Consider the following 44,328-nt stretch of genomic DNA (forward strand, 5'->3'; position numbering starts at 1 on the left):
TGGCGATGCACATTCTTGGTGCCACGATCCGTGGAGCCCAGTTGAAATACGGACGCGGTAGCGGCATCCCCTTCGCTGCGATTGTCACGCAGATGGACCGCATGGGGGTGGGGGCAATTCCCATCATCATTCTGATGTCGACGATTGTCGGTGCTATCATTGCCCAGCAGGGTGCGTTTCAGTTGCGATATTTCGGCGCTGAAATTTTTGTCGTCGATCTGGTCGGCATTCTGGTGTTGCGTGAGCTCGGCGTACTTCTGACGGCTATCATGATCGCGGGGCGCTCAGGAAGCGCCATTACTGCCGAGATCGGCTCCATGAAAATGCGTGAGGAGACCGACGCTCTTACGGTCATAGGTCTCAATCCGGTCGGCGTTCTGGTCTTTCCACGTCTTGTGGCGCTGGTCATAGTGCTGCCATTGCTCACCATCGTTTCCGATCTCGCTGCGCTGATTGGGGCGGGTGGTGTTGCCTGGTTCTATTCCAATATTTCGCCAGATGCTTTCATCAGTCGCCTGCATGACGCCGTGGCGCTGAATACTTATTTTGCAGGGCTTATCAAAGCCCCGTTCATGGCGATGATCATCGGAATTCTCGCTTCGGTAGAAGGTATGAAGGTTGGAGGGAGCGCGGAATCTCTGGGCCGCCGCGTGACTGCTTCCGTTGTGAAGGCAATCTTCGTGGTTATTGTCGTGGATGGTCTGTTCGCAATGTTCTATGCGGCTATCAATTTTTAAATGCAGCTTATGTTCTTTATTTTTAATGGGTTCTTTGAGACACAGTTGCACAGAAAATTGAACCCTCAATCCTGTTCACTGGTTCAGTCCGAAGCCAAGCTCAGCTAAAGAATGGTTATGGAGAACGGCATCGACCATCGGTCGCAACCGCAGGATGAAGACATTCGCCAGACGGCCGTGCCGATGATCTCGGTGCGCGACGTAACGGTTTCGTTCGGACGCCAGACGGTGCTCGATAAGTTGTCTCTCGAGATTTATCGGGGGGAGGTGCTCGGTTTTATCGGCCCTTCCGGTTCGGGCAAATCCGTCTTGATGCGAACCATTCTTGGTCTCAATAAAAAGCAGTCCGGGGAAATCGAGATTCTCGGCCGCAATATTGATCAGTTGAACGAGCTGGAAAAGATGTCCATCGATATGCGCATGGGCGTTCTGTTTCAGCATGGGGCGTTGTTTTCAGCATTGAACGTTCTTGAAAACATTCAGGTTCCGATGCGCGAGTATCTTGACCTGTCACCGAAACTGATGGACGAGCTGGCGCGGCTGAAAATCGATCTGGTCGGCTTGAAGCCGGACACAGCGGAAAAATTTCCATCCGAGCTCTCCGGCGGCATGATCAAGCGCGCTGCGCTGGCACGCGCGCTGGCCTTGGACCCGGATATCTTGTTTCTTGATGAGCCCACATCGGGACTGGACCCCATTGGCGCAGCCGAATTCGATGACCTGATCGCCAATCTGCGGGATACGATGGGGCTGACCGTTTATATGGTCACTCATGATCTTGATAGTCTTTTTGCAATCTGCGATCGGATTGCTGTGCTTGGGGGCAAGAAGGTGCTCGTCAGCGGCACTATTGAAGACATGCTGACGGTGGACGATCCGTGGGTTAAATCCTATTTTCGGGGCAAGCGTGCGCGTCAGATCGATCCGTCGGCGCCAACGAGACGGCGGCCCGGCAGCCGCTTGCAGACTGGATAAGATATGGAAACTAAAGCCAATTACGTACTGGTGGGTGTCTTTACGCTGATCGTCAGCCTATTGGCTTTCGCTTTCGTGTTCTGGATCGCCCGTTTTGGGGAAGCACGCGATTCTCTGGAACTCGACGTTCGTATTCCAGGTTCGGTCACAGGCCTTTCGGTCGGAAGTCAGGTTCTGTTCAACGGTATCAAGGTTGGCGACGTTCGAGGACTGCAGCTTGATCCCAGCAACCCGGAAATGGTGATCGTCAAGACCCGCGTCAACGCGACAACGCCCATCACCCGTTCGACTACGGCAACCCTTGGTTTTCAAGGGCTGACGGGGATTGCTTATATCGAACTGAAGGGCGGCCGCCTCGATGAACCCAATCTCCTGACAGAGGCCGAGAAAGACGCAACGGTTGCCCGCATTGATGCCGACCCATCCTCAATCAACAATCTTCTCGCAACCGCGCAGGATATCGCTGCCCGCGCAAATTCGGTGCTCGGTCAGTTGGAAGGCTTTGTGAAGGATGCGCGCGGCCCACTGACAGATACCATCAATAATACGAAGACGTTCACCGACGCTCTGGCGAAGAATGCCAACATTATCGAGGAACTTGGCGAGAATACCGGGAATATCAACCAGATCGTCACCGACGCCAAGGACATGATGGCACGTTTGAACGCCGCGTCTGTGCGCGTCGATGCCATCCTGGCCAAGACCGACAAGCTTTTGTCCAGCGATGACAAGGATGGTGTTGTTGCCCAAGCGAAGGCGACATTGGAGTCCATTCGGCAGACGTCAGACAATCTCGACAAGCGACTGGGACCTATCGCGGACAATCTGCAGCGTTTTTCCGGACAGGGACTGCGGGATGTCCAGTCCGTCGTGGTTGACAGCCGCCGTTCCATTCAGCGCATAGAACAAGCTATCACCGATCTTGAGCGCAATCCCCAGCGTCTTATCTTTGGCGGTCAGGGGAATGTACCTCGTTATGACGGGAGGACGCGTCATTGAATTTCAAAACCGGCTTTAATGATATGAAATCACGTCGCGTTGTTCTCCGCACAGCTTCGGTTCCTTTTATTTTTGGCCTGCTTCTTGCCGGCTGCGGGACGACAACACCGCTCGACACGTTCAATCTGTCTGCGCCTCAGCCTGGTGTGACTTCACCGAGCCGCAAGAATGTGCAGTTGCTGGTTCCGACGCCAACAGCTCTCAAGGCGCTTGATAGCGAGAATATAGTCGTCAGTTCCGCACCGGGTTCCATCGAATACCTGAAGGGCGCTCAATGGGGCGACAGGCTGACAAACATCGTGCAGTCTCGTCTGGTGCAAGCCTATGAGAATACCGGTGTATTTGGCGGGATTGGCCGCCCGGGAGACGGACTGGCGATCAACTATCAGATCCTGACTGATCTTCGAATGTTCAGTATTCAGGCTTATGCCTCGCCAAAGCTCGCAGTTGTCGAACTGGCCGTGAGGCTGATGAACGATAAGAACGGGGAGGTTCGTGCGACCCGTGTTTTCCGTACGGCCATTCCCGTCGGTGGCGCGACGAATGCAGCCTATGTGAAGGCGCTCGACGCCGCCTTTGAACGGACTGCCAGCGAAATCGTGAGCTGGACGGTAACGACGCTCTGAGCCCGCGAAAGTTGATTGATGAGGAGGGCCGGCGATTAGTTGCCGGCCCTTTTTCTTTGGATTGACGCAGCCTGTTGCTGGCCGATAGTCCAGCCAACAAAAAACGCGGCCCGAAGGCCGCGTTTTTCTTCATTTCTGTTTCTTAGCGGAGGCGACCGCTTGCGTGAGCAAGCATTGTGTAGACTTTGCCGGTATCTGAAGTGAGGTAAGTCCGCGTTACCATGTTATCACGGTCGTTGCGGGCGACATCCTCGAGAAGACGCTGGAAGTCATCCATGTAGCGGTCCACGGCGCGGCGGAATTCGCCATCCGTCTGATACTTGCGCTTGATATCGTCAAAGGTCTGCTGACCTTTCAGCGTATAGAGGCGACGGGTAAAGACGTTCCGCTCACCACGACGATAGCGGTCCCACAGTTCCACAGAAGCTTCATGGTCGATAGCGCGCGCAATATCCACCGATAGCGAGTTCAGCGATTCAACGACATGGCTTGGCGAGCGAGGCGTTGCTGTCGGCTGTGCCTTGGGCTGCGCGGCCTCTTCTTCCTCACGGGATGCGCGGGCAAGGAGATCAGATACCCAACCACGCGGCTTTTCCGGTTGCGCAGCTTCGGATGATGCAGGCTGTGCCTTCGGCGCTTCGTAGACGCGCTGACGGAGAGCGACATCTGCCTGCGCCACTGGCGCCTGAACGGGAGCCGGACGAGCTGCAGCCGGTGTAGGACGCGAGACCGGGCGATCTGCACGGCTTTCGCCGACATCTACCAGGCGACCGGACTTGTTGACGATTTCGGCCAGTTCCTTGAGCGCATTGATCTGCTCGCTCACGGCCTTGCGCATCGCCGTCGTTGTTTCCTTTGCCTCAGCAGGCATGTCGAGAACGCCGCGCTTCAGTTCACCACGGGTCGTGTTGAGCTCGTTGCGGATTTCGCTGGCCGTGCGACGGATGTCGTCGGTTGCCGCAGAGAACTTCTGTGCAGCCTGTTCGACGATTTCCGAAACGCTTTCGCGCATCTTTTCGGCAGAAGAGCGGGTCTGGCCTTCGGCGCGCTGGAATGCAGATGCCACCAGCTCTTCGAAGGATTGCATCAGCTTTTCGACGCCTTCCGACTTCTCGACCAGGCCGGATGCCAGCTTATCGAGCGCCTGATGGCGATCTTCAAGCGTGCTGACGAGACCGTTCTGAGCCGAATTGATCATTTCGGAAGCAGAGGAAAGAACCTTTCCATGCTCTTCGAAGCGGTCGGCGATGTCTGCAATCTGAGACAGCGTGCTGTCCGAGATCGCCCGCAAAGTACCGATATTGCCGTCGATCAGGCCTGTGGAGGCCTGGAACATCTGCGCAGCGCGGTTGGTGTTCTCGACAAAGCTCGATGTCGTGTCGACAAGACGACCATCAATGTCGGTAAGATTGCGCGTAGCTGCGTCGATCAGCTTGCCCAACTCGCCGTTCGATGCGGCGAGACGGTCGATCAGTTCGCTGACATTATCGGAAAGTCCGGTTTTGGCCTGCTGGACAGCAGCAATTGTTTCTGCAGTCCGGCTCGCGAGTGCATTGACTAATGCGGCATTTTCCGAACGGAGTCTGTCGGTTGCGGCGTGCGTTGCTTCTTCAAGCTGTTGTGCCAGCCCACGACCGCTATCAGCGAGCCGCTGCACGAGCGGCTCTGCCGTATCGTTGAGAATCTTGGTGATTTCCTGCGAACGGGCAGCAAGAACGGCGTTGAGTTCGCGGGTGCGTTCCTCCAGTGTAACTGCAGTCGTGTCGGTTACCTGTGCGATGCGTGCTTCGACGGAGCCGAGTTCCATCGTTATACGCGAACCGATGTCGCCCAGACGGGTAGCGATTGCATCGGCACGTTCTGCAAGACGGGTTTCGGTGCCAGCGAGATTGTCGGCAACGCTGGCCGAGAAGGATTCGCTGTGACCTGCGAGCGTCTCGCTCGTCTTGGACGCCGTATCTGCGATACGAGCTTCAATCGTACTGAGTTCGCTGGTGAGGCGGCTCTCGATTGCTTCAAGCCCGCTGGCGATGGCATTGGCGCGTTCGCTGAGACGGCTCTCTGTTCCAGCCAGATTGTCGGCGACGCTGGCCGCAAAGGCCTCGCTGTGACCGGCAAGCGTTTCACTGGTTCTGCTGGCCGTATTGGCGATGCGGGCTTCGATCGAGCCCAACTCGCCAGTGAGGCGGCTTTCGATCTCGCCCAGGCGACCGGCAATCGCATCGGCGCGGTCGCCGAGGCGGGCTTCCGTGCCAGACAGGTTATCGATCAGGCGTGCGCTGAATGCCTCACCGAAACCGTCCAGAGCTTCACCGGCCTTGGCTGCTTCAGTTGAAAGCGTGCTTGCTGCTTCGCCGATCTTTTCACGTAGCGTGCCTGCAACGATGCCGGCGCTTTGTTCCAGTGCCCGGCGGACATTGTCGACGCCGATGGTGAGCGCCTTTTCCATCGTCTGGGTGCGTTCTTCGATAATGCCGGTCTGGCCTTCGAAAGCGCGGCTGATAGCGGAGCTGCTGTCGGCAATTGCATTGTGCAGGTTGGCCGTGCGCTGTTCCAGAATGTCGCTGTGATCCTGAAGCGTCTGGCTCAGCGAGGCGGTGCTTTCGCTCAGCGTCGAACGGATTTCGGCGGCACGGGTTTCAATCGTGCGCTCGTGACCGTCAAGAATACCGGAAAGGGCATTGTTGTGGTCATTCAGAACCGTGTGCAGGCCGCTCGTCCGTTCTTCAACCTGACGGATATGTTCACCCAATGTCGCGACGAACGTGTCGCGGCTGGCGCCGATGGACGCGTTCATGCTGCTGGCGCGCTCATCGAGAATACGCGCGAGCGTATCCTGATTGTCGGCGATAAGTGCCTGAAGGGAATTTACGCGTTCGTCAAAGGTGCGGGCGAGAACTTCGCGATTTTCGTTGAAGTTATCCCGCATTGCGGCAGCGCGCTCATCCATCAATTGAGCAAGCATAGCCTGGTTGCCTGCAATGATGCCATGAAGAGTGGAGGCGCGTTCTTCGAGCGAACGGCTGTGATCTGCGAAGCTCGCATCGAGCAGAGCAGAGTGGCTTTCCATTGTCTGGCGCAGCGCATGGGTCCGCTCTTCCAGAATTGCCGCATGGTTGTCGGCAACAGAATTGAGCGCCGATGCACTCGCGTTAACGGCATTTTCGATGTCACTTGTGCGTGCCGCAAGCGTGTCGGCGTGTCCGCGGATAACCGCGGAAACCCGTTCGGTTTCGCCTTCCAGCGATGCAGCGAGAACATCGCGGCTTTCAGCAAGCTTGCCGGCAAAGGCATCCGCCTTTTCGCCGAGGATGTTGCCGACGCTTTCGCCGATAGACGTCAGATCTTCACCGATCTTGGTCTTGGTTTCATCGATCATCGTGCTGAGCGAAGCGCGACCGCTGGAGAAGGTCTCTGCGATTTCGCGGGTACGAGCGATGAGATTTTCATTAATCTGACGCGAACGGGTCTCGAGAGCCGCGTTGAGTTTTTCAGTGCTGCTGTCGAGTGCATGTGCGCGAGCTTCGAATTCGGACAGAAGCGACCGGCCGCGCTCGGAAAGCGTGCTTTCGAGGTTGGCGAGGCGAGTGTCGAATTCGCTGACCATGGACTGCGTTGCGCCGCCGAGCAGATTGGCAATACCGCTCGTACGTTCGTCCAAAGCCTCAGCCAGACGGCCCGATACAGTGCGGGATTGCTCATCAAGTGTCGCGATACGCGTGTCCAGCAGGTTGGCAAAGGCTTCACCGGAAGTCGTGATGCGCGAGCCTATGTCTCCGGTGCGGGTTTCGATGGCTTCGGCAATAGCGCCACCGCTTTCATTGATGCTGCCGATCAGTCGTTCGCCAGATTCGGTGAGCAGGGTGCTCAACTGTTGCGAGGCAGAAAGAACATTGTCGCGGATGATGTTGGAAGCGCTCGAAAGTTCTTCCTTGAGCTGTTCGTGCGCACCCGAGATCGACGAACGCACGCGCTCGGCATGGCTGACGACAGCTTCACGCTCGTTGCCGAGGTCGCTAACCAGCGAACGAATACGAACTTCATTATCGCTATAGGCGCGTTCCAACTGATTGACTTCGGACTGAACCAGCGTTTCCAGCTCGACGGCCCGCGCCAATGTGCGTTCAATGCCTTCGTTCATGGCGGCGACTTCGCGACGCACAGCCTGTCCGAGAGTAGAAACGCGATCACCGGAAACAGCTTCCGGCTGGAGCAGCCGCATGGCAGCTTCCGACATGCTGCGTGCAGCCAGATGCATTTCCTGCGCACGCTTTACAAGCTGCGCAAATCCCCAGAACATGGCGACGGGCAAGGCTACACCAGCCACGACGCCGAGACCGGCGGGCGAAGTGAAGAAGTCCTTGGTGGCCTGCATGCTCGAGAAGACATCAGGATTGATGGCCTTGCTCAGCGCAACACCGCCAGCAGCCCAAAGCACGCTGATTGCGGTCGTGGTCCAGAACAGCTTCGACGAGTTTTCGGTCACGCGGCGTGGAGCTGCGATTATTGTTTTTTCACTGCGGGAATCGTCGTTTGCTGGCGTGAAGGTAGAGGAAGCGACATTGGCAGTCGTCGCAACAGACGGAGCGGAAACAGGCTTGCTGACCGGCTCTGGCGTGGGTGCTGCTGACTTCGAGGTATTGGCCGGCTTGTGCTGCACATTGGCCACGGCTTGCGCCACGGGACCCGCAGCTTTCACGACCGGGGGAACCGGTGGCGCCGCAGGCGTCGCAATCACCGAGGCTGTGGTGATGGTAGCGGCTTTTGCAGCGGTTTCCACTGGAGAAACGGCAGCGGGCTCAGCCGTTTTGGTCTTCTGTTCGGCAACCAGTTCTTCAGCCGCGCGCGAAATCTGCTCTTCCAGATCATCGACCGAGAAGCCTTCATCGAACGCACTCAAGTCCATATCCATATCAAGATCGTCACCGAAATCGATATCGAGTGCCTGTTCCAGTGCCTTTTCAACCTCAAGGTCGAGCTTCTGTGCCTTGGATTTGGAAGCCATTGTTCGCCTACCTCGTACTCATTACTGCGACGGCCGGACCATGAAAGAGCCGTTACAAAACTTTCTCCGCCATTTTGCATCGTATCGGGTCGTGCCTGTTAAGGAAATAGGCGTCTTTTGCCGATACCTAAAACTTTAAATACAAGGTTAACGGAAACCGGCTCAATTCGTGAAAATTCGACATTTCCGGCCTTCTGGCATTTACCAGCAAGTTGTGGAAATTGATCTGGACCATTGGGACTGCCTGAAAGAGCACTGCAAAGTTATTAACAAAAATACTCTCTTTGCGTGCAAATCCTTTCGCGGTCCGCTCCATGATTGCATCGTGTCGGCTCGGGATTCTATCCGCTTTTTCTCACAACCTTTGCTTCTTATCATATGATGCACTTTTGGCTGACGGCAAGGAAGAGTTTTACGGTCGTGAACGCAACTGTCGGATTTGCCAGGCGAGGAAACCTTCAATCGACGCACGGCATATTGGCGCAGTTGCGGACAAGTGCGCGGTCAAGGTTGAAACTGTTTCCAGAACGCCGTATCTGCGATTTCGAGTTTATTTGCGTTTTCAAGCCGGGATGGTGCGAACGCTGAAGACAAAGATCGCGCGAAATTTGCGCGTTTCAAGGAAATAAAATGACGAAGATCGTATTCGTATCTGCTGACGGCGCTACCCGAACCGAGGTCGAAGCCGACAACGGTTCCAGCGTGATGGAAGCTGCCATTCGCAATGGCATTCCTGGCATCGATGCGGAATGTGGCGGCGCTTGCGCCTGTGCAACCTGCCATGTCTATGTTGACGAGGATTGGACGGACACTGTCGGTGGGCCGGACGCTATGGAAGAGGACATGCTGGATTTCGCTTATGAGGTCCGCCCGACCTCGCGCCTCTCATGTCAGATCCGGGTGTCGGACGATCTTGAGGGGCTGGTCGTACAGGTGCCAGAACGCCAGAACTAGGCTTTTAAAGAAGTAGGAATGCGATGGGTTATGAGCCGCAGAACGATATTGTCATTATCGGCTGCGGACCCGTCGCACTCTTTTCCGTCTTTCAGCTTGGGCTTTTTGGTTTCAAGTGCCATCTCATAGAAGCCTGTGATCGGCCCGGCGGTCAATGCACGGCACTCTATGCTGACAAGCCGATCTATGACGTACCCGGATTTCCCGAAATCATGGGCGAGGAACTCGTTGAACGGCTTCTCAGGCAGATCGAGCCGTATAATCCGGTTTTTCATTTCAAGAAGATTGCAGACAGCATCTCTGTCGATGAATACGGGGTGACCATCAGCACTTGCGATGGTGAAAAGTTCCACGCCCGCGCTGCGGTGATTGCCTCCGGTCTCGGCGCGTTTACCAGTAATGAGCAGGTTATCCGTCCTGACCCGCTTGCAAAGCTTTCGCTGTTGAAAACGGGTAACATGCTGGCTGTAAGTTCAGAGACCTTCAGAACTTCGAGTCCAAAGGTCTATGCCATCGGGGATGCCTGTCATTATCCGGGCAAACTGAAACTGATCCTGTCGGGGTTTCACGAAGCCGCTTTGATGACGCAGGCCGTACGACGGGAATTGGCCTAGCTTCGGTTCGCTATTTGGAAGCCTGCTGGGCGCGCTCCATGCGATAGGTCAGCAAGCGCGCGAAACGATCTTCGAAATTGATTGTCTCAACCCGGTCGAACCGCTGCTGCTCCTTGTCATGTGCTTCCATGAGGCGGGCTGTTACCTTGTCTATGTCCGCGCGCAGCACCACGCAATCCGGGCGGCTGCGCAGACCACGTATTTCCCGTTCCATCCGGCTCGCAAAGCTTCGGGCGATCACGATGTGGCTTTCTTCATGCCGACGAATATCCTGCACCAGCGTATCCCAGATCAACGCGAGTTCCGGCGTAGCCTTGCGACGCTGCTTCCAACGGGGCAGGGAGACCTTTGCGTGAACATTCACGTAAACATCCTGCACCTTGCAGTCTTTTCCGGGTGCACGACCATAGCGCACTTTCGCGTCGAAACGGATTTCAGCGGCACCGGGGTGATGCCGGCCTGTCTTCTTGAGGAAGGGGCCGCTGCGGGAAAGTGCCTTGTCGAGGTCCGCCGCCGTTTTACCGCTTACGGTGTAATAGCTGAATTCGCGAAAGATCGACGCGGCTTCGGCCTGGGGAGCTACCATGGCAAGAACTGCACCGAGGGCCAGAACCTTCTTTCTCAAATTCATGTCCTGGCACCTCTTTCTAAAACCAGCAGGAAATTCGCTTTTTGCTGCCACAAGCATGGCATGCAATCGTCAAGAGAACTATAACGCCCTTCAAAATGACTTCAGGCGAGGTTGGTTGCAACCTCGCCGCAATGAAAAGTGGCACGGAGAATGGCAGAGGAACATTTCGCTATGACGAAAGAATGGCACCTCGCGCATGGACGAAGCATCCATGTGGGGACCAAGGCCATTATAATGGGCATACTAAATGTCACGCCTGACTCTTTTTCCGATGGCGGCCAACATGAAGAGTTGGAAAAGGCCATTGAAGCGGCTGGCCAGATGCTCGCTGATGGAGCGACAATCATCGATGTGGGCGGGGAATCGACCCGTCCCGGAGCCGCCGCCGTCGATGCCGAAACTGAAATCGCACGCGTTGTTCCCGTCATCGAGGCATTGGCAAGGAGATATGATTGCATCATCTCCATCGATACTTACCGCGCTGCAACGGCGCAGGCCGCGGTCAATGCCGGAGCACATATCGTCAATGACGTCTGGGGGCTCCAGCGCGAACCGGAAATTGCTCATGTAGCTAGATACAGCGGCGCGGGACTGGTCATCATGCACACCAGCAGGGATCGCCCCGTTCTTGCCGATGTCATTGAAGATCAGTTCTCGTTCCTCAATGTCTCGCTGAATATAGCGAAAGACGCAGGTATTGAAGAATCCCGCATCGTGCTCGATCCCGGGTTCGGCTTCGGCAAGAACAAGAATGAAGACGTTGCGCTTTTGGGCAGGGCGGATGAATTGCAAAAACTCGGGTTTCCGTTACTGGTCGGTACATCGCGCAAACGTTTTATTGGCGGTATGACGGGAAGGGATAATCCACTTGACCGTGATATAGGAACTGCGGCAACGTCGGTCGCACTGCGTTTGGCAGGTGCCGACATCTTCCGTGTTCACAATGTCGCTTTTAATAGAGACGCACTTGCCGTTGCAGATGATATCCTGCAATCAAGACGCAGCGAAAACAGAAAGTGAAGCCGTGTATACGATCCGAATGATGAATTGCGCGTTCTTTGCGCACCACGGCGTTTTCGATGAAGAGCATAAGCTCGGCCAGCGTTTTTATGTCGATGCCATTCTCGATGTCGATCCGGGCAACGCGCTGGAAAACGACGATATTGACGGCACTGTGCATTACGGTATCGCATTCGCCGTAATTCAGGACATTATCACGGGGCGCCAGCGCTATCTGATCGAAACGCTGGCTCTCGACGTTGCAAAAGCGCTCGCCGCCCGGTTTCCGCAGGTAAAGCGCGCGGAAATCACCGTACGCAAGCCGAACGCGCCAGTACCGGGTGTCCTGGACCATGTTGAAGTGACCGTGGTCTACCCGCAGTGAACACGAGCAAATCTTACCGCGCCTGGCTGGGGCTCGGCGGAAATATCGACGATCCCGTCGCCTCGATGGGCAAGGCCTTGCGCATGCTGGACGCACGTGCCGACACGAATATCGTCGGCGTTTCGGCAGTTTATCGCACGCCGCCATGGGGAAAGACGGACCAGGCGTGGTTTCACAATGCCTGCGCCGAAGTCGAAACTTCGTTGCAGCCATTGGAGTTGATTGCGACCTGTCTCGATGTTGAACGCTCTTTAAAGCGTGTCAGGCTGGAGAGATGGGGACCGCGCATTATCGATATAGATATACTGGCGATGCAGGATGAAGCGGGCAGGGCTGTCATTATGACTGACGCCGCTCTGGTATTGCCGCATCCACGTATGCACGAGCGCGCTTTCGTGCTCGTGCCGCTGAACGATATCGCGCCTTCTCTCGAAATCGGAGGCAAGACGATTGCCGACTGGAATGCCGGGATCGAACAGTCTGGAATAGAAAAAGCCCGCACAGATGCGGGCTGGTGGCGGGAATAGGGTCGGCTCAGTTCTTGGCGATGCTGCCGACAGCGATATTATCGACGCGCTTCAAATTCATGCCGATGACCGGAACCAGCTCCTTGTCGACGCGAACGGAAACCGTCACGTTCATCGTGTTCGGATCAGAGATGCGCGCGAGCATCGCACCGTTGAGCTGCTTGCGGTTAAGGCCGAAGACGACCTTGTTGCCGCTGACCGAACCCGATGTAACGTCAAGCCCCTTGCCTTCGGCGCCGTCGTTGAACTTCCCGGAATAAGCCGAGCCAACGCGTGTAACGGTGGCCTTCATCGGCTGCGAGAAAACGCCGACGCGGCAAGTGCCATCCAGCGTCATTCCAACGCTTTCATCCGGCGTCGATCCAGCGAGATTACAAACGAACTTCGTGCCTTTGTATTTTCCGGCAACGATTTCGCCCGGGCCCGACCATTGGCCTTCGATCGTTTGAAAGAACTGTTTGTCCTTGTCGGCGGCCAGAACCGGCGCGGCAGAAAATGACACGGGCAGCAGCGTCAGGCAGGCGGCGATGCAATTCTTCATATTCAGCTCTGTCCCGGATTCACGACCTTGATTGGACGTCATTCCTAATCGTTGTTTTTCAGCATGTCACGACCAAAACTGGCCGCACCTCGCAAACCGTCGGATATTCCGAGGCTGCCAAAAGCCGATTGAAGGGGAAGGGCACGGATTGAAGGGGAGTGTGCCGATACACCGGATCGCTCGATTCTGGCGCAGATTTCTATCTGCCATAATCGGCGGGAATGGTTAATGCTTCGGAAATAAACTGCTATTTTCCAGAAGGCTTCTTATCGGTGCGTTCACCGCTGATCCTTGCAAGATCGCCAATAAAGTCGCCGATACCGGGCCGTTTTTCGGCATTGAACGGGAATGGACGCACCACATCCATAGCTGCAATTCCGATGCGTGCCGTCATCAGCCCGTTGACCACGCCTTCGCCCAGTTTGGCCGACAGGCGGGAGGCAAGACCATGGCCGACAAGCTGTTGGATCACACTGTCTCCCATGGCGAGCGTGCCCGTCACGGCCAGATGAGCGATGACCCGGCGGGCAAGTTTAAGGAAACCCAATGTCCCGGGCCGACCGCCGTAGAGTTGTGAAAGCCTGCGGATCAGCCGGGCGGATTCAAAAATTACATATCCGATATCGACCAGCGCCCGCGGGCTGATCGCAGTGACAATCGAAACGCGTTTGGATGCATTCAGAATGAGTGCGCGCGCTCTCGGTCGAGGGGGCGGAGAATTTCCGTTTCGGCAAGCTGGATCAGATTTCGCCCGTCAATGATATCGTCCGTGAGGCCGTCCAGAAGCTGTCGTCCGCGCGCAGTTTCAGGCAAGCCTGCCGCAATCGAGCGCAGCGCGTCCACGGCTTTTCTGGCCGCCGCCATATCGTCACGCTCAGCTGCATCTGCCGCGTCCTTGCGAAGATGCTGCACTGAAGCGAGGCGGCGGAGTGCTGCCAGTTCGCGAACGACGATGGCAATAAAGGCGGCAAGCGCAATTATAGCGACGCCCAAGGCGGTCCAGCCCAACCAGTCAGCGCGCGAAAACAGTGCTCGAATAAGGTCTTCAATCCAGATGCCGACGGCGAAGGAAACAAGTAAGCCGAGCGCGCCGAACAGTATTTTGCTGAGGGACCAGCCCTTGCGTTCGGGCGCTTCATAGGATGGGTCGAGGATCTCCAACTCGGCTGCCTCGTCGTCGCTCAAGGCGAAAACATCCGGTTGCGCGATAACCGCATCCAGGTCACGGACCGCGCGGGGACGGCGGGGCGCTTCATCCACCGTCTCGGGATGGATTGTGGGCTGATTTACCGTGAATGAAGCCGGTCTACGTGGTGTCTTCTCAGTCATGCGAGACGATCCCCAATCAGAAACTGCAAGGCGCGATCCAGCCTTATATGAGGCAGTGAAAGTGTCAGTCCTTCGGCGGTACGCTCAAGCCGCGGAGGGCGAAAACGGACGAAACGGATGGCCGGATCATCCTGCGCAAAAGACTTTTCAAAGATCGCATTGGGATTCTTCGGTAAGTCTCCGGGAAATATGGCTGTTTCGGTTTCACCATCGAACACTTCCCCGTCGATCTTCTCGCCCTTCAACGGGGTGCCCACGATGACCGGGAGAGTTTCCTTGCCCTGTGTCACGGTTGCCTCGCTGGTCGCGCGGACCGCAGCCATTGCGAGGACATCAATATCCGCGCCCGAAAAGTCAGCGCGTTCGATAGCTCGCTCGACCAGACGCCGCACGATGGCTTGCAGGCGGTCATGACTTTCATGGTGCAGATGATCGGCCTTCGTTGCCGCAACAAGGATACGCCCGATCCGGCGCTGGATCAGACCCGTCAGCAGATTGGCGCGCCCGGCCGGAAACACGACAAAATATCGGTGAGCGCGCGTTCCAGATCGGCGACGACGGCGCCGCCTGCGTTCATCGCCTGCATGGCATCGATAAGCACGATCTGCCGATCGAGCCGCGCAATATGCTCGCGGAAGAATGGCTTGATGACGTAGGTTTTATAGGCTTCGTAACGCCGTTCCATCATTGCGCCCAGCGAGCCGGCCCTCAGATCGTCCGGTTTCAGGTTTGGAAGTGGCGCGAATGTCAGCGCGGGCGAGCCCTCAAGGTCTCCCGGCATCAGGAACCGTCCCGGCGGCAGGGTGGATAATGCGCGTTCATCGGCTTTGCCAGCACGCAAATAAGCCGTGAAACTTCTGGCGAGGCGCTGTGCCGTCAGTTCGTCTGCTTTTTCAGTAGGGTCAACGAGAGCGGCTTCACTAATCCACTCCTGGGCCAGATCCTTGTGTGTTGGCTCGTGGGCCAGAGCAAAGGAGTCCGCACTGAATTCCGCATAAGATTTGCCAAGCAGAGGCAAATCGAGCAGCCATTCGCCCGGGTAATCGACAATATCAACCGACAGCTTGCCCGGTGACAGCCAACGTCCCCAGGCGGAAGCGGATTCATATTCGATCGTGAGGCGCAGTTGGGAGATGGCGCGGGTGGAGTCCGGCCAGATACGCTCATCGATCAATGCCGACAGATGTTCTTCATATTGAAAGCGGGGGACAGCATCGTCCGGTTGCGGTTCGAGCAGGGCTCGTGAAATGCGGCCTGATTTATAGGCTTCGAACATCGGAAGCCTGCCACCGTGCAGCATGTTGTGAACGAGAGCCGTGATGAAGACCGTCTTTCCGGCGCGCGACAGACCCGTCACGCCGAGCCGCAATGATGGAGACAAAATCCCGGTCGCACGATCTGCCAACGTATCCAGTGCGATCTTCGCTTCGTCGCCAATACTTGTCAGCTTAGCCAATTAATCCTCGCCCAATTCACTGATCTGTCAGCGGTATAGATAGGGTGGCCCCAGCGGCCTTGGCAAGGAATGCCGGTTGCTTCGGGGAAAATCTACTGGGGCAGTATGAAGCTTTCCAGATAACCGGCGCCACGCTCAAGATCGGTGAGGGAGGCGGGAAACGTGATATTGGCCAGTGCGGCAGTAGGAAAGCCAGCGCGCAGTTTCAGAAGGCTATCTTTGTTGCCATCGCTACACAAGGCGAGTGCCAGGTCTTCGATACTGGGGTTATGTCCTACAAGCATCAGCGTCGCCGCATCCCCAAGTGTGCGTATGGCTTCCATGTAGTCAGCCGCGCCACCGCTGTAGATCGTATCGTCTACGATTGTTTCGACCTCGATACCCAGACGTTCAACAATGCCGAACGCAGTTTCTCGGGTTCTGCACGAACCGGAAAGAACCACCCGATCGGGATAAAGCCCGGTTGACTTCATAGCCCTTGCGAGCCGGTCGAGTGCGGCTTTGCCTTCCTGATCAAGAGGGCGATCGAAGTCCTTCATTCCCGGTCTGGCCCACACGGCTTTCGCGTGTCTTAGAAGAAGCAAGCGACTCATCTGTAACGTTCCAAGCTGTGTTTCTCCTGCATTTTTCGCCATAATCCGAGAGCGAATGAACGCTCCGGTTGCCTATTCTCCCGATTTTTTGATGGCTGTCAGCATTATTTACAGGTGGCATTTGGCTAATTATTGAGCTTCATGAACTTCACCCGAGGGAGAGTGGTTTCGACTGAAAATATACCGATGTTTTCCGCAATTGATTGAAGTTATTCTGAAAGTGGCAAGAGCAAATTTTTGCGTTCAGCTCTATGTTGCATCATTTTTACGCATAATCATACAAAATTGATGCACTAAAAAGTAGTGAAGTACGCTTGTTTGATGTTGTGTCCTTGTTGCTATGGAACTATATAACCGCTCGCGTCTCCTAGATGTGGGGTAATTCAGAATGAGTGAATTGATTGACCTTGACTATAGGCCCACTGAAGACGAGCCGTTCATGAACGAGCGGCAGAAGTCTTATTTCCGTGCGAAACTGATCGCATGGAAGAATGATATTCTGCGTGAAGCGCGCGAAACGCTTGAGGCGCTGCAGCAGGAAAATGCCAACCATCCCGACCTGGCGGACAGGGCATCCTCCGAAACGGATCGGGCAATCGAGCTGCGAGCTCGCGACAGACAGCGCAAACTGATCTCAAAAATCGACGCGGCCCTGAGCCGCATTGATGAAGGAACATACGGTTTCTGCGAAGAGACGGGAGAGCCTATCAGCTTGAAGCGGCTTGATGCGCGTCCGATCGCTACGCTTTCAATCGAAGCACAGGAGCGTCATGAGCGTCGAGAAAAAGTCTATCGCGACGACTAACTGCGCCTTCCGGAACGTGTGAAACAGAGCGTCGACCTAATTCAATCTGATCGCAATATGCTCTAGGTCCGAGACGGTTTGAAAATTATAGGCTGCGGTTTCCGCAGCCTATTTTCTTTTATCGATATGACTTCGGCGGGAAATCAATCCCGGCGGATTCCATCCTTGGTCAATTCACCGAGGAGCTTTTCCATTTCGTCCTCGATATCGTCCTTTGTCTTGTCTTCGAGCCCATCGTCGGTTGCCGAAATATCAAGCGAACTCAGAAGCTCATTCTCGAAGAACTCGGTATCGAATGGGGCCGCTTCCTTGCTCTCCTCGCTGGTAGAGCTCTGCGAATTGATGTCTGCGGTGATGGCGTCCTGCAATGCATTGCCGAGGTCCGCCAGGTCATCACCGGGCGGTTCAGGTGAAACTGGCCCGGATACCGCCGGCTTTGACGCTGCAATCGGGATCTCAGGTTCGATGCGCTTCGGTTCGGAAGGCGTGGAGAATGCCGGCGCTGCCGTTGTGGATACCGTGGGACCCGTTACGTCGAGCGATGGAGATTTGTCCGCGACCGCTGTTTCACGCTCAGGAACGATACTGCCGAGATTTGCCGAGGCGACCGACGTAACGGCAGCAACGCCGGTAGCGGTGACACCACCTGAGGAGGTTGAACTCACCACTCCGCGCGAAACCTGGCTTAATGGATAGGCAGGGTGGGCGCGTGTTGACTGTGGCTGTGCCTGCGCGGGGCGGGGCGGCAATACTGTGCGCGGTTGTGGGGGATAATTCGGTGCGGGCCGTGGTTGTGGTCGAGCCTGCACCGGCTGAGCGGGTTTCGGTTCGACGGGCGATTGCGACGAGTGGGACGCCACAGCCGGAGCCTGGGGCGGAACACGAACCGGCGTAGCAGCCTGTGGGGCCGGTTCATCTCGTGCTGGCTCGGGTTTGCGGTAAGCCGGTGTTTCGATTGCGGAACTGATCTGGATCGCTTCGTCCTTCTCGTTCGCCGGAGGGGTCTGCAGCGACAGAGCAGGGGTCTTTTCATTGGTCAGCACTTCGTGCTGCTTGAAGCGTTCGATGTGCTCCGGTTCTATCCGAGAAGGCTGCACCCGCGCATGGGCCCGCGATTCCATGACGATATTCTGCTCCACCACAACGTCTGTGGGGCCGCCGATGAGCAACAGATGCTCCACATCGTCACGGCGAATAAGGACCAGCTTGCGCCTGCTGTCGACTGCCGCCGCATCCATCACGGAGAGCCGCGGTTGCCGCGTACGTCCGTTGGATACGTAAGTACCGCCGCTGAAACGGCGGATAATACTGAGAACAACGAAAATTCCGCAAAGAATGATCGCAAATATTAGGATGAAGCCGACAATATTAGCCGCGCTCTCTCCAACGATGCCGCTGAGCCATTCCTTCATGCGGATACCCTCTTATACAATAAACGAAAACCTACGATGAATGGAGACTGCGCTTCCCCCGACACTCCACATCATCGTGTTGTTCATACAGTAGATGAATTTCTAGGCCTTGGGAATGTTTCTTGGGAATGCGAGAAATATATGATCCCCAGGCAAAACAGTGCAAAAAAGTCCAATTTGCACCGTTTCAGTGCAGCAATGCTTGTACTGCTCGCCGAATAAAGCATTCTGCGAATCGGGTATACCCTGACATATCGGCTGCGCGGTCCCACGTGATAGCTGAACCGCGCGGAAAAGTGCATTCGAGAAAATCGGATATGCAGATGATTGAAATGACGTCTTGGCTGATCAAGAAGATGCACGGCACTTTGATGCCCGTTGATGTTCAGCCACGCAACATGAAAGGGCAGCTGGCTTGATGTCGCGACAGACGGACAATGCCTACCCGAAACCGCTCGTCATGCCCAAGCGCAATCGCAGTGGTGCCCTTCGCCTCCTGATCGTAGGCATATTGCTGACGGTTGCAGCCATCGCCTATTTTGTGTTTCGCGACCAGTTGGGAGATGGATTTGCCCTCGTTCTCATGGGCATTCTGTCAATGGTCGGCGTATTCTATCTTTTCGGCGCAGCGACAGGCCTCATTCAATTCAGCCAGAAGAACGGCGAGCAGGACCTCGCGCATTCCTTCATGGATTCGCAGCCGGAAGGGACAGTCATTTCTGACGCGCGCGGCCAGATCGTTTATGCCAACCAGGCTTATGCCATGATGACTGGCGTGGCGAATGCCGAAGGCGTCCGCTCCCTCGACAATGTGCTGACGGCGGAACCGGCTGCATCGGACGCAATTTACCGTCTGACGAATGCCGTGCGTGATGGCCTGTCGGCGCAGGAGGAAGTGCGTCTTTCGGGCGGTCTTTCCCGCGAGGGACGTGGTTCACTGGCACCGGTCTGGTATCGCATCAAGGCGCGTCCAATCGAGGCAGGGCAGGAATTCAAAAGTCCGCTCGTCGCGTGGCAGATTGCCGATATTTCCGACGAGCGTGCCGAGCAGGAGCGCTTCTTTCAGGAACTGCAGGAGGCGATCAATCATCTCGATCATGCGCCGGCTGGCTTCTTTTCGGCTGATCCTTCGGGCCGGATTATCTATCTCAATGCGACCCTCGCCGAATGGCTCGGCGTCGACCTGACCCAATTCACGCCGGGATCGTTGACGCTCAACGATATTGTGGCCGGCAGCGGAATGGCGCTCATCAAGGCAGTGAAGGCAGAGCCGGGCACAAGCCGCAATACCGTCATTGATCTGGATCTCATCAAGCGCAACGGGCAGAGCCTTGCCGTCCGGTTCTATCATCGTGTTCAGGCCGCGCGTGACGGAACGCGCGGCACGAGCCGCACCATTGTTCTTGATCGTGCGGAGGGCGAAGATTCGTCAATGGCGCTGCGCTCCGCCGAAGTGCGTTTCACGCGCTTCTTCAATTCGGCTCCGATGGCTATCGCTGCCGTTGATTCCGCCGGACATATATTGCGCACCAATGCGCGTTTCCTCGATATTTTCGCGCCTGTCGTTGATCGCGATGCGATTGACGGAAATGCGAAGCTCGAGATCGTCGTGCATGAGCGCGACCGCGAGACTTTCAACAGGGCGCTTACCGCTGCTTTTGCAGGACAGGCGAGCATTTCGCCCGTCGATACGGTGTTGCCGGGCAATGAAGAGCGGCATATCCGCTTCTACATGAGCCCCGTAACCGACCTGGGTGGCGAGCGCGCCGAAGAAGCTGCGATTATCTCTGCGGTTGAGACGACGGAGCAGAAGGCCCTCGAAAACCAGATGGCGCAGAGCCAGAAGATGCAGGCCGTTGGCCAGCTTGCAGGCGGCATCGCGCATGACTTCAATAATGTGCTTACTGCCATCATCATGTCGTCGGATTTGCTGCTGACCAATCACCGCGCATCCGATCCGTCTTTCCCAGACATCATGAACATCAAGCAGAACGCCAATCGGGCCGCCTCGCTTGTGCGCCAGTTGCTCGCATTCTCCCGCCGTCAGACGCTGCGTCCGGAAGTGCTCGACCTGACGGACGTTCTGGCGGACTTGCGCATGCTTCTGGCACGTCTGGTTGGCAAGGACATCGAGCTGAAAATCGATCATGGTCGCGATCTATGGTCGGTCAAGGCCGATCTCGGGCAGTTCGAACAGGTTGCGGTCAATCTGGCGGTGAATGCGCGCGATGCCATGCCGGAAGGCGGTGAAATTACGCTGCGCACCCGCAATGTGCCGATGCAGGAAGCCGCGAAGCTTCATTATCGCGATCTGCCGGAGGCGGATTATGTAGTCTTCGAAGTTGAAGACACAGGAACAGGCATACCCGCAGACGTGCTTGAAAAGATTTTTGAGCCGTTCTTTACCACGAAGGAAGTGGGCAAGGGCACCGGCCTTGGCTTGTCGATGGTCTATGGCATCATCAAGCAGACCGGTGGCTTCATCTATTGTGATTCCGAAGTCGGAAAAGGCACGACGTTCAAGATATTCCTGCCGCGTCACATTGAGGAAAAACGCGCAGATGACGCGCCTGTCGTCGTGAAGGAAAAGAAGGTGGAGAAAGCCACCGATCTTTCAGGTTCCGCGACGGTTCTTCTGGTGGAAGACGAGGATGCAGTCCGCATGGGCGGGGTGCGTGCACTCCAGTCGCGCGGCTACACGGTGCATGAAGCGGCGTCCGGCGTCGAAGCGCTTGAAGTGATGGAAGAGCTGGGCGGCGAGGTGGATATTGTCGTATCGGACGTGGTCATGCCCGAAATGGACGGCCCGACATTGCTGCGTGAACTGCGCAAGACGCATCCGGATATAAAGTTCATCTTTGTATCGGGTTACGCTGAGGACGCCTTTGCACGTAATCTTCCCGCGGACGCCAAGTTCGGATTCTTGCCAAAGCCGTTCTCGCTCAAGCAATTGGCAACGACAGTTAAGGAAATGCTGGAGAAGCAGGACTAATGCTTCGTTCGCTTTGAACATGAAGGGCAATATCGCCATTATCGGGGGCGGGCCATCGGGTTTGATGGCCGCCGAAAGACTATCCGCTCTGGGCCACCGGGTGACGGTTTACGAGCAGATGCCGACGGTTGGCCGCAAGTTTCTGCTTGCCGGAAAATCCGGCCTGAACATCACGCATTCAGAAGATTTTACAGCTTTCGCCAAACGGTTCGGCTCAAGCAGCGAGCTTTTCTTGCCAGCCTTGACGGCCTTTGGTCCCATCCAGTTGCGCAAGTGGGCCGATGAATTGGGGGCCGACACGTTCGTCGGCTCTTCTGGCCGTGTTTTTCCCAAAGCGATGAAGGCATCGCCGCTTTTACGCGCCTGGGTAAAACGTCTCGAAAATCAGGGCGTTCGTATTCTTACCCGGCATCGTTGGCTTGGTTTCGAGGGCAAGGGCCTGCGAATTGAAAAGCCGGATGGCGTTGAAGTCATCACATGCAACGCTGCGCTCTTTGCCTTTGGCGGCGGAAGCTGGCCGAAACTCGGTTCGAACGGGGCTTGGATCGACGAATTTCGACGCAAGGCAATCGACATGGCGCCGTTTCGCTCCGCCAATTGCGGTTTTGATGTCGTGTGGAGCGATTTCTTTGCCCAACGTTTCGCCGGTGAACCGGTAAAGTCTGTCACAGTCACGTCTGATGCAGGCACGACACAAGGCGAGTTCGTCATTACCCGGGGCGGTGTCGAGGGGAGCCTCATCTACGCGCATTCCGCAGCCCTGCGCGACAGCTTGGAGGAAAACGCGCAGACGTTCCTGACCCTCGATCTTGCGCCGGGACGAACTGTCGAGCGCTTGGAAAGCGATATTGCCCGGCAGGATGCAAAGCTGAGTTTTGGAAACCTGTTGCGCAAGGCAGCGGGGCTTACAGGCGTAAAAGCCGCGCTCGTGACCGAGTTTACGCGTGACAGAAGCCCGAAAGCGCTGGCCTCCACCATCAAGGCGCTCTCCATTCCGCTTATTCGTCCGCGCCCGCTTGAGGAAGCGATTTCGTCGGCTGGCGGCATTCGGTGGCATGAAATCGATGGGCACTACATGCTGCCGAAGCTTCCCGGCGTTTTCGTTGCCGGAGAAATGATCGATTGGGAGGCGCCCACTGGCGGTTATCTTCTGACTGCCTGTTTCGCGATGGGCCGTGCGGCGGCCGATGGAATCGACGCATGGATCAAGGCTGGCAACGCGCTTGACGCGAGATGACGCGAGACTGGCTTCTTCAAGTGGAAATCAGCATAGGCGGATATGCGATGTGCTCACTACAGGTTAAGCTGGTGGAGTTGGATTGAATGTTTGCCGTCTGAGGGGAAGGTACATTCGCATGAATACAGCTTCTGCCACCGCCGCACATCCGCTTCTGAGAGAAAGAGACGGGCACCATGCCCGGGTAACATTCGAGGAACTGTTCTTCGATCTGGTCTATGTTTTCGCGGTTACGCAACTCAGCCATGAGCTTTTGCACAATCTGACATTAACCGGCGTGGCGGAAACGCTTATCCTTGGTTCGCCGTGTGGCTCGGCTGGCAATATACGTGCTGGGTGACAAACTGGTTCAACCCGGAGACGCCGCAGATACGCAGCCTTCTGTTTTGTATCATGCTGCTCGGTCTGGTGATGGCTTCTTCTATCCCAGGCGCATTTGCAAAGAAAGGCTGGATATTCGCGCTGGCTTATGTGGCCATGCAGCTCGGCCGGACCGGCTATATCGTTTTTGTCCTTGGGCAGAAGCATCCGCTTGCCGCCAATTACCGGCGAATGCTCGGCTGGCTCACCATTGCAGCCGTCTTCTGGATCGCCGGTTGTTTTGTTGAACATGAAATCCGCATGGCTTTCTGGCTGATCGCCGTGCTTTGCGAATATCTATCGCCGATGTTCGGCTTTGCATTGCCGGGCCTCGGGCGTTCCCATACGAGGGACTGGACCATCGAGGGAGGGCATCTGGCGGAACGTTGCCAATTGTTCGTGATCGTCGCGCTTGGCGAAACACTGCTCGCTACCGGTGCATCGCTGTCCAATGCCGATGTCTGGAATGTCGCCTTGATATCCGCTGTGCTTGCAACCTTCGGCGGCACACTTGCGATGTGGTGGCTATATTTCGGAACTTCGAGCAAGGACGCGACAGAAACGATCACTCACTCCCCAGACTCAGGGCGGATTGGCGCATATTTCCATTATGTCCATGCAATACTGGTCGCCGGCATTATTGCGACGGCAGTGGGAAACGATCTGGTGATGGAACATCCACATGATCCGCTGAAAACTGCCTATGTTCTTATTCTTGTCGCTGGACCGGCAATCTATCTGATGGGCAGCGCGATCTACAAAAAAGTTGTCTATGGCCTGATCCCGGCGTCGCACATTTTTGGCGTGCTGGCCCTGCTGATAGCCATTCCCATAGGTTACGCGGCCAATCTCTTACAGATGGGAATCCTGACGACGGTAATCATGCTGGTCGTGAGTGTCTGGGAAGGGCTCAACAAGCGGCTGCGCGCCCCTGCAATGATGAGTTAACTGGACTTCCAGCTCGTCTGTCCAATCCCTATCTACGAAGTCAGACCCGTGTTTTGGAACTTGTAGCGCACCATGTCAGATATGCAGCCCGCCGATGAACCAGCAGCCGAAAATACTCATGTCAAAGTTGCCCGAAAGGTCGACATCGTAGTCATTGGCGCCGGGCAGGCAGGGCTTTCTTCAGCCTATCACCTGAACAGGCTCGGTCTTGCCGGAGAACGGCAATTCGTGGTTCTCGACAAGGCTCCAGGGGCGGGCGGGGCCTGGCAATTTCGATGGCCTTCGCTGACGCTCAAGACTGCAAACGCCATTCACGATCTGCCTGGCATGAAGTTTGAAGATATCGTCGAAACGGAGAATGGCGAAGTGCGCGCGTCGGTGGCCGTCCCGCAATATTATCGGGCTTATGAAGAAAAGTTCGATCTTCCCGTGCATCGTCCCGTAACCGTAAGAGTTGTCTGTGATCGTGGCGAGCGGATTCGGGTGGAGACCGATCAGGGCAATTACTCGGCTCGCGGGGTAATCAACGCGACCGGCACATGGGAGAGGCCCTATGTTCCGCCTTATCCGGGTGCGGAACTGTTCAGAGGCCAGCAGCTACACACTCATGATTATCAGACAGCGGGGGAGTTCAGAGGTAAACGTGTTCTGGTGGTCGGCGCTGGCATCTCGGCCGTGCAGCTTCTGGACGAAATATCGCGCGTGACGGAAACCGTATGGGTGACGCGGAAGGAGCCTGCATTCAGGGAAGGACCATTTACGCCTGAACTGGGGCGCGCTGCGGTGGCCCTGGTCGAGGAGCGTGTGCGCCGAGGCTTGCCGCCGGGATCGGTCGTTTCTGTGACCGGCTTGCCGCTGACTCCGGCCATTGAAGCAGCGCGGGCTCGCGGTGTGCTCAACCGGCTGCCAATGTTCAAGGAGATTACGGAAACCGGGGTTCGTTGGGACGACGGAAGTGAACAATCTTTCGACGTGATCTTGTGGTGCACCGGATTTCGCAGTTCGCTCGATCATCTTGCCCCGCTGCAGTTGCGCAACTCCGAAGGCGGCATTCTCATGACCGGGCGTCTGGCGACACAGGTGGCTGCCGATGCCCGCATTCATCTCGTTGGATACGGTCCGTCAGCTTCGACCATCGGTGCAAACAGGGCAGGTGGCGCGGCAGCGCGGGAGTTGGCAAGCCACCTTGGACTGATATGATCTGATGCAACCAATTTTGCGAGGGGCAGCATGCGGCGAATTCTGAAGTTTGCAGGGGGGCTTCTGCTTGCCACCCTGCTTGGAGCAATCGTGTGGCTGGCTGACAAACCGCCTGAACTTTTGCGTGTCGGCACGGGCTACGCCGCCAAGATCGTCTGTTCAAATGTCTTCATAGCAGGACGTGATGCTGCCAGTGTTCTTGCAGACGATGTTCAGGCACCGGGGAATCCGTTGCTCCGGTTTCTCAATGCATCCGTCGACAAGGATCGCGGCAGCGTAACAGTGCGCATTTTCGGCTTTTTCGCGCCAAGTACCGCAACCTACCGCCCGGCGCTTGGATGCGCGAATATCCACCAAAGTGATTTGCGGCTTGAATTACCGACGGGGCCGCAAGTGCCGGCAGAGCCCATCCAAATCGAGAGCGACCCGGCGATACAGGCCGTAATCGAAAACGATGCCCTGGCTGGCCCCGGCATGCGGGCGATTGCCGTTATCCGCGACGGCAAACTGATCGCGGAGAATTATGGTCCGGGCTTTAATGCTGATACGCCCTTGCTGGGATGGTCGATGACCAAATCCGTCATGGCAACGCTGATCGGCATGCGCATCGCAGAGGGACGCATGGCGACGGAACGTACGGACCTTTTGCCTGAATGGAAGAATGACGGCCGGTCGAAGATTTCCCTGGCAAACCTTTTGGCGATGAACAGCGGCCTGAGCTTCGATGAGGATTACGGCACCGTGGCGGATGTCACGCGTATGCTTTTTCTCGAACCGGACATGACCCGATTTGCCGCTTCGTTGCCGCTGGAGGAAGCACCCGGCACGAAGTTCAACTATTCCAGTGGAACGGCGAATATTCTATCAGAGCTGTTCATGGATAGTTTCAACAGCCGCGAAGAGGCGCTGGCCTATCCTCGACTTGCGCTTTTCGGCCCGCTTGGCATGCGCAGCACCATTCTGGAGGCTGACGCTTCGGGCGTCTTTGTCGGCTCCTCTTATATGTACGCGACGGCGCGCGAATGGGCACGTCTGGGTGCATTTCTCGCAGATGGCGGAAAGCTTTACGGAAGACCGGTACTGCCTGCGGACTATGTTTCGTTCATGCGCAAGCCCTCGCCGGAGTCGCAGGGGCGTTACGGTTCTGCGCAGGTCTGGCTTCAACTGGGCGGCGTGAAAGCAGGTGAAGACGGTATTCCCGAAGATGCTTTCTGGATGTCGGGACATGACGGGCAAAGTGTCATGGTCGTTCCGTCAATGCATCTTGCCGTGGTTCGCCTTGGCCTGACACCGTCCCGCACTGGCTATAACGTTCAATTGCTGAACGCCAAAATCATTGAGGCTCTCCGCAGGGAGCGTTGAACGTCAGTTTGCGAAAATCGTTGCCGCTCGGATTTTGGAAAGCGCTCAGGCCGAATTCTGGCAGTACCGCATAGAGGTGATCGAAAATGTCGGACTGGATCTGTTCGAATGATGCCCAGACCGTTGTGTTGGCGAAACAATAGATCTCCAGCGGCAAACCTTCGGGCGTAGGGTCCATCTGGCGCACCAGCAGCGTCATACCCTTGTGCACGCCGGGATGGTTGCGAAGATAATTTTCTACATAGGCCCGAAACGTGCCTATATTGGTGAACTGACGCCGGTTGACCGGATTGTTGGCGCGGTCGCCCAGCTTCTGGTTCCATTCGGCGATTTCCTTGGCTTTCTTAGGCAGATATTCCGCCAGCCAATCGACTGTGCCCAGTCTGGCGCGCTCTTCTTCCGATAGAAATCGAATGGTGTTCTGATCGATGTAAAGAGCACGCTTGATCCGCCGCCCACCAGATTCCTGCATGCCGCGATAGTTCTTCATCGGCTCCGTGATGAGCTTGCGGATGGGGATTGTGGTGATCGTCTTGTCGAAATTCTGCACCTTGACCGTATAGAGCGCGATCTCCGTGACATCGCCATTGGCGTCGAGGTTCTTCATCTCGATCCAGTCGCCGACACGCACCATGTTGGAGGAAGCGATCTGCATACTGGCGACGAGGGAAAGCAGCGTATCCTGAAAGACGAGGATCAGCACTGCCGCCATGGCACCGACACCGGAAAGCAGGATAACCGGCGATTTGTCCAGCAAGGTGGCAATGATGAGAACCGTCGCGATGATATAGACCGCCAGCTTGGCGACCTGGATATAGCCCTTCATAGGGCGGAATCTCGCCTCTGGACGACGGTGATAGAGCGTATCGACAAGCCCAAAGGCCGAATTAACTGCCAATGCCAGCGTCAGAATGATGAAGGCTATGGCCACATTCCGAATGACGGTGATCACGCCCTCAGGCAGACCCGGCACGGCCATGATCCCGGATGAAATAATCAAGGCAGGAACGATATTGGCAAGGCGGCTGATGACCCCGTGCCTCTTAAGCTCTTCGTCCTGTCCGAAAGATGTCTTCTCGACAATCCGATCGAGCAGCTTCAGCAAGATGGCCTTGATGAGAAAATTCGCGATGAATGCCGAAAGGAATAATCCGCCGAGCGCAGCAAGCGTCTCGGCCCAAGGATGAGCGAGCAAGAATTCCGACAATATTCTTTTCCGGGACCTGTTTTCGATACGGAGTTTTATTGTGCGTAGCGTGGTTGAGCGCTGAATTCAACCGTGGGGCGTGTTTTGCCTATGAAAACCCCGGCTGGGTCGCCGGGGTAATTTTCTGTTCCATTTTCCGTGACGGAATTTGCCAGCTCTACTGAGCGGGTGCCGGGGAGGCTGGCGCAGGCGCGGTCCCGCTTGCGGGAGTGTCAGTCGCTGGCGCGTTGGTCTCCGTTGCCGCAGATGGATCCGCGACACCATCAGCAAAGAATTTTGAACGGTCGAAGGCCGGTGCGTCATTCAGCTGCTGCTTGTTGGCCTTGATGACCAGCCACGTTTTTCCGTCACTGCGCGTAGCAAGCTGAAGTTGGTCAGGGCTGACCGCGACGTCCTTTTCACCAACACCGAGGAAACCGCCGACACCGATAATGGCCGCTTCGATCTGACCATCGGGGCTGGCGATCAGGTCATTCAGTTTGCCCACTGACTGTGCGTCAGGCGCATCGCTTTCATAAACGCTTCGCCCGATGAAGGACGAAACAAGCAACTGCCCTTCTTTCGGTTCCACAAAGCCGACCTTGCCCGCTTCGCCCGTTATGGGCTTGCCGAACATGTCCTTGGATGAAACCGGCATGTCTTGCGTGGTTGCGGGCGCTTCTGCCGGAGCAGGCGAGGGAGTTGCTGTTTGGGCGAAAGCCGATCCGCCGATCAGCAAAGCACAGGTCGTCGTCAGAAGTGTAGTTCTGAACATAACTATCTCCTTTATACGTTCCGGTTATTCAATCCAAACGCTGAAATTGCTCCTTCGTTCCAAAATTCATTGCAATCTGCCAAGAGTTACAGCTCTGCCTACGGCGGAATATCTATCCCCGCTACCATTCGACAAACAAAAGCCCGCGCGAGGCGGGCTTTCAGTATTACTGTTTTTACCGACGACCTTTAGCTGCAGCCGCTCGTTGCGCCGCAAGTGTCGCACTTCAGGCAGGTGCCGTTGCGAACCATGGTGAAGTTCTGGCACTCGGTGCAGCTGTCGCCCGTATAGCCCTGCATCATCGATTTGATGCGGCGATCAGCTTCCAGCTTCTTGGCGGCATTTGCGCTTTCCGCACGGGCCGAGGCAGCATCTGCGGCGGCCTTGTCAGAGAACAGCTCCGTTGCCGATGTGCTGTCCTGCTGTTGCGCCGGTGCAGGCTGTTCCTCGAATTCGCGTTTGAAAGCCGTTGCGCCATCCGTGACCAAGCCGATTGTTGCCGGGCGATTACCCGCCGGAGTGGTCGACTTCAAGGTGGTGACGTTGGAGGCCTGCGGCGCAGAACTCGTCGATCCCTTGGCTTCGTTGTTCGAATTCGTCACGAGCGTGGGCTTATATCCACGCGTCCAACCGGTGGAAACCAGATTGGTCTTGCCTTCCTTGATGCCTTTGCCCAACGCCGTATTGCCGAAATCGCTCGTATCGACATGGGCGAGGTCATTGCGACCGAGATAGGACACAGCCAGTTCACGGAAGACATAATCGATGATCGACGTCGCGGTCTTGATGGCATCGTTGCCGATAACCATGCCGGCTGGTTCGAATTTCGTGAAAGTGAAAGCCTCCACATATTCTTCAAGCGGCACGCCATACTGCAGGCCGAGGGAAACGGCGATGGCGAAGTTGTTCATCATTGCGCGGAAGGCGGCGCCTTCCTTGTGCATGTCGATGAAGATCTCGCCGAGACGTCCGTCGCCGAATTCGCCAGTGCGCAGATAGACCTTGTGTCCGCCGACGACTGCCTTCTGGGTATAACCCTGACGACGGTTCGGCAGCTTTTCGCGTTCGTGGACGATCTTCTCGACAACCTTCTCGACGATGCGTTCGGTAACCTGAACGGCACGAGCGGCTGCCGGTGCTTCAATCAATGCCTCGATTGCGTCGTCTTCATCCTCATCGTCCGCGATCAGCGAGGCGTTGAGCGGCTGGGAGAGCTTGGAGCCATCACGATAAAGCGCGTTGGCCTTGAGCGCCAGCTTCCATGAAAGCATGTATGCGTCTTTGCAGTCTTCGACGGTTGCATCGTTCGGCATATTGATCGTCTTGGAGATCGCGCCCGAAATGAACGGCTGCGCGGCAGCCATCATACGGATGTGGCTATCCACCGAGAGATAACGCTTGCCGATCTTGCCGCATGGATTGGCGCAATCGAACACGGCGTAGTGTTCTTCCTTCAGGAAGGGAGCGCCTTCGAGGGTCATCGCGCCGCAAACATGAATGTTGGCAGCTTCGATTTCCTTGCGGGTAAAGCCAAGCGCAGGCAGCATTTCGAACGAGAAATCATTGAGCTGCTCGTCCGTGAGCTTCAGCACATCCTTGCAGAAATCTTCGCCCAGCGTCCACTTGTTGAAAGCGAACTTGATGTCGAACGCACTCTTGAGAGCCGCATTCAGGGCTTCGATCTTCTCATCGGTGAAGCCCTTGGACTTCAGGGAAGAGGGATTGATGCCAGGCGCCTGATTGATGTTGCCGTGGCCGACAGCATAGGCTTCGATTTCGGCAATCTGGCTTTCCGAGTAGCCGAGCGTGCGGAGTGCTTCCGGCACGGCGCGGTTGATGATCTTGAAGTAGCCGCCACCGGCAAGCTTCTTGAACTTCACCAGAGCGAAGTCCGGTTCGATGCCGGTTGTGTCGCAATCCATGACGAGGCCGATTGTGCCGGTCGGCGCAATAACGGTTGCCTGTGCATTGCGATAGCCATGCTTTTCGCCCAGTTCCAGCGCCTTGTCCCAGGCCGCACGAGCATGGACGATCATATCCTGATCCGGGCAATCTTCGGCAATCAGCGCGACCGGGTTGACGGCGAGGCCTTCATAACCTTGGGTTTCACCATGTGCGGCGCGGCGATGGTTGCGAATGACGCGCAGCATGTGCTGTGCGTTCGGCTCGTAGCTCGGGAAGGTGCCCAGTTCCTTCGCCATTTCGGCGGAGGTCGCATAGGCCACGCCGGTCATGATCGCCGTCAGCGCACCGCAAATAGCGCGGCCTTCGTCGGAGTCATAAGGAATGCCGGAAGTCATCAGCAGGCCGCCAATATTGGCATAGCCGAGGCCGAGCGTGCGGTATTCATAGGAGAGGCGGGCGATTTCCTTGGACGGGAACTGCGCCATCATTACCGAGATTTCGAGAACGATGGTCCACAGGCGCGCCGTGTGCTCGTAAGCTGCAATGTCGAACGAACCGTCCTTGTTGCGATAGGTGAGCAAGTTGATCGACGCCAGATTGCAGGCCGTATCATCGAGGAACATATATTCCGAGCACGGATTGGAGGCGCGGATAGGACCAGCCGTCGGGCAGGTGTGCCAGTCGTTCATGGTCGTGTTGTAGTGCAGGCCCGGATCGGCGGACGCCCAGGCGGCGTAACCGATCTTTTCCCAAAGGTCGCGCGCCTTGAGCGTCTTCATGACGCGACCGTCGCGGCGTGCGGTGAGGTTCCAGTCACCGTCATTTTCGACAGCGCGCAGGAATTCGTCCTTCAGCGAGACGGAGTTGTTGGAGTTCTGGCCCGAAACGGTGAGGTAGGCTTCCGAATCCCAATCAGTATCGTAGGTCTTGAACTGAATGTCGGTGTAGCCCTGACGTGCGAACTGGATCACGCGCTTGACGTAGTTTTCCGGGACCTGGTTCTTCTTCGCGGCCCGGATTTCACGCTTCAGGGCAGGGTTCTTCGCCGGGTCGAAGCAATCGTCCCGAGTCGCTTCAGACCCGGCTTCGCAATTGACGCAAGCCTTCATGATGGCCGTCAGATGCTGCTTGACGATCTTGGAGCCGGTGACGAGCGAAGCAACCTTCTGCTCCTCCTTCACCTTCCAGTCGATATATTCCTCGATATCCGGGTGATCGATATCGACAACGACCATCTTGGCGGCACGGCGGGTCGTGCCGCCGGACTTGATGGCGCCCGCAGCGCGGTCGCCGATCTTCAGGAAGCTCATGAGGCCGGAGGACTTGCCGCCGCCAGAAAGCTTTTCACCTTCGCCGCGCAGATAAGAGAAGTTGGAACCGGTGCCCGAACCATATTTGAACAGGCGCGCCTCGCGGACCCAAAGGTCCATGATGCCGCCTTCATTGACCAGATCGTCGCCGACGGACTGGATGAAGCAGGCATGTGGCTGCGGATGTTCGTAGGCCGACTTGGACTTGGTCAGCTTGCCAGTCTGCCAGTCGACGTAAAAATGGCCCTGGCCGGGACCATCGATGCCATAGGCCCAGTGGAGGCCGGTGTTGAACCATTGCGGGCTGTTTGGCGCCACGCGCTGCGTTGCGAGCATATAGGCAAGCTCGTCCCGGAAGGCGAGGGCATCTTCTTCGGAGGCGAAATAGCCGCCTTTCCAGCCCCAGTAGGTCCAGGTGCCTGCGAGACGGTCGAAAACCTGGCAGGCATCCATCTCGGAGCCATAGCGTTCGTTTTCCGGCAGCTTGGCGAGTGCTTCCTCATCGGCGACCGAGCGCCAGAGCCATGAAGGGACGTCGTTTTCCTCAACCTTTTTCAGCTGTGCGGGGACGCCGGCCTTGCGAAAATACTTCTGGGCGAGAATGTCAGCGGCCACCTGGCTGAACTGCGCGGGCACATTGATGTTCTCGAGGCGGAATACGATGGACCCATCGGGATTCTTGATCTCGCTGGTCGCAGTCCGGAACGCGATGTCCGCATAGGCCGACTGATTCTCTTTCGTGAAACGGCGTTCGATCTTCATCTGTCCCATCCAAACGTTCTATATATAGTAGCTTTAGTGACGGTTTTCAGCCACGGCCTGTCTGTATCGCGTCTCTGTCAAAACAGCTCTTCTGCGGGGAGGAGCGTCTTGTTGGGGAGAAAGCTCCCGGAAATCCGCTTCCGCCTCTTTCAATCCCACGAAAAAAACGCCTCAGGGGAGCTTGATTGCAACCTTGCTAACGCTATTCGCGATTAAAAATCAGCAGAACGAAAAATACATTATCTTGTAAGGAGTGTGAGCGCAAATACTAAATCTAGTGTTAACGCTGTTTCTTTCCGACGCTGCATCTGCTTCTCCAAAGACCGGAATGCCCAGAATACGGGCGCAAGAAAGCACCGAGCGAAAAACACACTTCCAAAGCGCGACGCTCGTTCGATACTCAACTTGACCGAAAAAAGATCGACGGATTTACAACGCCCGACCACGCTACTTACGCAACGATAGTCTCATAAAAAACGACTCGGCTTCGAGCGTCAAGCAATGGTTTGCTGCAACGCTCCAGCATCTAGATATTGTGCGTAACCAGTTGGGGCAAATGTGGATAACGGGGAGAAGCGACAGTTTTAAGAAACAAGCCGGCTAGAGAACGAAGGGGCCTGGAACCTCGCCTTCTCGTGGCGCTTCCTGGAGCAATTTCGGTAGGATTTTCTATAGAAAGGGGAAATCCCGGCAAATAGGTCGCAAGCCGGGACAAATTGCGGTGGCGGGGCGGCTAGCTGCCTACTCGGCGGCCGCCGCTATTCCCGAATCACCAAACTGGTTCAGAATCTGCTTCAATTCACTTTCTTCGACACGACGTGCAGCTTCCTGCGGCGATACCCACTCGCTGATGCGTTGGTCCCGCTCAGGCCAGTCTTTTTCCTGACCTGTGAATTGCACGGCAAATACCGCAGCCACGAACTGGTTTATGCGCTCGGGCGGCAGGTCCGTCTTGCAGTAGCAAAAACTGCCAATCGGTATTGGAGAGACTTCGCCGCGAATGCCAGCTTCTTCATAGGCTTCGCGAAGAGCGGTTTCTGCAAGGGTACGACCCACTTGCGGCCAGCCCTTGGGAATGATCCATCGCCCTGTGCCGCGGCTCGTGATGACGAGAACCTTGAGTGCGCCCATGTCGCGACGATGCACAAGTGCTGCAACCTGCTGCAAACGACCCGAAGGCGTAAGAATACGCTTTTCGGTTGCAATAAGTTGTTTGGCTTGCGACTTCACCGCGAAAATCCCCTCTTTCTTTATAGCATGATCCGATTCGCCAAAATAACAACTGATTACTTAGACTGCGAACCTTCGAAAATGTTCCAAAAAATCTTTTAATTTAAAGGCATTACTGAAATTACGAGATGGGATAGCAGCTTAGGAAAGGCATTTCGCCCTTGGTCGGCGTTATTTCGGTGGGGTTTCTATAAAGTGCGATTGCGGCGGAAATATCACCGCAATCGCATTCGTTTATTTTCGTTTGGTAGCGTTATGACCCGGCAAAGCGGAAAGCCACCAGTTCCAGCAGAAGTGGAATCCCTATGGATTTAGGGCAAGTTCTCTCCGGATTTAGCCGCGCTTTCCGCCTGCAATCGGTTCCTGATAGGTGAAGCCCATATCCCACGGGAAGTAGATCCAGGTGTCCTGCGATACTTCCGTCACGAAGGTATCGATCAGCGGGCGGCCTTTCGGCTTGGCATAAACGGTTGCAAAATGGGCCTTCGGCATCATTTCGCGAACGATGGCGGCAGTCTTGCCCGTATCGGTCAGATCGTCGACGACGATGACGCCTTCACCGCCATTTTCAAGAAGCGTTTCGCTTACGCCCTTGAGAATCTGCATGTCTCCTTGCGATGTGTAGTCATGATAGGAGGCGATGCAGACGGTTTCGATGAGGCGAATGCCGAGTTCGCGGCAAACGATGGCCGCTGGAACCAGTCCGCCACGCGTAATGGCAACAATTGCGTGCCAATCGCGGTTCATGCCGGCGATCCGCCAGGCGAGGGCGCGGGCATCGCGGTGGAACTGGTCCCAGGAAACGGGAAAGGCTTTATCTGGCAAGGACATCGAAACGCTCCGTGGAACGATCCGGAGTTTGTTCTCCGGACCTTTTAAAACCAAAAATGCGCTGTGACGGTTGCCAAGCGCTGTAACTGTCAGGATCTGCGGCTTTTCCACCCGCGCCAATTTAGGCAGGCGGCGAGTAAGGAAAAGGCTCTCCACCCGGCACAGTCAGCGCCGGGTGATGCTGATAACCGCAAAAATGGCGTTCTTGCAAGCGTGTCGTGCGATCACATGGGGGCTGAACGACCAAACTGGTCCTCAGCCATGACTTTTAACGCGAGAAAAGTGTGAGGATTGGCAATTCGTTCAACATGGAGCGCGTCACGCCGCCAAAGACCAGTTCTCGCAACCTTGAATGACTATAGGCGCCCATCACGAGAAGATCGGAACGTTGCGCAATAATGTGCTCCCGCAAAGCATCCTGGGCGTAGCGTCCGTTAGAGGCGATTGCCGTCGGCGTTACTTCGATGCCGTGGCGCGAAATTGATTCTGCGATATCGTGACTTGCCAGCGCCTGATCCTCGCCTTCGATTTCCGGTGGATCAACCCAAACGATTTCCGTCCTGTCCGCATGTTTCATCAGGGGCAGGGCGTCGAAGGCAGCGCGGGCGGCTTCACGCTTGCCGTTGAAGGCGACGACAATACGATCCAGTGAAACCATAGGCAGCACCGGTGCATAGGGTACGAGCAGAACAGGGCAGCTTGAATTGAAAACGATGGTATCGGCGGTCTCGTCGTTGGTGGCCGGATCGTCCGGGTCCGGTTGTCCGGCGATCAGCAATTCCGCGCCAAGACAAGCCGTCAGCACACCGTCTGCGGCTGTGCCCGTTTCCGAGCGCGTGATGCGATACTCATAATTGGTGCCCTGACGGCGCATTTCCTCTTCAAAGACATGTTTCAATCTTTCGGAGAGTTCCTTGTGCTGCTTGTCATGCAGTTCGAACATTCCGGGATCGATGAAGCCGTTCGGGTCGGCATAGACGATGGGCGAAGGAGTGGCATACAGCCCGATGACATGAATATCGGGCAGCTTCTGCTTCAAAAGTCCAACGGCGGACAAAACCCGCTTCAACTCGGATTCACTGCGAGAATAGGCAACCACCGTCTTGTAGGACATGACAGAACTCCTTCCGGCTGTGTATCTATTTTAGCATATAATGCAACGAGTTGCGCAGGCAAAAGGTTGCAGGCGATCAAGCAGCGCCCATCTTTTCGAGTGAAGAGATCATTTTCTCGATTGCGTCGATCGCCGTATCAATTTTCACAGGATCGCTGCCCCGGACGACAAGTTCGGTGCTGAAGCGCCCGTTCTCGAATTTCGGGTAGGAACCGATGATCGTATCCGGGTTTTCTTTCTGGATTTCGGTCAGGGGCGCACCGATCACGCCTTCGCCAAAGGGACAGCGCACGGATTTCGACAGAAGCTTCCGTCCGGTCTTCAGCGTGGGCAGTACGTTGTCGAGCATCGCCTGAAACACGGAGGGTACGCCAGCCATCACATAGACATTGCCGATATGAAAGCCGGGAGCAGCTGAGATGGGATTCGCTATATGCTCCGAGCCTTGCGGCATGCGCGCCATGCGCTTGCGCGAGTCGGTAAATTCCAGCCCGCGCTTCGCGTAATTATCACCGAGCAGCCTCATGGCTTTCTCGTCATAGATGCAAGGTACGCCGAACGCCGTCGAAACAGCATCGGCAGTGATATCGTCATGGGTGGGACCTATCCCCCCTGACGTGAAGACGTAATCATAATGCGGTCGCAGCGCATTGAGAGCGTCTACGATGGCCGCTTCCTCGTCCGGAACAATCCGTACTTCCTTCAGATCGATGCCGGCCGCTGTGAGCACATCGGCAAGATGCCCGATATTCTTATCCTTGGTGCGGCCAGAGAGAAGCTCGTCGCCAATTGCCAGCATCGCGGCCCTGACGGCTTGCTGCGGATTGTTGGTCATATCCAGACTCCATTTTCTAGCGTCAGTTAAGCGCCAGCAGGACGAGGCTGCAACTGCTTTATTTCAGCATTTCATTCGTTTGGCTGCGGTTGCGCCTTTCCAAAGGAGGCCGCTCCCCTAATTGAAGCTTTCGAGGTCGGGGCCTCGCAAACCGGGATAGGGAGAGTCACATGGTTAAGGTGTTGGTGTTGTATTATTCGGCCTATGGTCATACCGAGAAAATGGCCAAGGCCGCTGTGGAAGGCGCGCGCGAAGGCGGCGCGGAGGTCACTCTCAAGCGGGTGCCTGAACTGGTTCCGCCCGATGTCGCAAAAGCCTCGCACTACAAGGTGGATCAGGATGCGCCGATTGCTACGCCGGCGGAACTTGTAGATTACGACGCCATCATCATCGCTACTGCTACCCGCTACGGCATGATGGCAGCCCAGATGAAAAACTTTCTCGACCAGACCGGCGGGCTTTGGGCAAAGGGCGCTCTCGTCAATAAGGTCGGCTCGGTGATGGTTTCCACAGCCACACAACATGGCGGTGCGGAACTCGCGCTGATTTCCACGCAATGGCAGATGCAGCATCACGGCATGATCATCGTCCCGCTTTCCTATGCCTATCAGGGCCAGATGGGTAACGATGTGGTGCGTGGCGGTGCGCCCTACGGAATGACGACGACCGCCGATGGCGACGGTTCGCGCCAGCCTTCGGAGCAGGAGCTGGAGGGAGCCCATTTTCAGGGCAAGCGCGTTGCGGAAATTACCGCCAGACTGCACGGCTAATCAGGTTTCAAGCATGGAGGAGCCGCAGACCTGATCTGCGGCTTTTCATGTTTTATGTTATGTATCTCAATTAGTGAATTGTATTTTATTGTCTTTTTCTATTGATGGAGTCTAACCGTCCGGTAAAGGTACCAGCGATGGATAACGACAACAGTGAGCAGAGGTGGTGCGGTCGGCGGGACTTGAACCCGCAAGTCTAAAAGACGACGGATTTTAAGTCCGTTGCGTATACCAATTTCGCCACGACCGCAGCAATTGCCATTGTCTATGTCATGATTTGTATCACGATTTCAAGCCACAAAGCCTGTTAACATCAACAGTTAGAGCTACCGAATATATGCCTGCTCCAGATCGCTGATTTGGCATCCGGCAAGGCTTCAACCTTGTCTGTGAGGTCAAAGCCATGTAGCGATGGGCAAAATTCCGTTGGAAATGCAGAAAGTCCAATAATGACCGCCTTCGTCAAATCCGTATCCGAGGCCGAAAAGGCAATGCGCGCGCTGTTTCCAGAAACGCCGTTGCAGCTTAACGATTACCTGTCGCGGAAATACGGTGCGGAGATTTGGCTCAAGCGTGAGGATCTGACGCCTGTCCGTTCCTACAAGATTCGTGGCGCCTTCAATTTCATTTCCAAGGCTGTCGAAACGACCGACAAGAATGTGGTGTTCGTATGCGCTTCCGCAGGCAATCACGCACAGGGCTTTGCATTTGTCTGCCGCCATTTTGGCCGCAAGGGCGTCGTGTTCATGCCGGTCACAACGCCGCAGCAGAAAATTGACAAGACCCGCGCTTTTGGCGGGGAATTCATCGAAATCAAGCTGGTAGGCGATATTTTCGACGTTTGCTATGCCGCGTCGCAGGAATTTGCAGCAAGCAACAAGGGCGTGATGGTGCCACCTTTCGACCATCCCGGCATTGTCGAAGGACAGGCCACGGTGGCGCTGGAGATCGAACGGCAATTGCCCGACGAAAAGAAGCCTGACTTTATCCTGTTGCCCGTGGGTGGCGGGGGACTGTCCGGCGGCGTTACGCAATATGTTTCGGATCGCGGCTGGAAGACGAGTTTCCGCTTTATCGAGCCACAGGGCGCGGCGAGCCTGAAAGGCAGCCTTGAGGCAGGCAAGCGCATCAAGCTTGCCCATGTCGACAATTTCGTCGATGGCGCGGCTGTTGCTGAGATCGGCAAGGAAAACTTCAAGCTTCTCAAAGGGTTTGATCCGAAAACTGTCATAACGGTTCCGGAAAACCGGCTTTGCGCGACCATCATCGAGATGCTCAATATCGAAGGTGTCGTCCTTGAACCGGCCGGCGCACTCGGCATCGATGCGCTCAAGGATTTCAAGAAGAGCGATCTCAAGGGCAAGCGGATCGTCATTGTCGTTTCGGGCGGTAATTTCGATTTTGAGCGCCTGCCGGATGTTCGCGAACGTGCTCTTCGATTTGAAGGTTTGAAGAAGTATTTCATTTTCCGTTTTCCGCAGAGGCCGGGCGCGCTTCGCTCGTTCCTTGATCTGCTGGGGCCCGAGGATGACATTGCCCGTTTCGAATATCTGAAGAAGTCGGCGCGCAATTTCGGTTCGGTCCTGATCGGCATCGAAACGAAGAATGCGTCTAACTTCAAGCTTCTGGAAAAGAAGTTCGCAGAGGCGGGCTGGGCTTATCAGGACATTACGGACAATCAGGTTCTTGCCGACTTCATCATCTGATTTTGGTGGTTTAAGCAAAATCGGTTGCTTTTCTGGCGAAAACACCCCATATGCCGGGGCAGGCGCATGGGCCGACGTGTTCGTCGGCTTTCCCGGCATTGGACTTGTTGCGTCTCGCCTCTGTCTTCCGGAATGGTCCGGAGGCGGGGAGACCCGAGAAATGTTCGGGCACGGCAGCGCAAGTCGCCAGGAGTTTAAAGTTCCGGCGTCCCGTCGTTATCATTGAACAGATAGAGTTCGGCAAGTTGCGCTTGACCGGCATTGGATGTGGACCATGACAGCATGGTGCCACTGAGAGAGATTGAATTGACAAAAGAAATTACGGGCGGCTTTGCCGCTCTTGGCGTTACCGGCATTTTGCTCAAGGGCGTTGAAGCCGCTGGTATGACCGAGCCAAAGCCGATCCAGTTGCAGGCGATCCCGCATCAGCTTGAAGGTCGCGATATTCTGGGCATTGCGCAGACGGGCTCCGGCAAGACCGCTGCTTTCAGCCTGCCTATCCTGCAGAAGATCATCGGGCTCGGCGACAAGCGCCGTCCCAAGACCGCACGTGCGCTGATCCTCGCGCCGACGCGTGAACTGGCCGTGCAGATCGAACAGACGATCCGCAATGTTTCCAAACATGCGCATATCTCGACCGCGCTTGTTCTTGGCGGCGTTTCCAAACTGTCGCAAATCAAGCGCATCGCGCCGGGCATCGACGTTCTGATCGCTACGCCGGGCCGTCTCACTGATCTGATGCGTGACGGTCTGGTAGACCTTTCGCAGACGCGTTGGCTTGTTCTCGACGAAGCGGACCGTATGCTCGATATGGGTTTCATCAACGATGTGAAGCGCATCGCGAAGGCGACCCATTCCGAACGCCAGACCGCGCTGTTTTCGGCGACCATGCCGAAGGAAATCGCATCGTTGGCGGGAAGCCTGCTGCGTGACCCGGTTCGCGTCGAAGTTGCTCCGCAGGGAACGACTGCTGCTGAAATCACGCAGGTCGTGCATCCTGTGCACACCAAGGAAAAGCGCCGTCTTCTTTCCGCACTGCTCGGTGACAAGGCCATGCGTTCGGTCATCGTCTTCACCCGTACCAAGCACGGTGCAGATGCAGTGGTGCGCCATCTGGAGCGGGATGGCTACGAAGTCGCTGCGATCCACGGCAACAAGTCGCAAAATGCGCGCCAGCGTGCGCTGAACGGATTCCGTGATGGATCGCTGCGAATTCTGATCGCAACCGACATTGCTGCACGCGGCATTGACGTTCCGGGTATCAGCCATGTCGTGAACTACGATCTGCCTGACGAGCCAGAAACCTATGTGCACCGCATTGGCCGTACTGGCCGCAATGGCGCCAGCGGCGCATCGATCACGCTCTACGATCCGGCGGCGGAGGAATCCAAGCTGCGAGCGGTCGAGCGCGTGACGCGCAGCAAGCTTCCGATCAAGGATGCCCCTGTGGAGCTTGCACCGGCTCCGGCACCCTGCGCGGCAACTCCCGGCGAACGCCCGCAGAAGACCCATCGCAAAGGCGGAACGCCACAGAAACCGCGCCGCGCAGCCCCGAAAGCTGGCGATCATCGCGGAGCCGCCCACGCAACGGCGGAAGCCGCTCCCAAAGCGAAGCGCCCGTTCCGCCGTAAGCGCCGCAATGCCAACGGCAATGGCGGCCAGCGCGCGGCATAATTCCGCTTCTCAAACATTTTTCCAAAAAGCCGCCCATTTCGGGCGGCTTTTCTATTTATGACCGGGAAGCGGGTTTCGCTTTGCGTAATGGCGGGGAAAAATATTCCCTGCTTGCTTGAAGGGCAGAGCTGTTCCTCATAGTTTCCTCTGCGAAACAGGAAGGACGGATGCCATGTTCCAATCGGTGCTCGACGCAATCGGCAATACGCCACTGATCCATTTGAAGAAGGCTTCCGAACTGACCGGCTGCGCAATTTACGGCAAGGCCGAGTTCCTCAATCCCGGTCAGTCGGTGAAGGACCGGGCAGCGCTCTATATTATTCGCGATGCGGAAAAGCGCGGGCTGTTGAAACCCGGCGGGGTTATTGTCGAAGGCACGGCTGGCAATACCGGCATTGGCCTCACGATGGTTGCAAAAGCGCTTGGCTATCGCACTGTCATCGTTATTCCCGAAACGCAGAGCCAGGAAAAGAAGGACGCCTTGCGCCTGCTTGGCGCCGAACTGATCGAAGTTCCAGCCGCGCCCTATCGCAATCCGAACAATTATGTGCGTCTCTCCGGACGCCTGGCCGAACAACTCGCCAGAAGCGAGCCGAATGGTGCTGTCTGGGCCAATCAGTTCGATAATCCAATCAACCGGCAAGCTCATGTCGAAACCACTGCACAGGAAATCTGGCGCGATACCAATGGCAGGGTCGATGGGTTTGTCGCGGCAGTCGGATCGGGCGGAACGCTTGTCGGTACGGCATTCGGTCTGAAGGACCACAATGCCGATATCAAGATCGCACTTGCCGATCCGTATGGAGCTGCACTTCATTCCTTTTACACGACAGGCGAGCTGAAAGCCGAAGGCGACTCGATTACCGAAGGCATCGGGCAGGGGCGTATCACCGCCAATCTCGAAGGCTTCACCCCCGATTTCTCCTATCGTCTTTCCGATGCGGAAGCGCTCGATATCGTATTCGATCTCGTGGAAAATGAGGGGCTTTGCCTCGGCGGTTCATCGGGCATCAATATTGCAGGCGCAATCCGGCTTGCAAAAGATCTCGGTCCGGGCCACACAATTGTGACGGTGCTTTGCGACTATGGTAATCGCTATCAGTCCAAGCTGTTCAATCCTGCTTTCCTGCGCGGCAAGAACCTGCCCGTACCGGGCTGGCTGGAGACGAAAACCGAGATAGACATACCGTTCGAGGGATAATCATGGCATACGAGACCGAAGCGCTTTTCCGCGAAGATTCCTATCTTTCAACGGCGGAGGGCACGGTGCTCGCCATTACCGAAACGGGCGGGATTATTCTCGACCAGACCAATTTTTACGCGACCTCCGGCGGTCAGCCGGGGGATATCGGCTTCTTCGAACGCGCTGACGGCTCTCGTATAGAGATCGCGGCGACCGTTACCGGTGAAAACAAGAACGAACTCATTCATGTGCCGGCAGAGGGGCAGGCTGCACCCGCAATCGGCGAAAAACTGGTGCTGCATGTAGACTGGCCCCGGCGCTACAAGCTGATGCGCATGCATACGGCCTGTCACCTGCTGTCTGTTGTCTGCCCTTTCCCGATTACCGGCGCCGCTGTCGGCGAGGACGAAAGCCGCGTTGATTTCGATCTTCCCGATCCGACTTACACCAAGGAATTCGTGACCGAAAAGCTCATGGAGCGGGTGAACGCCAACGATGCTGTCGCCATTCGCTGGATCAGCGATGAAGAGTTTCTTGCCAATCCGGATATAGTGAAGTCGAAGAATGTTCGCCCCCCGGTGGGGCTCGGTCGCATACGCCTCGTTCTTATTGGTGAAAACGGAGTGGTGGATTCGCAACCTTGCGGCGGCACACACGTTTCCGAGACGCAGGAAGTGGGTGAAATCCACATCGGCAAGATCGAAAAGAAGGGCAAGGAAAACCGCCGTTTCCGCATTCGTTTCGGCGCCTTGCCGGAATCCTGAGCCGTAGGGGAGTGATTGTCATGGCTGATAAAAGCGCTTTCGTCGTTTCGCGTGACTGGTTGAAAGAACGGCTCGGCAAGCCGGGCATCGCGATTGTCGATGCATCCTGGTATCTTCCGGCTGCTGGGCGCAATGGACAGGAAGAATACAACGCGGCGCATATTCCGGGCGCGGTTTTCTTCGATCAGGACAAGATCGCCGACAAGGCATCCGGTCTGCCGCACACTCTGCCATCGGCAGAGCTTTTTGCCCAGCATGTCGGCGCCATGGGGATTACAGCCGACGAGACAGTCGTTGTCTATGACGGGCCGGGCATGTTTTCCGCGCCCCGGGTCTGGTGGATGTTCCGTGTCATGGGCGTGAAGAATGTCTTTGTGCTCGATGGCGGCTTTGACGGCTGGAAAAAGGCCGGATATCCGGTTACCGGTGAAGCCACAAAGATTGCATCGACGCTTTTCACGCCATCCTTCAATAAGGACGCTTTGGTCGATTTCGCCGAAATGCGCGATATCGTGGACGAACGGCGTTCGCAGATCGCCGATGCACGTGCTGCCGGACGGTTCACAGGCCGCGATGCGGAACCGCGCGCCGGAATGCGATCCGGCCATATGCCCGGCGCACGCAACGTTCCCGTCGGGACTCTGTCCGAACACGGCGAACTGAAGGATCTGGACAGCCTGCGCAGGATTTTCGATGAGGCCGGGATCGATCTTTCCAGGCCGGTTGTTACAAGCTGTGGATCGGGCGTAACGGCTGCGGTCATCACGCTGGCCCTCACATCGCTCGGTCATACCGAAAACCGCCTTTACGATGGCTCCTGGAGTGAATGGGGCAGCAGGCAGGATACGCCTGTGGTGACTGGTGAAGCCGAGTAAGCATGTCGGAAAAGCTGGTTGCCCGCATCACCCATCTGGAAATGTCTGCCCGTCAGGCAGTCGCGGTGCCGGTACCTTCCGGTATCCGGCTGGCAATCATGCGTGCGGGCGACATGCCCGTCCATTATTACCGCTATCTCTATGAACGGGTGGGGCGCAAGCATCACTGGATGATGCGGCGCGTTCAGACGGACGCACAGGTTGCGGCTGCGATCCACGCCGACACCACCGAAATCCACGTTCTCTATGCGGAAGGATGTCCGGCGGGCTTTGTCGAATTGGACCTGTCGGCATTACCCGCCACCGCAGAAATCCTTTATTTCGGCCTCATTGATGATTTTCAGGGGCGGGGGCTGGGCAAGTTCTTTCTAAGCGAAGCTATTTCAGCGGCCTGGGCGCATGGACCGCAAAAGGTGACGATCCATACCAATACCCTCGACAGCCCGCGCGCATTGCAGCTTTACCAGAAAATGGGTTTCGTCCCGGTTGGTTGGTCCGAAGAGGTCATCGAACCTTGGGAGTAGGGGCTGGCGCTAGAGCGGTTGCTGATCTAACAGAATCGCCGGAACCGTTCTAACTATTTGTTTTATCGCATTATCCAACGCATCGAAGCGGATAAGAAATCAGTTCAGTGAACTGATTTCCCCGCGTAGACGTTTCACGCTTTTGCTGGAAATGCTCTAACCGCGTGCCACTTCCCGAACACTCGCGATGGAAACGA

Annotated in this window: 33 protein-coding genes, 1 tRNA gene and 3 pseudogenes (1 of these 37 running past the window's edge); 22 read left to right on the top strand and 15 right to left on the bottom strand. The window is 56.3% G+C overall.

The annotated features are described in order from the left end of the window. The 4 genes from ACS5UA_RS02960 to ACS5UA_RS02975 form a co-directional block, all read left to right on the top strand. Positions 1-737, top strand: the 3' portion of a protein-coding gene (locus ACS5UA_RS02960) for an ABC transporter permease (RefSeq protein WP_443101132.1). 439 nt of this gene lie to the left of the window's left edge; 737 of the gene's 1,176 nt are visible here — the last part of the coding sequence; the start codon falls outside the window, past its left edge; it ends in the stop codon at positions 735-737. A gap of 111 nt (positions 738-848) precedes the next feature. Then, on the top strand, positions 849-1,712 hold the full coding sequence (locus tag ACS5UA_RS02965; RefSeq protein WP_025089517.1) for an ABC transporter ATP-binding protein: 864 nt from the start codon (positions 849-851) through the stop codon (positions 1,710-1,712). A gap of 3 nt (positions 1,713-1,715) precedes the next feature. Then, entirely contained in the window at positions 1,716-2,711 is a 996-nt protein-coding gene (locus ACS5UA_RS02970) for an MlaD family protein (protein WP_021585174.1), read from the top strand. A gap of 23 nt (positions 2,712-2,734) precedes the next feature. Further along, entirely contained in the window at positions 2,735-3,337 is a 603-nt protein-coding gene (locus tag ACS5UA_RS02975) for an ABC-type transport auxiliary lipoprotein family protein (protein WP_443101133.1), read from the top strand. 142 nt (positions 3,338-3,479) lie between these two features. Here ACS5UA_RS02975 and ACS5UA_RS02980 read toward each other — a convergent pair whose 3' ends face one another. After that, complete coding sequence (locus ACS5UA_RS02980; RefSeq protein ID WP_021585172.1) at positions 3,480-8,342, bottom strand: apolipoprotein A-IV repeat region-like domain-containing protein; 4,863 nt, start codon at positions 8,340-8,342, stop codon at positions 3,480-3,482. Between the two features lie 630 nt (positions 8,343-8,972). On the opposite strand from ACS5UA_RS02980, the gene ACS5UA_RS02985 reads away from it, so the two are divergent. Both ACS5UA_RS02985 and ACS5UA_RS02990 read left to right on the top strand, forming a co-directional pair. Continuing rightward, on the top strand, positions 8,973-9,296 hold the full coding sequence (locus ACS5UA_RS02985; RefSeq protein ID WP_021585170.1) for a 2Fe-2S iron-sulfur cluster-binding protein: 324 nt from the start codon (positions 8,973-8,975) through the stop codon (positions 9,294-9,296). 23 nt (positions 9,297-9,319) lie between these two features. Beyond that, the gene (locus ACS5UA_RS02990; RefSeq protein ID WP_021585169.1) at positions 9,320-9,910 is read left to right on the top strand and encodes an NAD(P)/FAD-dependent oxidoreductase; all 591 of its coding nucleotides are present in this window, start codon (positions 9,320-9,322) and stop codon (positions 9,908-9,910) included. A gap of 10 nt (positions 9,911-9,920) precedes the next feature. Here the strand turns inward: ACS5UA_RS02990 and ACS5UA_RS02995 are convergent, their stop codons facing one another. Continuing rightward, positions 9,921-10,541 carry a DUF922 domain-containing Zn-dependent protease gene (locus ACS5UA_RS02995; RefSeq protein WP_025089518.1) on the bottom strand — a complete coding sequence of 207 codons (621 nt, stop codon included), beginning with the start codon at positions 10,539-10,541 and terminating at the stop codon, positions 9,921-9,923. Between the two features lie 171 nt (positions 10,542-10,712). On the opposite strand from ACS5UA_RS02995, the gene folP reads away from it, so the two are divergent. The 3 genes from folP (at position 10,713) to folK (ending at position 12,452) form a co-directional block, all read left to right on the top strand. Beyond that, a complete protein-coding gene (gene folP / locus ACS5UA_RS03000; protein WP_025089519.1) occupies positions 10,713-11,561 on the top strand; it encodes a dihydropteroate synthase in 849 nt (282 codons plus the stop codon). A gap of 4 nt (positions 11,562-11,565) precedes the next feature. Continuing rightward, positions 11,566-11,925, top strand: a complete 360-nt coding sequence (folB, locus tag ACS5UA_RS03005; RefSeq protein WP_006470502.1) for a dihydroneopterin aldolase — start codon at positions 11,566-11,568, stop codon at positions 11,923-11,925. 65 nt (positions 11,926-11,990) lie between these two features. After that, positions 11,991-12,452 (top strand): 2-amino-4-hydroxy-6-hydroxymethyldihydropteridine diphosphokinase, encoded by a 462-nt coding sequence (gene folK / locus ACS5UA_RS03010; protein ID WP_235694277.1) that lies wholly within the window; start codon positions 11,991-11,993, stop codon positions 12,450-12,452. Between the two features lie 7 nt (positions 12,453-12,459). On the opposite strand, the gene ACS5UA_RS03015 is transcribed toward folK, so the two are convergent. The 4 genes and pseudogenes from ACS5UA_RS03015 to ACS5UA_RS03030 all read right to left on the bottom strand — a co-directional run bounded on the left by ACS5UA_RS03015 (position 12,460) and on the right by ACS5UA_RS03030 (position 16,371). Beyond that, the gene (locus ACS5UA_RS03015) at positions 12,460-12,993 is read right to left on the bottom strand and encodes a hypothetical protein (protein WP_025089520.1); all 534 of its coding nucleotides are present in this window, start codon (positions 12,991-12,993) and stop codon (positions 12,460-12,462) included. A gap of 247 nt (positions 12,994-13,240) precedes the next feature. Beyond that, positions 13,241-14,322, bottom strand: a pseudogene (locus tag ACS5UA_RS03020) (YcjF family protein). Next, a pseudogene (locus ACS5UA_RS03025) lies at positions 14,319-15,778 on the bottom strand (YcjX family protein). The pseudogenes ACS5UA_RS03020 and ACS5UA_RS03025 overlap by 4 nt, the downstream one beginning before the upstream one ends. A gap of 92 nt (positions 15,779-15,870) precedes the next feature. Further along, on the bottom strand, positions 15,871-16,371 hold the full coding sequence (locus ACS5UA_RS03030; RefSeq protein WP_025089522.1) for a SixA phosphatase family protein: 501 nt from the start codon (positions 16,369-16,371) through the stop codon (positions 15,871-15,873). A gap of 388 nt (positions 16,372-16,759) precedes the next feature. On the opposite strand from ACS5UA_RS03030, the gene dksA reads away from it, so the two are divergent. Beyond that, a complete protein-coding gene (gene dksA, locus ACS5UA_RS03035) occupies positions 16,760-17,176 on the top strand; it encodes an RNA polymerase-binding protein DksA (RefSeq protein ID WP_006466858.1) in 417 nt (138 codons plus the stop codon). A 143-nt stretch (positions 17,177-17,319) separates the two neighbouring features. Here the strand turns inward: dksA and ACS5UA_RS03040 are convergent, their stop codons facing one another. Then, entirely contained in the window at positions 17,320-18,588 is a 1,269-nt protein-coding gene (locus ACS5UA_RS03040) for a flagellar biosynthetic protein FliO (protein ID WP_021585160.1), read from the bottom strand. Between the two features lie 418 nt (positions 18,589-19,006). Between ACS5UA_RS03040 and cckA the strand changes: the two genes are divergently transcribed. From cckA to ACS5UA_RS03065, 5 genes and pseudogenes are all read left to right on the top strand, one after another. Next, positions 19,007-21,580 (top strand): cell cycle histidine kinase CckA, encoded by a 2,574-nt coding sequence (gene cckA, locus ACS5UA_RS03045; RefSeq protein ID WP_021585159.1) that lies wholly within the window; start codon positions 19,007-19,009, stop codon positions 21,578-21,580. Positions 21,581-21,599: 19 nt separating this feature from the next. Next, entirely contained in the window at positions 21,600-22,817 is a 1,218-nt protein-coding gene (locus ACS5UA_RS03050; protein WP_021585158.1) for a TIGR03862 family flavoprotein, read from the top strand. Positions 22,818-22,935: 118 nt separating this feature from the next. Further along, positions 22,936-24,125 (top strand): annotated as a pseudogene (locus ACS5UA_RS03055) (low temperature requirement protein A). A 72-nt stretch (positions 24,126-24,197) separates the two neighbouring features. Next, complete coding sequence (locus ACS5UA_RS03060; protein ID WP_021585156.1) at positions 24,198-25,325, top strand: NAD(P)-binding domain-containing protein; 1,128 nt, start codon at positions 24,198-24,200, stop codon at positions 25,323-25,325. A gap of 30 nt (positions 25,326-25,355) precedes the next feature. Then, positions 25,356-26,687: a serine hydrolase domain-containing protein gene (locus ACS5UA_RS03065; RefSeq protein WP_021585155.1), complete on the top strand. Its 1,332-nt coding sequence runs from the start codon at positions 25,356-25,358 to the stop codon at positions 26,685-26,687. Here the strand turns inward: ACS5UA_RS03065 and ACS5UA_RS03070 are convergent. The 7 genes from ACS5UA_RS03070 to ACS5UA_RS03100 all read right to left on the bottom strand — a co-directional run bounded on the left by ACS5UA_RS03070 (position 26,659) and on the right by ACS5UA_RS03100 (position 36,635). Further along, complete coding sequence (locus ACS5UA_RS03070; RefSeq protein WP_021585154.1) at positions 26,659-27,894, bottom strand: mechanosensitive ion channel family protein; 1,236 nt, start codon at positions 27,892-27,894, stop codon at positions 26,659-26,661. The two genes, ACS5UA_RS03065 and ACS5UA_RS03070, sit on opposite strands and share 29 nt — an antisense overlap. 157 nt (positions 27,895-28,051) lie before the next feature. Next, positions 28,052-28,648, bottom strand: coding sequence for a PRC-barrel domain-containing protein (locus ACS5UA_RS03075; RefSeq protein WP_006466849.1), 597 nt, complete (start codon positions 28,646-28,648; stop codon positions 28,052-28,054). Positions 28,649-28,836: 188 nt separating this feature from the next. Next, positions 28,837-32,625, bottom strand: coding sequence for a vitamin B12-dependent ribonucleotide reductase (locus ACS5UA_RS03080; protein WP_025089525.1), 3,789 nt, complete (start codon positions 32,623-32,625; stop codon positions 28,837-28,839). Between the two features lie 741 nt (positions 32,626-33,366). Next, entirely contained in the window at positions 33,367-33,855 is a 489-nt protein-coding gene (locus tag ACS5UA_RS03085; protein WP_021585152.1) for an NUDIX hydrolase, read from the bottom strand. 333 nt (positions 33,856-34,188) lie between these two features. After that, positions 34,189-34,686, bottom strand: a complete 498-nt coding sequence (gene gpt / locus ACS5UA_RS03090; RefSeq protein WP_006470476.1) for a xanthine phosphoribosyltransferase — start codon at positions 34,684-34,686, stop codon at positions 34,189-34,191. Between the two features lie 268 nt (positions 34,687-34,954). Further along, positions 34,955-35,800: a universal stress protein gene (locus ACS5UA_RS03095; protein ID WP_006466834.1), complete on the bottom strand. Its 846-nt coding sequence runs from the start codon at positions 35,798-35,800 to the stop codon at positions 34,955-34,957. Positions 35,801-35,876: 76 nt separating this feature from the next. Next, positions 35,877-36,635: a competence/damage-inducible protein A gene (locus ACS5UA_RS03100; protein ID WP_021585151.1), complete on the bottom strand. Its 759-nt coding sequence runs from the start codon at positions 36,633-36,635 to the stop codon at positions 35,877-35,879. A gap of 170 nt (positions 36,636-36,805) precedes the next feature. Here ACS5UA_RS03100 and wrbA point away from each other — a divergent pair, with 170 nt between their 5' ends. Then, a complete protein-coding gene (wrbA, locus tag ACS5UA_RS03105; protein ID WP_021585150.1) occupies positions 36,806-37,405 on the top strand; it encodes an NAD(P)H:quinone oxidoreductase type IV in 600 nt (199 codons plus the stop codon). A gap of 164 nt (positions 37,406-37,569) precedes the next feature. On the opposite strand, the gene ACS5UA_RS03110 is transcribed toward wrbA, so the two are convergent. Further along, a tRNA-Leu gene (locus ACS5UA_RS03110) sits at positions 37,570-37,655 on the bottom strand. 196 nt (positions 37,656-37,851) lie between these two features. Between ACS5UA_RS03110 and ilvA the strand changes: the two genes are divergently transcribed. The 6 genes from ilvA (at position 37,852) to ACS5UA_RS03140 (ending at position 44,131) form a co-directional block, all read left to right on the top strand. Further along, positions 37,852-39,111: a threonine ammonia-lyase IlvA gene (gene ilvA, locus ACS5UA_RS03115; protein ID WP_025089526.1), complete on the top strand. Its 1,260-nt coding sequence runs from the start codon at positions 37,852-37,854 to the stop codon at positions 39,109-39,111. A gap of 282 nt (positions 39,112-39,393) precedes the next feature. Beyond that, positions 39,394-40,785, top strand: a complete 1,392-nt coding sequence (locus tag ACS5UA_RS03120) for a DEAD/DEAH box helicase (RefSeq protein WP_443101134.1) — start codon at positions 39,394-39,396, stop codon at positions 40,783-40,785. A 172-nt stretch (positions 40,786-40,957) separates the two neighbouring features. Next, complete coding sequence (locus ACS5UA_RS03125) at positions 40,958-41,986, top strand: cysteine synthase A (RefSeq protein WP_021585147.1); 1,029 nt, start codon at positions 40,958-40,960, stop codon at positions 41,984-41,986. Positions 41,987-41,988: 2 nt separating this feature from the next. Then, a complete protein-coding gene (locus ACS5UA_RS03130; protein WP_021585146.1) occupies positions 41,989-42,732 on the top strand; it encodes an alanyl-tRNA editing protein in 744 nt (247 codons plus the stop codon). Positions 42,733-42,752: 20 nt separating this feature from the next. Further along, a complete protein-coding gene (sseA, locus tag ACS5UA_RS03135) occupies positions 42,753-43,607 on the top strand; it encodes a 3-mercaptopyruvate sulfurtransferase (RefSeq protein WP_021585145.1) in 855 nt (284 codons plus the stop codon). Between the two features lie 2 nt (positions 43,608-43,609). Next, positions 43,610-44,131, top strand: a complete 522-nt coding sequence (locus tag ACS5UA_RS03140; RefSeq protein WP_021585144.1) for a GNAT family N-acetyltransferase — start codon at positions 43,610-43,612, stop codon at positions 44,129-44,131. The last annotated feature ends 197 nt before the right edge of the window (positions 44,132-44,328 follow it).

This window comes from Brucella sp. RRSP16, assembly GCF_052246815.1.
GTDB classification, from domain to species: domain Bacteria; phylum Pseudomonadota; class Alphaproteobacteria; order Rhizobiales; family Rhizobiaceae; genus Brucella; species Brucella intermedia.

Excerpts from the sequence above, each read along its gene's own strand:
- ACS5UA_RS02970 (WP_021585174.1), top strand. The coding sequence starts at position 1,716 with ATGGAAACTAAAGCCAATTACGTACTGGTGGGTGTCTTTACGCTGATC.
- ACS5UA_RS03130 (WP_021585146.1), top strand. The coding sequence starts at position 41,989 with ATGGCATACGAGACCGAAGCGCTTTTCCGCGAAGATTCCTATCTTTCA.
- folP (WP_025089519.1), top strand. The coding sequence starts at position 10,713 with ATGACGAAAGAATGGCACCTCGCGCATGGACGAAGCATCCATGTGGGG.
- ACS5UA_RS02980 (WP_021585172.1), bottom strand. The coding sequence starts at position 8,342 with ATGGCTTCCAAATCCAAGGCACAGAAGCTCGACCTTGAGGTTGAAAAG.
- gpt (WP_006470476.1), bottom strand. The coding sequence starts at position 34,686 with ATGTCCTTGCCAGATAAAGCCTTTCCCGTTTCCTGGGACCAGTTCCAC.
- ACS5UA_RS02985 (WP_021585170.1), top strand. The coding sequence starts at position 8,973 with ATGACGAAGATCGTATTCGTATCTGCTGACGGCGCTACCCGAACCGAG.
- ACS5UA_RS03080 (WP_025089525.1), bottom strand. The coding sequence starts at position 32,625 with ATGAAGATCGAACGCCGTTTCACGAAAGAGAATCAGTCGGCCTATGCG.
- ACS5UA_RS03015 (WP_025089520.1), bottom strand. The coding sequence starts at position 12,993 with ATGAAGAATTGCATCGCCGCCTGCCTGACGCTGCTGCCCGTGTCATTT.
- ACS5UA_RS03095 (WP_006466834.1), bottom strand. The coding sequence starts at position 35,800 with ATGTCCTACAAGACGGTGGTTGCCTATTCTCGCAGTGAATCCGAGTTG.
- ACS5UA_RS03120 (WP_443101134.1), top strand. The coding sequence starts at position 39,394 with ATGGTGCCACTGAGAGAGATTGAATTGACAAAAGAAATTACGGGCGGC.
- ACS5UA_RS03030 (WP_025089522.1), bottom strand. The coding sequence starts at position 16,371 with ATGAGTCGCTTGCTTCTTCTAAGACACGCGAAAGCCGTGTGGGCCAGA.
- ACS5UA_RS03100 (WP_021585151.1), bottom strand. The coding sequence starts at position 36,635 with ATGACCAACAATCCGCAGCAAGCCGTCAGGGCCGCGATGCTGGCAATT.
- ACS5UA_RS02975 (WP_443101133.1), top strand. The coding sequence starts at position 2,735 with ATGAAATCACGTCGCGTTGTTCTCCGCACAGCTTCGGTTCCTTTTATT.
- dksA (WP_006466858.1), top strand. The coding sequence starts at position 16,760 with ATGAGTGAATTGATTGACCTTGACTATAGGCCCACTGAAGACGAGCCG.
- ACS5UA_RS03050 (WP_021585158.1), top strand. The coding sequence starts at position 21,600 with ATGAAGGGCAATATCGCCATTATCGGGGGCGGGCCATCGGGTTTGATG.
- ACS5UA_RS03040 (WP_021585160.1), bottom strand. The coding sequence starts at position 18,588 with ATGAAGGAATGGCTCAGCGGCATCGTTGGAGAGAGCGCGGCTAATATT.
- ACS5UA_RS03060 (WP_021585156.1), top strand. The coding sequence starts at position 24,198 with ATGTCAGATATGCAGCCCGCCGATGAACCAGCAGCCGAAAATACTCAT.
- ACS5UA_RS02995 (WP_025089518.1), bottom strand. The coding sequence starts at position 10,541 with ATGAATTTGAGAAAGAAGGTTCTGGCCCTCGGTGCAGTTCTTGCCATG.
- sseA (WP_021585145.1), top strand. The coding sequence starts at position 42,753 with ATGGCTGATAAAAGCGCTTTCGTCGTTTCGCGTGACTGGTTGAAAGAA.
- ACS5UA_RS03140 (WP_021585144.1), top strand. The coding sequence starts at position 43,610 with ATGTCGGAAAAGCTGGTTGCCCGCATCACCCATCTGGAAATGTCTGCC.
- folK (WP_235694277.1), top strand. The coding sequence starts at position 11,991 with ATGGGCAAGGCCTTGCGCATGCTGGACGCACGTGCCGACACGAATATC.
- ACS5UA_RS03125 (WP_021585147.1), top strand. The coding sequence starts at position 40,958 with ATGTTCCAATCGGTGCTCGACGCAATCGGCAATACGCCACTGATCCAT.
- ACS5UA_RS02990 (WP_021585169.1), top strand. The coding sequence starts at position 9,320 with ATGGGTTATGAGCCGCAGAACGATATTGTCATTATCGGCTGCGGACCC.
- ACS5UA_RS03075 (WP_006466849.1), bottom strand. The coding sequence starts at position 28,648 with ATGTTCAGAACTACACTTCTGACGACGACCTGTGCTTTGCTGATCGGC.
- ACS5UA_RS03065 (WP_021585155.1), top strand. The coding sequence starts at position 25,356 with ATGCGGCGAATTCTGAAGTTTGCAGGGGGGCTTCTGCTTGCCACCCTG.
- ACS5UA_RS02965 (WP_025089517.1), top strand. The coding sequence starts at position 849 with ATGGTTATGGAGAACGGCATCGACCATCGGTCGCAACCGCAGGATGAA.
- wrbA (WP_021585150.1), top strand. The coding sequence starts at position 36,806 with ATGGTTAAGGTGTTGGTGTTGTATTATTCGGCCTATGGTCATACCGAG.
- cckA (WP_021585159.1), top strand. The coding sequence starts at position 19,007 with ATGTCGCGACAGACGGACAATGCCTACCCGAAACCGCTCGTCATGCCC.